Below are 55,617 nucleotides of genomic sequence, written 5' to 3'. Positions count from 1 at the left end.
CGAGATAGCCGTGTTCGGCGGTGGCATGGATAGTGCCGGGCAGGTCGAACTCTTCCTCCGCGCCCTCGCGTACCCAGCGGCGCAGGCGCTTTAGCGCCACCTTGATGTTGCGGGTGCCGAGCTCGACCGCATCGTCGAAATTCCTGAACTCGCGCTTGTCCCAGACTTTTACGGCGCGGCGGTTGCGGCTTTCATGCTGGCCGATGCGCACGCCTTCGGGATTGTAGCCATAGGCGCCGAAAGGCGAGGTGCCGCCGGTGCCGATCCATTTCGAGCCGCCCTGGTGGCGGCCTTTCTGCTCCTCAAGCCGTTGCTTCAAAGTCTCCATCAGCTTGTCGAAACCGCCGAGCGCCTCGACCAGTTTTTTCTCTTCCTCGGTCAGATGCTTTTCGGCGAGACGGCGCAGCCATTCCTCAGGGATGTTGGCGACATCGACGGCATCGGGGCCGGTGAGCGCTTCAATGCCCTTGAAGACATGCGCAAACACCTGATCGAAGCGGTCGATATAGCGTTCGTCCTTCACCAAAGCGGCGCGGGCGAGATAGTAAAAACCCTCGACATCATAGTCGACCAGCCCGGCCTCCAGCCCCTCCAGCAGCGACAGATACTCCCTGAGCGAAACGGGAACCCGCGCAGCCTTCAGTTCGAGAAAGAAAGGAAGGAACATGGGCTATCTACAGCAGATCGTATTCGATGAAGCCAGTCCGCCGGGCAACGCGGTCGTAAAGTTTGCGCGCGGTGGTGTTGGTTTCGCGGGTCATCCAGTAGACGTTCTTGACGCCGATCTTGCCGGCTTCCTGCTTCACCGCTTCGATCAGCGCCGCACCGATGCCTTTGCCGCGCACCTCGGGGTCGGCGAAAAGGTCCTGCAGATAGCAGTTGTTTTTTTCGGACCAGCCGGAGCGGTGATAGAGATAATGGGTCAGGCCGACCGCCTTGCCGTCGAGCGTGGCGATAAAACCCTTCGGCTCGAATTCACTTTCCGTGAACAGCCGCTTCCAGGTGATGTCGTAGACCTCGTCCGGCAGCTTGGTTTCGTAGAAGGTGAGGTAGGCGGTCCACAGCCGCCGCCAGTCGGCGTGGTCGGCCTGCGCCAGGGGACGGACGGTGATCTCGGTCATTTCGGTTCCTCCAAAGCCCGATCCCTTGCGATGGAATCAGATCGCACAGCTTGGCCTAGGCAGCCGCAGAATTGTACTCGCGAAATGCTGTCGCCAGCACATGCAGCGCCTCGCGCGCCCGCGGCGCCAGCGTGTGTGAATGCAGGACCACTTCGGATGGGTCAAGCGGCGGCAGGCCAAGCTTGCGGCCAACCTCGACCAGGCCGGGAGGAACGACCCGGTGGGCCAGCGCCGAAATAGCAAAGCCCGCCGATACCGCAATGTTGACAGCCGCGCCGCCACCGCCGACGAAGGCCTCCTCCCAGGCGATGCCTGCCTTGTCCAGCGTCTCGACCGCCCGCACACGGTCCGGGCAGCTGCATATCGTGCTCAGAAGCGCCAGGCGCAGCGGCGTTCCGCGTTGCCATTCGAAGGAAGGGGTCGCGAACCAGCCATAGTGGTTGCGCGACAAGGTCCGGCCCGGACGGCTGTCGCCTTCGCGGTGCACGATGATCGCATCGAGTTCGCCGCGATCGAACGCTTCCTTCAGAATGGTGCTGGTGTCGATCCTCAAACTGAGCGTGAGCGAGGGATCGTGCGCATGGAGCTGGGCAATCAGGACGGAAAGCTCGGGGCCGGCGACATGATCGACAAAGCCGAGCGCGAGCCGGCAAGGTGCTTCGGCAAACTCAGCCATGGCCCGCTCATGGGCGGCCAGGAAGTCGCGCGCGGAGGGCAGGAAAACAGCCCCCTTCGCCGACAGGCTGACGCGGCGCGGCGTGCGTTCGATCAGCCGCGCCCCGAGCTTTTCCTCGAGACGGCGCAGCTTGACGCTGATCGTGGCCTGGGTGCTGCCGAGCGCTGCGGCGGCGCGAGTGAAGCTCTGCAGGTCGGCCACCATAACGAAGGTGCGGACGGCATCGACATCAAGGCTGGTCATTTACAGACTCCGCTGGTCAGCATGCCAAATTGTCATTTCTGATATAGCCAACCATAGCCTTTTTTCATGGTCAAGTCTCCTCTATTTCAGGCCGATCGCGGTTTGAAGAGCATCGCCGCCCCATGTTCCGATGGAGAGAGATCGATATGCCAATTCAACGAAACACCATTGCGCTGACCGGCGTGTGCTTGGCGTCGCTGCTGTTCGGGCTCGAAATCTCCAGCGTGCCGGTGATCCTGCCAAAACTGGAAAGCGTGCTCGCCGCCGATTTCAAAGACCTGCAATGGATCATGAATGCCTACACCATTGCCTGCACGACGGTGCTGATGGCAACGGGGACATTGGCCGACCGTTTCGGCCGAAAGAGCGTGATGGTGATCACCACCGCCGCCTTCGGCCTCGCCTCGCTGCTGTGCGGCCTGGCAACGAGCGCGCCTTTGCTGATCGCCGCCCGCTTCCTGCAAGGCCTTGCCGGCGGCGCGATGCTGACCTGCAGCGTCGCGGTGCTGTCGCATCAGTTTCAGGATGGAAAAGCGCGCGGCAAGGCTTTTGTCGCCTGGAGCGTCGTCGCGGGCATCGGGCTCGGTTTCGGGCCTGCCATTGGCGGTCTGATCGTGGCGCTGTCGAACTGGCAGTGGGTGTTCCTCATTCACGTGCCGCTGGCGATCCTGGCGCTCGCCTTCATCGGCGCCGGTGTCACGCAATCGCGCGATCACAACGCACAGAAGCTCGACTGGGCCGGCATGCTGACGCTTTCGGCGGCCGTGTTCGGCTTCTCCTATCTGATCACGCAAGGTGCGGACCTCGGAGCCAGCGCCCGCATCGGCGTGATATCAGCCTCGGTGGCGGCCTTCATCGCTTTCCTGGTCGCCGAGAGGGTCAATGCATATCCGATGTTTGATTTTTCCGTGTTCCGCATCCGCCAGTTTTCCGGCGCGATCATGGGCGCGATCGGCATGAATTTCAGCTACTGGCCGTTCATCATCTATCTGCCGATCTATTATTCGGGCGTGCTCGGCTATGACAGCACGACGACCGGCTTGCTGCTGCTTGTCTACACGCTGCCCTTTATGGTGATGCCGCCAATCGCCGAACGCATTCGCGCGCGCCACCAAGCGCGGATTGCCATCCCGCTTGGTCTTTTGACATTGGGGATCGGGTTCATCGCCATGTGGATCGGCTCCGGGCTTGAGGGGGCCTCCTGGCTGACCATGCTGCCCGGCACGCTGATCGCCGGCATCGGCATCGGCCTCACCAATTCGCCGACCACCAACACCACGACCGGCGCGGTGTCGCCGGATCGCGCCGGCATGGCCTCCGGCATCGATATCAGCGCCCGCCTGATCACACTCGCCATCAACATCGCGGTGCTCGGCCTGCTGCTGACGCTGGGTATCGTTTCCCACCTGCGCACCACACTCGGCGCGGCTTTGGAGCCGAACGAGGTGCGAGCGCTGGCGGAAAGGATCGCCACCGGAAATCTCAATGACTTGACGCAAGTCTCGCCCGATCTCGCAACGCTCGATCCGTCCGGCGCCATTGTGCACGCCGCATTGGTCAACGGTTTCAGCTGGGTCATGCTCTATTGCGGGATCGGCGTTCTAGCCCTGTCGGTCATCGGCTTCGTCATCTTCGGACGGAAGCGCGTCACGCCGCAGGAGACAGAGTTTGCTCCCGCCGAGTGAGCGGCCGAAGCCAGCTCATGGTTGTCAGCCAGCCCGGCGCCCTTACCCCTGCCGTCTGGCCATGAAGGCCAGGCGCTCGAACAGGTGCACGTCCTGCTCGTTCTTCAGCAATGCGCCATGCAGTTTGGGCAGCGCGTTCTTGGGATCGGCGCGCAGATCCTCGGGTGCGATATCGTCAGCGACCAGCAGGCGGATCCAGTCGAGGGCCTCGGAGGTCGACGGCTTCTTTTTAAGGCCGGGGACGTCGCGGATTTCGTAGAACTGGGTCAGTGCCGCGCGCACCAGATTCTGCTTGATGCCGGGATAGTGGACGTCGACGATCTTGTGCAGCGTGTCGACATCGGGGAAGCGGATGTAGTGGAAGAAGCAGCGGCGCAGGAAGGCGTCGGGCAGTTCCTTCTCATTGTTGGAGGTTATGATGACAATGGGACGCACAGCGGCGCGGATCGTCTCGCCGGTCTCATAGACGAAGAACTCCATCCGATCGAGTTCCTGCAGCAGATCGTTGGGAAACTCGATGTCGGCCTTGTCGATCTCATCGATCAACAGCACGACCTTCTTGTCGGCGGCGAACGCCTCCCAGAGCTTGCCGCGCTTGATGTAGTTCCGGATGTCGTTGAAGCGCCCGTCGCCAAGCTGGCTGTCGCGCAGCCGCGAGACCGCGTCATACTCATAGAGCCCCTGCTGCGCCCGCGTCGTCGACTTGACGTGCCATTCGATCAGGTCGAGGCCAAGCGCCGATGCCACCTGGCGTGCGAGCTCGGTCTTGCCGGTGCCGGGCTCGCCCTTGACCAGCAAGGGTCGCTCCAGCGCGATCGCCGCATTGACGGCCACCATCAGGTCTTTGTCGGCGACATAGGCCGCCGTGCCTTCAAAACGCATGCTTGCTCCTCGGTTTGTCATCGCGACCGTAAGGACGCCGCCCGGTCTGTGCAAGAGCGAGCCGGTTGTGACGAGAAGGGCGTTCATACGAAATGGGAACATCGGCTCATGTCACTGGCGCTTGACCGACCAGCGGCCTATATTGGGGACGACGGTCTGCGCTTCCCGGCAGGAGAACATTTTCCCCGGGGCCTTAACGATCCTTAGGGAGCTGTCCCTGGGAAGACCCGTGGGTTTTCTCATACGGCGCCCACCTACTTTGTAGGTTCCCGGGATCGCTCTCTCCACCGGTTGTGTGGATCGTCACTCAAGGCCAAGCATCCACTGACATTTCGGTGGACCGTGTGGTAGAAAACGTCGCTCCTGACACTCCGCTCAAATCCGACCTTTTCTACCTTGGCTCCATGACCTCTCCGAAAGAACTCAAAAAACATCTCCGCAAGGAAGCTCTCGGCCGCCGCGATGCGCTCGATCCGATGTGGCGGGTGGAGATCGAGCTTGAGATGGCCGAGACGGCGCGCGATCACCTCGCTATCGAGCCTGGCCAGATCGTTTCAGCCTTCTGGCCGATGCGGTCGGAAGTCGACGTCAGGCCGCTGATGTTTGCCTTGCGCGAGAAGGGAGCCAGGCTTTGCCTGCCGGCCATTCTCGACAAGACCACAATTGTCTTTCGCGAACTGGTGCGCGGCGCGCCGATGGTCGAGATGGGGTTTGGCACGGTCGGTCCGCATGAGGAAGCCGAGGTGCTCGACCCCGCGGTGATGCTGGTGCCGCTCGCCGCTTTCGATGCGCGCGGCCACCGCATCGGCTACGGCGCCGGCCATTACGACCGCGCCATCGCTAGGCTGATCGACAAGGGCCAGCCGCCCCGGCTGATCGGCATCGCCTTCGATTGCCAGGAGGTGGCGCTGGTGCCGGACGAGAACCATGACGTGATCATCCCGGAAATACTCACGGAGAGCGGGTTGCGCCGCTTCGCTTAAAAGTTCGCGATCCGCTTAACGCGTTTCCAAGACATGCCGGATACTATTTCCGCAATACAATCCGAGCCGATGGCGGCCATGATGTTTGTCTTAGCACGCTACCTGCTGATGCCGTTCGTCCTCATCGCGGCGACGCTGTTCGCGATGGGCTTGCACATTGTCGGAACCGCCCTGCATCACCAGTTCGCCTGGCATCAGGCGGTTGCCACCGTAACGGATGTCAGTCCCTATACCGAAACGCAGAAAAACGGGCTGATCACGAAAGGCATCAATGTCGCCATCGCCTATGTCGCCAACGATGCACCGATGAGCTGGTCCGGCAAGGGGAAGGATATCGGTCTCTACACCGCGTCCAAAGGCGACCAGGTGGGATTGTACTACGACCCCGCCGATCCATCGTCCCTCGATACCGCTGCAATGAAAGGCTGGCGCGGCGGGTTGCTGCTCTTTGCCGTTACGGGCGGCTTCACCGTGTTCTACGTCTGGTTCTTCTGGCTGCGCGGACGCAACGCGCCGCCGACGTCGCCGATAGCGTCGCCTGTTCGCGTTGCGGGCGCGAATGCAAAGCCGCTCCACCAGCAGGGTGATACTTTCGGCCGGCGTTAGCGCCAATCGCCGGGGTAGCGCTTGCCTAGCGTCCTCGCCTCTGGATAGAAGTGGACATGAGACTTCTCTTCCTCGGCGACATGGTGGGCAAATCGGGACGTACGGCGGTGTGGGAACAGCTTCCCAGCCTGATCTCCGATTTCAAACTCGATTTCGTCATCGTCAATGGTGAGAACGCCGCCGGCGGTTTCGGCATCACCGAAGAGATATTTCGCGACACGATCGCCGCCGGCGCCGATGTCGTCACCACCGGCAACCATGTCTGGGACCAGCGCGACGCGCTGATCTTCGCGCCGCGCGAAGAACGCTTCCTGCGCCCGTCGAATTTCCCCAAGGGCACGCCGGGGCGCGGCTCCGGCGTCTACATCGCCAGGAACGGCGCGCGCGTGCTGGTCGCCAACATTATGGGCCGGGTGTTCATGCATCCCGAGCTCGACGATCCGTTCCAGGCCGGCGAGCGCGAACTCGCCGCCTGTCCGCTGGGCGAGCAGGCCGATGCCGTGGTTATCGACTTCCACGCCGAGGCGACCTCGGAGAAAATGTGCTTCGCGCATTTCGTCGACGGCCGCGCCAGCCTCGTCATCGGCACCCACACGCACCAGCCGACGGCCGACCACCAGATCCTCAATGGCGGCACCGGCTACATGTCCGACGCCGGCATGTGCGGCGACTATGATTCCTCGCTCGGCATGGACAAGGAAGAGCCGCTTAACCGGTTCCTGTCGAAAGTGCCGAAAGGCCGGTTCGAGGCGGCGACCGGACCGGCGACATTGTGCGGCGTCGGCGTCGAGATCTCTGACCGCACCGGGCTGGCCGAGAAGATCGCGCCGTTTCGTCGCGGGCCTCGGCTGGAGGAAACAGCGCCGTCCTTCTGGTCGTGACATTGATATAGACGCACCCAGTACCTAACTGGCGGCGACACCTGCTTCAGATCGTAGAGGGGACGACCTCCATGCAGCTCATCGAATTCCTGGCGCCGCATTTTCAATTTGTCTCTGACCCCACCGCCTGGGTCGCGTTGCTGACGCTGATTGTGCTCGAGGTCGTGCTCGGCATCGACAATCTGATCTTCATCTCGATCCTGACCAACAAATTGCCGGAAGCGCAGCGCGCACGCGCCCGCCGTCTCGGCATCTCGGCGGCGCTGGTCATGCGGCTGGTGCTGCTCGCCACCATCTCGATCATCGTTCAGCTGACGACGCCGGTGTTCACCGCCTTCGGTCACGGCTTTTCCTGGCGCGACCTGATCCTGATCGCTGGCGGCCTGTTCCTGGTCTGGAAGGCGACCAAGGAAATCCATCACACGGTCGACCCGGAAGACCACAAGGATACGATGCTGGGCGAGACGCTGCAGATATCGCTTGCCGGCGCCATCTTCCAGATCCTGTTGCTCGACCTCGTCTTTTCCATCGATTCCATCATCACCGCCGTCGGCATGACCGACGAGATCGCCATCATGTATATCGCCGTGATCGTGGCGGTGAGCGTGATGATGCTGGCGGCCGGGCCGCTCGCCAACTTCATCGCCAAGAACCCGAGCATCGTCATGCTGGCTTTGGGCTTCCTGCTGATGATCGGCATGACGCTGATCGCCGACGGCATGGGCTATCATGTGCCCAAGGGCTACATCTACGCCGCCATGGGTTTCTCGGCACTGGTCGAAGGCCTCAACATGCTGGCGCGGCGGCGCAGGAAATCCGGCGGCGGGCATTGAAGCTGCTCGCCGGGGCGCTGTGAACGCCGTGTCTGGACGAATTGAGCCGATTTATCTATAAGCCGGCCATTCCGACAGAGAACGCCATATGCCTTCGCAGGCATGCGAGAGACGTTCTGAAATTTAAATTCGAGCATTTGCGGGAAGGCCGGGTATCGTCGCCTCGCTTCGTGATGCTCTAGCCGAAGACGACAGGGGTGCCATGGCTGGCCATTCACAGTTCAAGAACATCATGCACCGCAAGGGCCGCCAGGACGCGGTGCGGTCGAAAATGTTTTCCAAGCTGGCGCGCGAAATCACCGTCGCCGCCAAGAGCGGGACGCCGGATCCGTCGATGAACCCGCGCCTGCGCCTGGCCATCCAAAACGCCAAGGCGGTGTCCATGCCGAAGGACAATATCCAGCGCGCCATCAACAAGGCGTCGATGGGCGATGCCGAGAATTACGAAGCGGTGCGCTATGAGGGCTACGGCCCGGGCGGCGTGGCGCTGATCGTCGAGGCGCTGACCGACAACCGCAACCGTTCGGCGTCGAACGTACGCGCCGCCTTCACCAAGGCCGGCGGAGCGCTCGGCGAAACCGGCTCGGTGTCGTTCATGTGGAATCGCGCCGGCGAGATCTACTATCCGGCCTCCGCCGGCAGCGCCGACAAGGTCATGGACGCGGCGATCGAGGCCGGCGCCGATGATGTCGAGTCCGACGAGGAAGGCCACACCATCTATTGCGCCTTCGAGAGTATGGGCGAAGTGTCGAAGGCGCTGGAAGCCTCGCTCGGGGAGGCCGAATCGGTGAAGCCGATCTGGCAGCCGCAGAACAATGTCCCGGTCGACGAGGAGCGCGCACAGTCGCTGATGAAGCTGGTGGCAACGCTCGAGGACGACGACGACGTCCAGAGCGTCTACGCCAATTTCGAAGTCGACGACGAGACCATGGCCAAGCTCAGCGCGGCATGAGCGAAAAGCCCGCCGTCCGCATCACCTATTGCACGCAGTGCCAGTGGCTGTTGCGCGCCGGCTGGATGGCGCAGGAGCTGCTCTCCACCTTCGGCACGGATCTCGGCGAAGTGACGCTGGTGCCCGGCACCGGTGGCATCTTCACCATTTCCTGCAACGACGTGCTGGTCTGGGATCGCAAGCGCGACGGGGGTTTCCCGGAAGCAGCAAAACTCAAGCAACTGGTTCGCGACGTGATCGATCCGGATCGCGATCTCGGCCACTCCGACCGCAAGGGTCACACGCAAAAAGGCCCCGCCTGAGCGAGGTCTTTTGCATTTGCGAAGTGCCATCTTCATAGCAACGCGAAGATGAAGCAGGCCATCGACACGATGGCGGTGATGGTGCGGACGTGGTTCCACATCACCCATTGGTTCAGATGGTTCGCCCACACGGCGGCGCCATTGACGCTGGCCGGATCGACGGCGGCGAGCGCATCGTTGAGCGGCACATTGAAGACCATGGTCACGATCGGGTTGCCGATCAGGTAGATCACCGCTCCGGCAAGCAACCAGTACGAGCCGGACTGGCTCCAGCCCATGATTGCGGCGGCGATAAGCACCAGGCAGAGCAAGCCGGTGCCGAACAGCGCCGTCATGAAGGTCGGCGTGATCACCGTGATGTTGATCGAATTCATCGCCGCAATGCCTTGAGGGACGGGCAGCCGGGCAAGCGCGGCCATGACGAAGTTGGAAAAGGCGAAGAACACGCCGCCGACGACGCCCGAACCGATTGCGGCAATGATGGTGAGGGTGGGAAGAAGCTTGATCATCTCAGTTGCTCCAGATGCCGGTTGCGGCGGTTTCATGTGCGTAGGCGGAAAAGTCTTTCGGCGCGCGGCCGAGCACACGCTGGACGCCATCGGTCAGCGTCTCGTTGCGGCCGTCGAGCACTTCGGTGAACAGCTCGTTGAGCAGCCAGGCGATCTCGGACGGCAGTTCATGTGCTGCCGTCGCGGCGGTGAATTCGTCATGGGAGACCTTGATATAGCGGATGTCGCGCCCGGCCGCCTTGGCGATCTCGGCGACCGCGTCGGCGAAGCTCAGCAGACGCGGCCCGGTCAGCTCATAGAGCTGGCCGACATGGCCTGGCTCGGTCAGCGCGACGAAGGCCGCGTCGGCAATGTCGTCGGCATCGACAAAGGGCTCGCCGACAGTGCCGACCGGCAAGGCAACTTCGCCTTCGAGCAAGGACTCGATGAGAAAGCCTTCGCTGAAGTTCTGCGAAAACCAGGCACAGCGCAGGATCGTCCAGTCGGCGCCCGAGGATTTGACCATCTCTTCGGCGCGCTGGGCCTCCGTCTCGCCGCGCCCGGAGAGCAGCACCAGCCGGGTGACGCCATTGGCCACTGCAAGCCTGGCGAAGGCCTCGACGGTCTCGGCCGCGCCCGGCACGGCGATGTCGGGATAGTAGCTGATGTAGACGGCACGCACGCCTTGCAGGGCCGGGCCCCAGGTCGCCGGAACCTCCCAGTCGAAGCGTGGGCTGCCGGAGCGCGAGCCGATGCGCACGGGAACGCCCTTTGCGGTCAGGCGCTCTGCGAGGCGACGGCCGGTCTTGCCGGTGCCGCCGAGGATCAGGATTGGTTTGGTGTCAGTCATTGTGTGGTTTCCTCTGTTTGAAAATATGAGTAATCCTCACATTTGCAAAACGTGATAAACCCTCGTATTTTATGAGTCAAGCCGTTTGTTGGGAATTTTGTCGAGACCGGAGACAGTCATGGAAGACACAGCAGCGCCCGCATCTGCCCCGGAGCAGGTCGCATCGCCGCGGCGGGCGCCGACGCAGCAACGCAGCCGCGAGCGGGTCGAACGGATGCTGGCCGCAGCCTCTGCGTTGATTGCCCAACAAGGCAGCGACGCCATGCGAATGGGCGAGGTGGCTGAACGGGCCGGGGTGTCGATCGGTTCGCTCTACCAGTTCTTTCCCGACAAGCGGGCGATCGTCTGGGCGCTGGCCGAGCGCTACACCGCCGAAAGCCAGGCCTGCATTTCCTCGGCGCTCAAGGATGTCAGCGACGCTGAAGGCCTGCGGCAGGCGTTTTCGGAGCTGGTCGATATCTACTACCGGCTGTTCCTGGCCGAGCCGGTGATGCGCGACATCTGGTCTGGCACGCAGGCCGACAAGGCGCTGCGACAGCTCGAACTCGCCGACAGCCGCGCCAATGCCGAATTCCTGACCGCGGTCCTCAAGCGGCTGCAACCCGGCGCCGATCCGGTGGCGCTGGAGACGACGGCGTTTCTGGTCTGGCAGATGGGCGAGGCCGCGGTGCGGCTGGCGATCTCGGTCGACCGGCAGGAGGGCGACAGGCTGGTGGCCGCCTACAAGCGCATGGCGCTGCGGGAGTTATTGGAAGGGTAGGAGACAGCGCTCCTCCCCCCGTCTCTATACGGGCAGAGGATGCCGGCAGGCAGGTGAGGGGCAGAGCAAGCTTAGAAAATTTAACTTCGCTTTGCCGGGGCAAGCCGCCGAATACCCCAAGCTGGCTATTTTGCTGATGACCAAACTTACCGACGCTGGCGCTGCCCCTCATCCGCCTGCCGGCACCTTCTCCCCGTATAGTGACGGGGAGAAGGTGGCTGTCACGGCAACAAAAAAACCCGCCACGAGGGCGGGTTCTTGATTCTGCGATGCAGATAAAACTTAGAGGCCGAAACCTTCGAAGCGCTTCTTGAACTTCGACAGGCGGCCGCCGCGGTCGAGCAGGGTTTGCTGGCCACCGGTCCAGGCCGGGTGCGTGGTCGGGTCGATATCGAGGTTCATCGTATCGCCTTCCTTGCCCCAGGTCGAACGGGTCATATATTCGGTGCCATCGGTCATGACGACCTTGATGGTGTGGTAGTCGGGATGGATGTCGGCCTTCATTGTCGTGCTTCCTGGCTTGTGGCGCTGCCGACGGGCCCGTGGCCTGCGTCGATGCGCCCCTTTTTAAAACTCGAAGCCGCAGCTATTGAAAAGCCACGGCTTCTAAAACGGTCGGCGAGCCTATACATCAGCCGGAATTGAATCACAAGGCCGTGGCAGGCGCATATTGAAGGCGCTTGACCGGAACGGCCAGAGGAAACGGTCATGGCGGACATCGGCGGCGAGCAAGACGGGCGCAGACGCTCGCTCGGACCGCTCAGGCGCCTCTCTCCCTACATCGCCCGCTACCGCAAACTGGTCATCGGCGCCGTCATCTCGCTGGCCGTCGCGGCGGCGACGACGCTGGCGCTGCCGCTCGCCGTGCGGCGCATGATCGACCTCGGTTTCAGCGCGTCCAGCACCACCTTCATCGCCGAGTATTTCGCTGCTTTGGTGGCGATGGCAGCCGTTTTGGCGGCGGCATCGGCCGGCCGCTACTATTTCGTCATTACGCTCGGCGAGCGGGTCGTCGCCGACATCCGCAGCGATGTGTTTTCGCATGTCACGACGCTGTCGCCGTCCTTTTTCGACACTGCCCAGTCGGGCGAGATCGTCTCGCGGCTCGCCGCCGATACGACGCAGGTGAAATCCGCCGTCGGCGCCACCGCCTCGGTGGCGCTGCGCAACGTCATTCTCGGCCTCGGCGCTGTGGCGATGATGGTCGTCACCAGCCCGAAACTCTCCGGCCTGGTCATCGCGGCCATTCCGGTGATCGTGCTGCCGTTGGTCGCCTTCGGTCGCTCGGTCCGGCGCCGGTCACGGCAGGCCCAGGACACGTTGGCGCAAGCGACCGCCTATGCCAGCGAGCAGATCGGCGCCGTGCGCACGCTGCAGGCCTTCACCAACGAGGCGCTGGTCACCGGGCGGTTCTCGGCCGCGGTGGAAGCCGCGTTCCAGGCAGCGCGCTCGTCGATTTTCGCCCGCTCTTTCCTCACCTTCTTTGCCATCTTCACGATCTTTTCCTCGGTCGTGGCGGTGCTGTGGTTCGGTTCGCGCGACGTGCTTGCCGGCACCATGTCGCCCGGCACGCTCGGCCAGTTCCTGCTCTATTCGGTGTTTGCCGCCGGCGCGCTCGGCGCGCTGTCGGAAGTGTGGGGCGAGCTCTCCCAGGCGGCGGGTGCGGCCGAACGGCTGACCGAGATCCTCGACGAGACGCCGGCGATCCTGGCGCCTGCGAGGCCGCTGCAGCTGCCGGCCAAGGCGAAGGGCGCGATCAGCTTCGACGATGTCTCCTTCTCCTATCCGGCGCGGTCGGGCCCTCGGGCGCGGGGAAAAGCACGGTCTTTTCGCTGATCCTGCGCTTCTACGATCCCGAGACTGGCCGCATCGCCATCGACGGCGTCGACGTGCGCGAGGCCGATCCGGCCGATGTCCGGGAGCGCATCGCCATCGTGCCGCAGGATGTCACCATTTTTGCGGCGAGTGCGCGCGACAATATCGGCTTTGGCCGGCCGGGCGCCACGAATGCCGAGATCGAGACGGCCGCCAGGGACGCGCTGGCCGACGAATTCATCCTCAAACTCGACAAGGGCTATGATGCCCAAGTCGGCGAGCGCGGCGTGACCTTGTCCGGCGGCCAGCGCCAGCGCGTGGCGATCGCCCGCGCCATCCTGCGCGATGCGCCGATCCTGTTGCTCGACGAGGCGACCTCGGCGCTCGATGCCGAAAGCGAAACACTGGTGCAGACGGCGCTGGAACGGTTGATGCAGGGCCGCACCACCATCGTCATCGCCCACCGTCTGGCAACGGTGCTGAAGGCCGACCGTATCCTGGTCATGGATGGTGGCCGCATCGTCGAGGAAGGCACGCATCAGAGCCTGGTTGCAAAAGGCGGTATCTACGCGCGGCTGGCCAAGCTGCAGTTCGAAACCGGAGCCAGCGCATTCAGGGGCGCCGCGGAGTAGGTGCTGCTGCGCAGATAGAGTTCAGCCGCGGGCAGGCTGGCGCCGGCCACGCCGGATAGCGATGAATACCGGGACGCCGACGAACAAGGTCAACAGGAACATGCTGGCGATGACCTGTCGCTGTTGCGTGTCCGGATCGCTGACCTTCACTTCGGCGGGCGGCGGATCGATGTAGGTAAAGTCATACTGCCACTGAACGTCCTTTGAGATGTCCTCGACGGATTTCAGATAATCCGCAATCGCCGTGGCAGGAACTTCCCTTGCCAGCGTTTGCAGATTCCATTCCACCCGGAATTCGGTTGCCGTGTTGCTCCAGGACGTCTTCAGCGACACATAGGGTGTCACGATGTTCTTTATTTCCTCGCCGGAAAACCTCGCTTTGAGGTTGCGCGCCGTCACGCTGTGGCGACGGTAATACGGAGTGCCGAGCGATATCGGGCCGCGACGGCCGACGATGGTCGGGGCCGGGAGATAGTTGCCGAGATCCGCCGCCTGGATAGGAAAATTCTTGGCAAGGTCGTTGGCCGCCAGCGCCTGCGCCGGCAATGAATAGCTTTCTTTAACGCTGACGACGTTGCCGTCGCGTCGATCTAGGATTTCCAGCTTTGCGGTGCTTTGAATGCCCGGATACTGCTTGCTGTAATATTTCAGGTAGTTGTCCGACAGCTCGGTCAGCGACTGGCCAGCCAGCCTGTTGCGCATCGAGTCGGCGTCGGCGCCTTCGTACATGGAAAAGACCGTCAGCGACAACGGATCGCCCGGCTTCTCGGGAAAGTCGAATTCTTCGGCGACCTGGATCGACGGGTTGGTCAGCTCCGGGGTTGGCATCTTCTCCAATCCGCCGGTGCTGGAAAGCGGCAGCGCGAACCCAAAATCGGCCTGCGCAAGATTGTATGCCTTGCCGCCCTGAAGGTCATTGGTGGCATCCAGCCAGTATGTCTGGGTTCCGATCTTCGCCTTGACGATGGCATGGTCGAAATCGCGCAGCGCCGGCAGGTGCTGGTCGAGAGCCCGCCCATGATCGAGATCGGCCAGGGCGACTTCGGCAGAAATGCCAAGTCGCACAAGCGACGAGGCAAGCAGCAGTGCCTTGTCCTTGCAATCGCCAAACCCGCTTTGCAGGACAGTTGCCGGATCGCGTGGAATGTAGGATCCTGCACCGATCGACAGGCTGACATAACGGATCTGGTCCTGCACCAGCCGCGTCGCCTGGATCATCCGGTCTTCGGCCACAGGATGCTTGACGGCGATGTCGTCGAGCTTGGCTGCGAAGTCGGCGGGAAAATCGGTCACCGGCCTGTAGTGGGGCGCAATGGCGTCGACGACACTTTGCCAGTCTGCGGTCGAGGCCACGTCGACGGACCCCCAGGCCGGATATTGCACCGGCAGGTTGTCCTCGACCTTGACCGGCTTCGGATTGCGGATCTCCCACAAATAGACCGCGTCCGATCCCGACGACGAGATTGTCGGCTTGAATTCCGTTCCTCTTGCCTTGATCTGAAGCGGCTGACTGGCGGGCCAGGTGATGTTTGCGCGGATGAGCGCCACCGGCTCTTCCCACTCGGTCGCAAAGCTGAAAAAGAAAAGATCCTTGCCGACAAGCGGCGTGATTTCGTAGGTCGTCGCATAGTCGACAATGTCACCGACACGCACATCTTCGACGTTGACGTGGGCCGTCAGCCAGCCGTCGTACAGGCCTTTCTCAGCGTCCTTTTCCTGCCTGAAAATATCGAATTTCGTGCTTGCCAGCCGGTCGATCACGGCGCCATCGCGGATGATGCGCAGATGGTTCAAGGTGACTTTGTGCCGCGACGGATCGAACTGCAGGTCGATTCCGGCGCCTTGCTCGAGCCCGGGCCGGTCGACGATCTTGTAGACCGTGCGGGAGTACTCGTCGTAGCCGCCGGTGCGGCGAGCGATCTGGTCGTCCGAGAGCAGCCACGAGATGCCGTTCCTGATCTGGTCGGATCGGGTGGCGTCAGCCGAGGGAACATCGATCAGCCTCGTCCAGGCCGGCGCTGGTCCGACAAGGACGACCTCGTCGGACAGGGCCGGAGAACTCAAGCTGATCAGAAACAGGGCGAAAGCAATGAGCCGCCAGCAAGACTTGACCACACGAAAATCAATACAGACCGACATTCCAGTTTCGCCAGCGCTCCAAAGAGCCCTTTTGTCAAAGGCTTTCCGGCAGAAGTAAAGACCATGCCCTATGTTTTTGGATGCCGTGCCAGCCGAAATGGCTCAAGCCCCGTATCGCTGCTGCAGGTGACGGGTGAAATGCGCGGCATTCAGTTTTTCGCCGGTGGCGCGTTCGAGCAGGTCGGGCGTCGACCAGTGTGAGCCCTGCGACCAGATCCTGTCGCGACGCCAGCCGTTGATTGCCTCGAAATTTCCTTTTGCCAGGTCGTCGTCGGCGGAAGGATGCTCGCTGGTCAGCGCCGCCCATTGCTGCGCCGCCATCATGGCGCCCAGCGTATAGGACGGGAAATAGCCGAAGGCCGCACCTGGCCAATGCACGTCCTGCATCGGCCCGTCGGCCGGATTGTCTATGGTCGACAGGCCAAGATACTCCCGCATCTTGGCGTCCCACGCCTCGGGCAGGTCGGCGGCCTGCAGCCGCCCCGAGACAAGCTCCTGCTCCAGCTCGTAGCGAAGGATGACATGCAGCGGATAGGTGACCTCGTCGGCGTCAACGCGGATCAGGCCGCGCTCGACCCGGTGTACATGGGGCAGGATGTCGTCGAGCGACCAGGCTTCGCCGAGATGCTTTTCGACCACCGGCAGCGCCCAGCGCCAGAATTCGGGGTTGCGGCCGATCTGCTTCTCGACGAACAGGCTCTGGCTTTCATGCACCGCCATGCCGCGCGCCTTCCCCAGCGGCCAGTGCGCCCAGGCCTTCGGCAGGTTCTGTTCGTAGAGCGCGTGGCCGGTCTCGTGCAGCACGCCCATCAGTGCCGACAGGAAATCCGAGGTCTTGTAGCGGGTGGTGATGCGCACGTCGCTCGGCACGCCGCCGCAGAAAGGATGATGCGACACCGACAGCGAGCCATGGGTGAGGTCGAAGCCAACCGCCGCCATCATGGCGAGGCCAAGCTCGCGCTGCCGGTCGATCGCATAGCTGCCCGAAAGCGGCTTCAACGGGCGTTTGGCCAGCCGTTCTTCCTGCACGGCCAGCGCTTGCGGCACGAAGCCCTTCAGGAATGTCTTGAGTTCCGTGAACACCGGCGTGATGTCGGCGGTGCGGTTGCCGGGATCGTATTGCTCCATCAGCGCGTCGTAGGGATCGAGGCCGAGCGCTTCGGCGCGCAGCGCAGCCTCCTCGCGCACCAGCGCGATGACACCTTCGAGCGCCGGCAGGAAGCCTGCCCAGTCGTTCTTGGCGCGAAGGTCACGCCAGAGCTGCTCGGAGCGCATGCGCGCCACCGTCTGGCGCTCGACGAACTCGACCGGCAGGCAGGTCAGGTTGGTGTATTGCCGGCGCAATTCCCGGACCGCCGCCTGCTGCTCCTCGTTCAGCACCTCTTGTTCGGCGGCGGCGAGCCAGTCGGCGATTTCCGGCGCCGTTGCCCGGGCATGCAGCATGCCGGCAAGCGAAGACATGGCTTCGGCGCGCTTCTCACCGCCGCCGACAGCCATGTGGGTCGCCTCATCGGCGCCGAGGATGGCGAGCGCATGTTCCAGCGCTTCGAGCTTGTGGCCGAGATCATCGAGTTTCTGAAAGGACATGGCAGGTTCCGCGGTTTTGGACGGCGGGAAAAGATACCAATGTGGCGGCATTGGCAACCCTGCACAAATGTCGGTTAATGGGCGCAAGACGGCGCGAGCTTGCGCGCCGTGGCGGGCGTGCTCAATATGGCCCGACGGCGTGATGCCACCTGGGGGAGAAGACATGATCGCCAACATACTGGTCGGGCTGGTGGCGCTGATCCACTGCTACATCGTCTATCTGGAGATGGTGGCATGGGACACGCCGCGTGGCCACAAGGCGTTCAACCTCAAGCCGGACTTCGCCAGCGCATCGAAAGTGCTGGCCGCCAATCAGGGGCTTTACAACGGCTTCCTTGCGGCCGGGCTGATCTGGGGCCTCTATCTCGGCGCGGCCGGATTCCAGGTCAAGGTGTTCTTCCTGCTTTGCGTCGCCATCGCCGGGCTATATGGCGCGGCGACCGCCAGCAGGAAGATCCTGTATATCCAGACCGTGCCAGCGGTGGTTGCGCTCGTCGCGCTCTTGCTCGGCTGGTAAAAAGACGCCCTCGGATCCCGCGCGAGGAGCCTAAAAACCCGAAGTGTAATTAAAAAAGATAATGTTTTCAGACCTTGCTTGCGCCCTAGAGTTGAGGCGGGGAACAAATTCGCGTGACCAACAATCACCGTTCGGTGAGCTTCAGTTCAATGCGGCGGTTCTTGTTGCGGGCGTCTTCGGTGTCGGCGGGGTCGAGCGGCTGGAATTCGCCGAAGCCGGCGGCGACCAGCCGGTTGGCTGGCACGCCATTCTCGATCAGGAACTTGACCACCGAGGTCGAGCGCGCCGTCGACAACTCCCAATTGTCGCGATAGCGACCGGTGCCCGACAGCGGCTTGTTGTCGGTGTGGCCGTCGACGCGCAGCACCCAGTTGATCTCCGGCGGAATTTCCTTTTGCAGTTCGATGATGGCGTCGGCGAGCTTCTTCATCTCGACCTTGCCGGCATCGTTGATCACTTCCGAGCCGGTCGGAAACAGCACTTCCGACTGGAAGACGAAGCGGTCGCCGACGATGCGGATGTTCTCGCGGTCGGCGAGGATTTCGCGCAACCGGCCGAAAAAGTCGGAGCGGTAGCGGTTCAGCTCCTGCACGCGCTGCGCCAGCGCGACGTTCAGCCGACGGCCGAGATCGGCGATCTTGGTGTTGGAATCGCGGTCGCGCGTTTCAGACACATTGAGGGCGTCCTCGAGCGCGCCGATCTGCTTGCGCAACGCCGCGATCTGCTGGTTGAGGATCTCGACCTGGCTCAGCGCCTGCTGGCTGATCTGGCGCTGATTGTCGAGTTCGCCGCCCAGTTGAGCCGCACGCTGGTTGGCGGCGTCGCCGGCGCCGGCGCCTTGCGCGAGCAATTGCTCCAGCCGGCTCTTCTCGGCTTCCGCCGCCGACAGCGAGGCCTGCAGATTGGCCAGCGAATCATCCTTGTCCTGCGTCGTCGAGCGCTCCAGCGCCAGCAACTGCGTCAGTTCGTTGATCTGCGAGTTGAGGCGCGAAAGCACGGTGTCCTTGCCGGAGATTTCGCGGCCGAGCAGGAACTGCGCCAGCACGAAGACGGTGAGCAGGAACATGATGGCGAGCAACAGCGTCGACAGCGCGTCGACGAAGCCCGGCCAATAGTCGATGCGGCGGTCGGTGCGCCGGCCTCTGGCGAGCGCCATGCTAGTGCACCCCGGGCTTCTTCAGGGCGTCGGCGATCTTTTCCAGCGTGTTGCGCATCGCCTTCTGCTCGTCCGACTGGGCCTCGACCCAGTCGCGCATTATCTGCTGCTCGGAGCGCATGTTCTTGACCAGGCCGGAAATGCCGTCGGCCAGATTGGCCATGGCGGTGGCGACGCGTGGATTGGAGCCGCCGCCGTTTTCCTGCATGCTGCGCAGCCGTTCCGACAAAAGGCGGATCTCGTCGGAAGGCTCGTTCTTGACCGGATCGGCAACGACGATGTCGGAGGAGAGATCGGTGACGGAAGACAGCCAGTTTTCAAGTTCGGTGTAGAACCGGGTCTGGGCGCGGCCGGCCTGCAGGTCGAGGAAGCCGAGCACCAGCGAACCGGAGAGACCGAACAGCGAGGACGAGAAGGCCGTGCCCATGCCGGCCAATGGCGCCGAAAGGCCCTGTTTCAGCGAATCGAGCACGGCGGCGGCGTCGCCGGTGCCGGGATCGAGCGATTCGATGGTTTCCCGGATCGAGCTGATGGTGTTGAGCAGGCCCCAGAAGGTGCCGAGCAGGCCGAGGAACACCAGCAGCCCGACGAGATAGCGCGACGTGTCTCGGCTTTCGTCGAGGCGGGTGGCGATCGAATCCAGCATGGTCCGCATCGAGGAGGTCGAGAAGGCGACCGTCGAGGAACGGCCGATCATCGCCTTCATCGGCGCCAGCAGCACCGGTTCGGTGGTTTCGGAGCCGGCGCGGAAGGAATTGACCCAGCGCACTTCGCGAAACAGCCGTCCGACCTGGGCGAAGGCCAGCAGGATGCCGACCGCCAGCACACCGATGATAAGGCCGTTGAGGCCCGGATTGGTGGTGAAGGCGCTGGAGATCTGGCGGGTGAGGATGGCGGCGATGAAGGCTACGATGACCAGGAAGATGACCATGGTCAGAAGGAAGACCTGTGGGCTCGACAGCTTGTGCGGATCGTACATCAGGACATCAGAGCGCCTGCCCACGCCGAAAGATCTGAGAAAAGCCATCCGTGCCCCGTTTCCGATGCTCTTTATTTGCCTTGACGCAATTCCGAACGGGAAACCGCTCACACTTTCCCGGAATTGCTCCAGTGCCGCCGATCACGTAATTCGCGACTCTAAACGGAATTGTGACCAAATTGAATGGCGCTTGGCAATATTGCCCGATGGGGTCGGGCCCCGCTCCGCCTTTCAGAGGCGGTTGATGACCAGGCAGTCGACCATGGCGGCAAGATGCAGCCCGGCGCCGGTGATGACAAAGCCGTGCCAGACGGCGTTGTGGAAACGCAGCCCCTTCCACGCGAAGAAGATAACGCCGCAGGAGTAGACGATGCCGCCGGCGACGATCAGCGCGATCGACGTTGTCGGCAATGTCGCGACCAGCGGCTTGACCAGAACGATGCCGCTCCAGCCGATGGCGAGATAGAAGACTATGGCCAGGCGGTCGAAGCGGCCGGGCAGAAACACCTTTATGGCGATACCGGTCACAGCTGCGGTCCAGACAAGGACAATCATCGGCAGCGCCAGCGGCGAGCCGTCGAGCTGGGCCAGAAAGGGCGTGTAGGTAGCGGCGATCAGGAGGTAGATCGCTGCATGGTCGAAGCGCCGCAAGATCCATTTTGCCGGCGATGTCACCGGCCACAGATTGTAGGTGAGCGAAACCGACAGCACGGTCAGCAGCGACACCACAAAGAAGACAGCGGCGACGTATTCGCCCGGACCGGCATGGAACGCGGCCAGCGCCAGCAAGGCAGAGCCGGCGGCTATCGCCAGCACGATACCGACCGCATGGACGATGCCGTCGGCGATCATCTCCGCACGCGAATACTGCCAGCGCCCGACAAAGGGAATATCGATTGCCGTTTCTGGCGGGGATAGTGGCGGCATGCGCGAAGGTCCTTCGTCCTCCCTTTATCTGGGCGGTCGCCGGGCAGTATTTCAAGCTTTGGTTGCGGTTTTGCGACTGCGGCGCTTCAGCGCGCCGAGATCGGCTTCTTCACGGCCTTGAGCAGCGCACGCTGAATGACCTCGTTGCCGGCAACGACCGAGCCGTTATCCAGCATGTCCTGGCCGCCATCCATATCGGAGACGAAGCCGCCGGCTTCGCGGATCAGGAGCAGGCCGGCGGCGATGTCCCAGGCCGACAGGCCGGTTTCCCAGAAGCCGTCCATGCGGCCGGCGGCGACATAAGCGAGATCGAGCGCCGCCGAACCAAGACGGCGCACGCCCGAGACCTCGGCCATCACATTGCGCAGCTCGACCAGGAAATTGCCGTGTTGGCCGCGGCCGAGATGCGGGATGCCGCAGCCGATCACGGTGTCGGTGAGCTTGATACGGCCGGCAACGCGCAGCCGGCGATCGTTCATGAAAGCGCCGCCGCCGCGCTCGGCGGTGTAGAGCTCGTCCATCGCCGGATTGTAGATGACGGCGGCGACGAGCTGGCCTTGGCGCTCCAGCGCGATCGAGATGGAGAAGATCGGGATGCCATGCAGGAAATTGGTGGTGCCGTCGAGCGGGTCAACGATCCAGCGGTGCTGGTCGTCGTCGCCTTCGACCGCGCCGCGCTCTTCCATCAGGAAGGCATAGCCCGGCCGCGCCTTCGACAGTTCGGCAAACAGTATGTCCTCAGCCTTGCGGTCGGCCTGGCTGACATAGTCGCCCGGCCCCTTCATCGACACCTGCAGGTTCTGCACCTCGCCGAAGTCGCGCGACAGCGAGCGGCCGGCCTTCATGGCAGCCTGGACCATGACATTGAGAAGTGCTGAGCGTGCCATCGTATTTTCTTCCTGCTGCTGCGCCTTAGGATCAGTCTGCGCGGCGCATGTAGGTGAGCTCGTTGGTGTCGACGACGATGCGTTCGCCGGCGCCGATGAAGGGCGGCACCAGCACGCGAATGCCGTTTTCCAGCACCGCCGGCTTGTAGGAAGACGCCGCCGTCTGGCCCTTCACCACCGGGTCGGCTTCGGTGATGGTCAGCGTCACCTGGTCGGGCAGCGAAATGCCGATCGGCCTGTCCTCGTAAAGCTGGACCGTCACCATCATGCCGTCCTGCAGGAAAGCGGCGCGATCGCCGACGAAATCCTTCGCCAGTTCGAGTTGCTCGTAGCTCTGGGTGTCCATGAACACCAGCGCGTCGTCCTGCGCGTAGAGGAAGGAAAAATCCTTCAGGTCGAGCCGGATCTGCTCGACGGTCTCAGCCGAACGGAAGCGTTCGTTGAGCTTGGTGCCGTTGATCAGGTTCTTCAGTTCGACCTGGTTGTAGGCGCCGCCCTTGCCGGGCTTGACGGTGTTGGTCTTGACCGCCACCCAGAGGCCGCCATCGTGCTCGATGACATAGCCGGGACGGATTTCGTTGCCATTGATCTTGGCCATGATGATGTTGATCCGGGAATGAGATGGTCGCTGGACAAGCGATTTCGGGCTCCCAAGACCACAAATCACCAGAAGAGGCAAGGGAGCGGGGGGTGCAAGGGACGCTCAGGGCAGGCGGTTGGCCTTCTGCAAGGCCTGCTTGGTCTGATCGTCGGTCAGCCCTTGCAGGAAATCGTCCATCTCCGGATCGATAAGGCCGGCGCGGCGGGCGACCACGTACCAGGCCCCGGCCAGGATCAGGTCGGGATCGGTGCCGATGCCGCCCATATAGAGCTTTGCCAGCCGATTCTGGGCGGCGACGTTGCCGCCTTCGGCAGCCTGCTTCATCCAGTTGAAGCCGGATTTTAGGTCGCGAACACCGCCGCGGCCCTCGATCATCCAGGCGGCAAGATCGATCTGCGCGGTGTCGTAGTTCTGTCTTGCGGCCTGCGCCAGCAGGCGGCGCGCCTGGGCATCGTCGTGCGGCTTGCCGCCGACGCCATTGGCATAGACCTGCGCCATCGCATACTGGGCGTCGGCAAGGCCGGTCGCCGCGGCCCGCTCATAATAGGGCACCGCCCTGGCGATGCCGGCATCGCCCGGATCCTGCTGCACAAGCAGCTGCGCGAAGTTGAACTGCGCCAGGCGGTTGCCGGCTTCGGCGGCGGCCTGCATCAGGGCGTAGGCTCCCTTCTCGTCCTTCTTGACGTAGCGGCCGTCGAGCAGCATCAGCGCATACTGGAACTGCGATTCCGGAATCCCCTGTTCGGCGGCCTGCGCATACCATTTGGCGGCTTCCGCCGGGTTGAGCGGCACGCCCAACCCGCGCGACAGGATCTCGGCCACCAGCGTTTGCGCCGCCGGGTCGCCATTCTGGGCCCGCACCAGCGCCAGATTATAGGCCGTCTTGTAGAGGCCGCGCTGAAACGCGCCGTAGGCGGGGTCCGCCGGCTTGGCGCCGAAACGCTCGGGGTTGATGGCGTCGGCCGAGGGCAACGGCGCGGTCGTCGCGGGTTGCGGCAGCGGGGTGTCGATCGGCTTGTCGACATGAACGCCGGAATTCATGGCATCGGCCTTGGGGGCACCGGCCTTTGCGGCGCCCGCATCGGGGGCCGGCGCGCTGATGTCGGGTGCGGCGGCATCGGGCCTGGGCTGCGGCAGCGGAATGGGCTCCGCCGCCATCGCTGCCCCGCTCATCAAGGCCGCAACGAAAACCGCGATAGCAACTCCGGGTCGGCGCACGTCAGTCCTCGAAGCGCGGCGCGGTTTCGTCGAGCAGCGCATTGGCGGCAGCAATCGCCGCCTTCGGATCGGCGCCGTCGGCGAAGACAGCGCTGGACAGCGCCACGAATTCGGCGCCGGTATCCGCCACCGACTCGACCGAGGCGAGTTCCGAACCGGCCATGACGATGCAAGGGATCTGGATCATGTCGGCCCACCAGCGGCCGAGCGACAGATTGCGCGGATGCGGTTCCGGCTTGTTGTCGTAGCCGAAGCGGCCGAAGAAGATGTAATCGGGCCTGGTTTCGCCGAGCTCCAGCGCGTCGTCGCGGGTCTTGGCGCCGCCGGCGCCGACCATCATCTTGCCCTGGAAGTGTTCGATGGTCTCGGCGAGTGCGTCCTTGGAGACCTCGACATGAATGCCGTCGGCCTGGACGCGGCCGGCAATGCGGGTGTCGCCGGCGATGATGACGGCGATACCGGCCGCCTGCGCCACAGGCACGATCTGTTCGGCAAACGCCTGGAAGGCAGCCTCGTCCATACCGTTTTCGGGCAGGATCAGCGAAGCGACGTCGCCGCCCTCGAAGGCCGCGGCAATGCGCTCGGCCGGCGCGTCCTTGGGCGCGATCAGCACGATGCGGCAGCGGTTGGGGGGTGTTGCGTCGTTCATTGGCTTTCGATCCGGGAGTTCGCCTATGCCGGGCGAAGATGGTTGCAATGCGGCATAGAGCAAAGCGCCCGCCTTGAACAGGCAGGCGAGGATCGATGCGATGGCTTGGTTTACGATCGCCGGCGAGCGGCCGGTCTGCGGCTCATTTGACGGCTTGCGGGCTTTCGACCGGCGGTTTGGCTTTCCACAATGTCCAGCCGAGGTTCATGCCGGCTGCCGCGATCAGGATGGCGGCGGCGCCGACGAGCTGGGCCGGATGCAGCCGGTGGCCGAACGCAATGACATCGACCAGGATCGCCACGACAGGATAGATGAAGGACAGCGATGCCTGGAGGTGTGTCGGCAGCTTCTGGATGGCGCCATACATCAATATGTACACCAGGCCGGTGTGGACGACGCCAAGCGTGACCAGCATGGCCCAGCTCCACGTGTCGGCGGGCAAATGGGAGAGGTTGGCAAAGGGCGCCAGCATGACGACGCCGACGCAGACCTGGATCAGCGCGATCAGATGCGGTGGGGTGCCCTTCAGCTTTTTGGCGACGATGGCCGCGACGGCCCAGAAGAAGGCCGCGCCAAGCGCCATGACGATGCCGGTGACATAATCGGTGCCGAGTTTCCCGGACTCTGGGCCGGAACCTGCATCAGGCCCTGTCTGCACGATCAATAGCATGCCGGCGAAGGCGATGCCGAGCCAGGTCAGCTTGGTCAGGGTCAGCCGCTCGCCGAAGAACAGCGCGCCGAAACCGACCAGCATGAATGGCTGGGTGTTGTAGACTGCCGTGGCGATCGAGATCGAGGCGCGGGAGAAGGCGCTGAACAGCAACAGCCAGTTGATGACGATCGCCGCGCCGCCGAGCGCGGCGATGGCAAGAATGCGCAATGTCAGCCTGCCGCGCAGTAGCCCAAGTGCTGCACAGGTGATGAGCAGCGCCACCGCACCGAAGGCGCAGCGCCAGAACACCACGTCCATGACGGGCTGACCCGACATGACGACGAACCAGCCAATCGTGCCGATGATCGTCATCGCCGCCGTCATTTCGATCGTGCCGCGCACCGTGCTGTCCATGACAATACCTCTAATATCCGTTGAGCTACGATAATCTCATGCAATCCTGAGGGTTTATATGCATTGTGAAAGGTGATATGCGGATATGGCCTAATTTAATAAGGCATGCTCTGCCTTTTACGAGGAAATGAAGATGCTAGACGAGATGGACAGAAAGCTTCTCGACATACTGGTCAAGGATTCCCGGACGTCGTTGAAGGAACTGGCGCAGCAGGTCGGGCTATCGTCGCCGAGCGTCTCCGAGCGGCTGCGGCGGCTCGAGGAGCGCGGCGTCATCCGCGCCTTCACCGTCGAGATCGACCCGGAGGCGCTGGGTTTTCCGCTGCAGGCGATCGTGCGCGTGCGGCCGCTGCCGGGCAAGCTGCATATCGTGCAGCAACTGATCGAGGAGATCCCCGAGTTCGGCGAGTGCGACAAGGTCACCGGCGACGATTGTTTCGTGGCGCGGCTTTATGTGCGTTCGATGGGCGAGCTCGACAAGCTTCTCGACCGCATCGCCGACAAGGCCGAAACCAGCACCGCCATCATCAAGGCGCAGCCGATCCGGCGCCGCCCGCCTCCACTCGGGTAAGCTTCGTTTTAGCTAAAGTTCCAGCTTATAGCCGATGTGGCTGGCCTTGAAGCCGAGTCGGTCATAGAAGCGGTGGGCGTCGTGGCGGCTCTTGTTGGTGGTGAGCTGGACAATTTTGCAGCCGCGTTCGCGGCATTGTTCGACCGCCCATTCCAGCAGGCGCTGCCCCAGCCTTTCGCCGCGCCGGTCGGCGGCGACGCGGACAGCCTCGATCTGGCCGCGCAAGGCGCCCTGCAGCGACAGGCCGGCGAGGAAGGTGATCTGCAACGTGCCGATCACCTTGCCGTCATCCGCCATGACGGCCAGAAACTGGTTGGGATCGGCGTTCACCGCCGCAAAGGCATCGAAATAGGCTTTGGCCAGCGGTTCGCTTACGTCTTCGCGGCTGCGACCGAGCGGGTCGTCGGCAAGCATGGCGATGATGGCGGGGAGGTCGGTTTCCTCGGCGCGGCGGATCTGGACTTCGCTCATTCTGGAAAACCTCATGTGGGGGACGGTCCGCTTATGCCTCGGCGGCAGTCGTGCCGCAAATCCGGAACCGCCGTCTGACGCACAGCTGATCGCCGCGGGCTGCATTTCTCGATCGCAGCGCAAAGGTTTCTGGGCTATGGCAGGCTAGAGTTCCCTCCAGCCTCGTTCATCCCATGTCAGGTCTGCTCGCCGATCCGTGGTTTTATGCCGCCGCCATTCCGGCGGTGATCCTTGTCGGTCTGTCGAAAGGCGGTTTCGGCGGCGCTGTCGGCTTTGTCGGCGTGCCTTTGATGGCGCTGGCCATGCCGCCGGTGCAGGCGGCCGCCATCCTGCTGCCGATCCTGTGCCTGATGGACATCGTTTCGGTGTGGACATGGTGGGGCGTGTATGACCGCAAGATGCTGGTCGACATGATGCCGGGTGCAGTGATCGGCATAGGGCTGGGCTGGCTGACGGCAGCGCTCGTCACCGAAGAGATGGTGCGGCTGATCGTCGGTGCTGTCGCGCTCATCTTCGTGCTGCGCTGGCTCTATCTGCAGTTTCGCCACGGTTCCGACCATGCGGCGGCGCCAAACCGCATCGCCGCCGCCTTCTGGGGCAGCGTCGCCGGCTTCACCAGCTTCGTCGCCCATGTCGGCGGTCCGCCCTTCCAGGTCTATGCGCTGCCGATCCGGCTCGACCCGAAGGTGCTGTCGGGGACATCGGCGATCTTCTTTGCCGCCACCAACGCGCTGAAGCTGATCCCCTATTTCGCGCTCGGCCAGTTCGACACCGCCAATCTGACCGCGTCCGCCGTGCTGATGCCGCTGGCACCACTGGCCACCATTGCCGGCGCCTGGCTGGTACGGCGCATGCGGCCGGAGATCTTTTATCCCTTCACATACGCGACCGTGGCCGTGGTCGCGCTCAAGCTGCTGTGGGACGGGATCGCCGGCCTGCTGTAAGGCAGCGCGAGGCGACCGTACGGTCGCCTGCATATTCTCGGTGTTAGACAGCGCTCGGCACGAGGCGGCGACTGCCGCCGAAGGCCAGTGCGGCGCCCGCGATGACAACCAAAACCATGCCGGCGAGAATGCCGATGTCGTGCTCGGTCGGCTTGAGCACCATGTCCGCGACCACGACCAGCATCACTGCATAGTCGAAGCGAGCGGTGCTCATCATGCGCTGACCCTCGGCAAGAGCGGCCGGCGTCGCGCCGTCCTTGGCGAGCATGGCGCCCATCCGTTCCCCGATCGGCTTGAAGATGAGCATGCCGATCGAGAAGGTCGTGGCGTAGCCGGCAAGGCCGATCAGGATCCAAAGGTCGGAAAAACCAACCCAGAAAATGCACATGACGAGCCCGAAGAGCAGCGTCAGCATGGACATCGGCGCGAAGAAACGGCCGCCCAGTTGCCCGCTGGCGCGAATCGCCTGCAGCTTGTCCTCGATGTTGCCGGCGCGCTCGGCAAGCACGCCAAGCAGGAACAGCACGAAGCCTCCCCCGACCCAGAGGATTGCCGAGGTGACGTGCAGAAACTTGACGATCGAGTACCAGTCCATGGTTTGCTCCCAGGTGTTCCGATGATCTGCGGCCGAGCGGTTTGCGCCGGCCGTTTCAGAGGAGCGGCGTTTAGCGTAGCGCGTGTTTCGGAACGATGTCGCGTGGGACGCCGGCTTGTTTCGAACTCGGCAATCATGTGGCGAAGCCGAGACCCGCGCGGCATTCTGGGCACCGCCGAAGCCTCGTTGTGACTGTTCTGTTACGGCACAGCGCAGGCGTGCTTGGTAAAAAAATCTCGGCGCCGTTAAGGGTTCATTAAGCTTTACAGGTGTTTACTATGTGCATCCAGTTATCTGGATTCTTACCGAGTGGTTGGAGCCACTTCGTTTGACGCCTCCCTGTTAAACTCCTGAGAGCCGCCTTATCCGCGGCTCTTTTTTTGTCCGCATTTTGGCTCGCTTTGCGCCCATCCGCCGGCGTTAACCGTTTGTTAAACATGTGCTTGCCTTCAACGGCAGCGAAGCGCATTTTCAAGCCTCAGTCATCTAGGGTGCCGGCGTGACGGCGAAGAAGCCGAATCAGCCGACGGGGTAGTGCAGGGGCGTATCGATGAACGAGCCTTCGAAGGGCAGTGCGAAAACCATCAAGCTGGCGGAACGCCGGGTTTTCTCCCAATCCTTCAAACCGCTTTACCAGGAAGGCATGGGCCTGGTTGAGCAAGCAGCCGAATATCTCGACGGCAAGGGCCGGGCCGAGGCCAAAAAGTTGTCCAGGCTGGCAGCGACGCTCTATGCGGCGGAATCGATGCGGCTGACGACAAGGCTGATGCAGGTCGCCTCCTGGCTGCTTTTGCAGCGGGCGGCAAACTCAGGCGAGATGACCCGCGACCAGGTTGCTTCGGAAAAATCCAAGGTTCGCCTCGACACCGCGTCGGCGCATGACGAGGCGGTCGGCTGGAACGAACTGCCGAAGGATTTCCTCGATCTCGTCACACGCTCGCTGCGCCTCCAGGCTCTGGTCCGCCGCATGGACGAGGAGATCTATGGCGGCGCGTTTACCGAGACGCCGTCCGCCGTCCGCCGCGTCAATCCGGTTTCCGACCAGATCACGCTGCTGAACACGGCTTTCGCCCGGGGCTAACAGACTGCTTGATAATTCTACTCCGACGGACATGTGAAGCGGTTTCCTGCGCTTCCGGTGCTCACGTACTTAAGTACGCTCCGCTCCTGTTCTCGAAAACCACCCCAGCTGTCTCGTCAGAGCGAATTCTCAAACAGCCTGCAGTTCCTGTTTCCGGTTTGTTCACATTTCGCTGGCATCGCTGTCCACCGGAGGTAAACTTGGCGGATGGGGGAAGCGATTCGCATCATCGGTATCGACCCGGGGCTGAGGCGCACCGGCTGGGGCGTCGTCGAAAGCCTCGGCAATTCGCTGCGCTTCGTCGGCTCCGGGACCGTGCGCTCCGACGACAAGGCGGCGCTTGCGACACGGCTTTGTCAGTTGCATGACGGGCTGGCCGAGATCCTGCACGATGCCATGCCGCAGGAGGCGGCCGTCGAGCAAACCTTCGTCAACAAGGATGCGGTGGCGACGCTGAAGCTCGGTCAGGCTCGCGGCATCGCCATGCTGGTGCCGGCGCGCGCCGGCCTTGTCGTCGCCGAATATGCCCCCAATGCCGTCAAAAAGGCTGTGATCGGCGTTGGCCATGGCGACAAGAAGCAAATCCACATGATGGTGAAAGTGCTGTTGCCGAAAGCCACTTTCGACACCGAACATGCCGCCGACGCACTGGCCATTGCCATCTGCCACGCGCATCACCGGCAAAGCGTCGCCTACAGGATGGCGGCGTTGGCATCATGAAAGGCTATTGAGCATGATAGGCAAGCTCAAGGGCACACTCGACGAGATCGACGAGGATTTCTGCCTCGTTGACGTGCATGGCGTCGGCTATGTCGCCTATTGCTCAGCGCGTACTCTGGCCTCGCTGCCTTCGCCGGGCGAAGCGGTGGTGCTGTTCATCGAGACCTATGTGCGCGAGGACATGATCCGGCTCTACGGCTTTCGGTCGGTGCTGGAGCGCGAATGGTTCCGGCTCTTGATGACCAATGTGCAGGGCGTCGGCGCCAAGGTGGCGCTGGCGATCCTGTCGACATTGGCGCCGGCCGACCTCGCCAACGCGATCGCACTGCGCGACATCGCCATGGTCAGCCGCGCGCCCGGGGTTGGCAAGAAGGTGGCCGAGCGCATCGTCACAGAATTGAAGAACAAGGCGCCGGCCTATGCAGGAACCGCCTCCGGCACGATCGGCCTGAAGCAGGAGCTCGGCGAGGGTGTGGCGCCGGCACCGATCACCGACGCCGTCTCGGCGCTGGTCAATCTCGGCTATTCGCGCGACACCGCAGCCAATGCGGTGGCGGCGGCGCTGAAGACGGCGGGCGAGGATGCGGATGCCTCGAAGCTCATTCGTTTCGGGCTGAAGGAACTGGCGCGGTGAGCGGTTGCTTGTTCCGCCCTTTGCCCTGTGCGAGGAAGGCGGCATGAGTCTTTCCCCCCGCCTCATTACCCCGGAAAAGCACGGTGAGGATGCCGAGCAGACCTTGCGGCCGCAGACGCTTGCCGATTTCGTCGGCCAGGCGGCGGTGCGGGCCAATCTCAAGGTCTTCATCGAGGCCGCCAAGGGCCGCAGCGAGGCGCTCGACCATGTGCTGTTCGTCGGTCCGCCGGGGCTTGGCAAGACGACGCTGGCGCAGATCATGGCGCGCGAGCTCGGCGTCAATTTCCGTTCGACCTCGGGCCCGGTCATCGCCAAGGCCGGCGATCTCGCCGCGCTCTTGACCAATCTCGAAGACCGCGACGTGCTGTTCATCGACGAGATCCACCGGCTCAATCCGGCGGTGGAGGAAATCCTCTATCCGGCGATGGAGGATTTCCAGCTCGACCTGATCATCGGCGAGGGCCCGGCGGCGCGCTCGGTCAAGATCGACCTTGCCCGCTTCACCCTGGTCGCCGCCACCACGCGGCTCGGTCTGTTGACCAACCCGCTGCGCGACCGTTTCGGCATCCCGGTGCGGCTCAATTTCTATTCGGTTGAGGAACTGGAGCAGATCGTGCGCCGCGGCGCCCGCATCCTGCAAATGCCGCTCGGCGACGACGGTGCGCTGGAGATCGCGCGCCGCGCCCGCGGCACGCCGCGCATCGCCGGCCGGCTGCTGCGCCGGGTGCGCGATTTCGCCTCCGTTGCCGGTGACGGCCATGTCGACAGGCAGATTGCCGATGAAGCCCTGACGCGGCTGGAGGTCGACGCGCTCGGCCTCGACGCGCTCGACCGCCGCTACCTCTCGATGATCGCCCGCAATTTCGGCGGCGGCCCGGTCGGCATCGAGACCATCGCCGCCGGCCTGTCGGAGCCGCGCGACGCCATCGAGGACATCATCGAGCCCTATTTGATCCAGCAGGGGTTCATCCAGCGCACACCGCGTGGCCGCGTGCTGACCGCCAATGCCTGGCGCCATCTCGGCCTCGACGCGCCGAAGGACCTGGCGCAGCAGCAGATCAACCTGTTCCAGGAAGAGTAACGGAGATTTGTTCTTCGGAATCTCCTAAGCTCCGCCAGCGTGAAGGCGCATTCCTGGATTTTATCGAGCGTCGTAATGTCGGCGCGGACCGCTCCGATCAAGCGCCGGAGCCATGAAAGTGATCACCAGACGCGGGTTCCTGATCGTCGGGGGTTCGTTCCTCTCGCTGGCTTCGCTCAGTGCCTATGCGGTTGGCATCGAGCCGATGCTGTTGACGCATGTGAAGCGCTATCAGCTGACGCCGCCCCATTGGCCTGCGGGTTTGCAACTGCGGGTCGCCGTGCTTTCCGACATCCATGCCTGCCGCCCCTGGATGACGCCGGAGCGGATCGCTTCGCTCGCCGCCGAGGCGAATGCCCTCAATCCGGATGTGATCCTCATGCTTGGCGACTATCCGGCCGGTACACGCCTGGTGACGGGCTGGGTGGATGCGTCGGAATGGGCGCCGGCACTTTCCGGCCTCAAGGCGCCGCTCGGCGTCTGGTCGATCCTCGGCAACCATGACTGGTGGGAAGACCGTACCGCCCAAAGGGTTGGTGCCGGACCGACGATTTCACACAAGGCTCTGGAGGCCGTCGGTATTGCGGTGCTGGAAAACGATGTTGTGCGCCTGGAAAAGGACGGGCACGGCTTCTGGCTCGCCGGTCTTGCCGATCAGTTGGCGTTGCACCCTGGCCGGGCTTGGGGCCGCAGTCACTTCAAGGGTCTGGACGATCTCGACGGTACGCTGGCCAAGGTCAGCGACCAGGCGCCAATCATCTTGCTTGCCCACGAGCCCGACATTTTCCCAAAAGTGCCGGGGCGGGTGTCGCTGACGCTGTCGGGCCACACACATGGCGGACAGGTCAGGCTGTTTGGCTATTCGCCAGTGGTGCCGTCCCGCTTCGGCAACCGTTTCGCCTATGGCCATGTCATCGAGAATGACCGCAACCTGATTGTCTCTGGCGGGCTGGGCTTCAGCATTGCTCCGGTGCGCTTTGGCATGCGGCCCGAGATCGTCCAGATCGATCTGGGTTCGGCCTAAGGCAGCGAGCGGATCGCATCCATCACGGCAGGCTCGGCCTTTTCGCCGTTGAAAGCGTCGACGATGCCGAAGGCGCCACCAAAACTCCACACCGACCATGAGAAGCCATGCGCCTCGGCGCGCGCGACCATGTCCTTGACATAGGCGGCGCGGTATTGCGGCGGCATCACATAGGGGTTGCCATACTCCTGGCGGATCATGCCGAACTCGCCCAGCGTGATGTTTTCCGGCTTGATGCTGTTGGCCTTGGCCCAGGCATCGACCTTTTCGAACGGCGCATCCATGACGCCGAGCAGCTTCTCATCCGTGTCCATGCTGGCCACCTGCTCGTCGAGATAGGCGAGCAGGCCGCTCCGCCTGGTCCACGGCGCCTCAGCCTTCATCTTGGCGCGGATCGCATCCAGTTTTGCATCGAGTTCGGCACGCGGCACCGCGGTGAGCGGGTAGGGCAGGCCGGTGACATAGGGAATGAAATCGCCGGCCCAGGTCGCGCCCTGATGGGTCAGCAGGAACGGATCGTAGGAGTGGAAGGTCCAGATGATGTTGTCGTCGGGGATCGACTTCGGGTCGATCTTCACCAGCGAGGCCGCGTTGGAATAGCAGGCGCCGGTCAGGATCAGCGTCAGCCTGGTGGCCGAGGCGCGTGCGGCCGCGAACAGCTTCTGCTGACGCTCCGGCCACAGGCTGGTGCCATCGCTGTCGCAGTCGATGATCGGCTCGTTCATCGGCTCGAAAGCGACCTGCGTCGGGTCCTCGGTGGCAAGCGTGCGCGCCATTTTGCGGATGACCTCGACATAGGCGTCGAAAATGGCGGGATCGTCCATCACCTGGCCCATGCCGATCTCGCGGCCGCCACCGGCGGGGATCAGGTGCATGTCGACGATCACTTTCAGGCCGGCCCGGTTGATCATGCGGGCCGAATCCCGCACGCTGGCATAAAGGTCGTCGCGCAACGCCAGCGTCTGATCCGACATGAACGGCGAGGGGTCGACCGGCATGCGCAGGAAGTCGAAGCCGGCGGCCTTCAGCGCCTTGAGGTCGTCCTCGTTGAGGAACTTGCGCCACTCCGGAAAGGGCAGGATGGCCTTGGGATCGTTCCATTTGTCTTCCCCGACCCAGGTTGTCCATTGGTCGAGGTTGAGGCCGCGCTTCATCGAAAAGCTCGCGGCGTGGCCTGCCAGCGCAGACGCCGCCAGCACCAGCAGCGCTGCCATCAAGGTCTTGATCATCGCCGTCAACAGTGCCATCCGGTTTGCCGCGCTGGTGATTTTGGCAAGACAGGTGCCCCGCCAGGGGCAAAAAGGAAAGCGCGATGGACGATCATGGTGAATCGGCGGCACTCACTGCCGGGCTTTCCGGCGCGCTGACGAAATTCGGCCATCGGCTGATGGCGCGGGTCTATTATGCAGACACCGACTTCTCCGGCGTCGTCTACCACGCGCGCTATCTCGAATTCTTCGAGCGCGGCCGCTCGGACTATCTCAGGTTGGCCGGCGTCCATCACACCGAACTTCACGAAGGCAAGCATGGCGAACGCATCGTCTGGGTGGTGCGGCGCATGGAGATCGATTTTCGTTCGCCCGCCCGCATGGACGATATCCTGACCATCGACACTCGCACCGAAGACATTTCCGGCGCCCGCATCGTCATGGCACAGCAATTGAAGCGCCGCGCCGAGGTGCTAGTCGAGGCGAAGGTCCAGGCGGCGATCATCGGTGAGAACGGCCGACCGAAACGCTTTCCCAAGGAATGGATCGCGGCCTTCATACCGAAAGCAAGCTGATATCCAGGCATTCTGGCCTGCAATGAGCGGGCTGATCGGCAGCGCATTCGACTGTGATGGGCGGGCTGCCGTCGTCCCGGGGGGCGCGGCAATGCGCCGCGTCATATTTCCTAACCCATCCTTAACCATAACGGTTCATGAAGAGACTGGTGAAGATTGGAAGAATCCGCGCGCCTTCCTTTCACCAATATTTGCCCTGAAAAGGCCGCTAACGGTGCATTTTGGGGTAATCCGCAAGCCTAGCGCGAACGGACCACAAGGGATGCCCATGGGCCAGCCGCCAGCGATGCCCGGAAAATCTTAAGGACTTGAACGATGGAAAATATCGCACTCGCCGACCCGGCAGCGCATTTGTCGATTTGGGCGCTGTTCATGCAGGCCGGCTGGGTGGTCAAGCTGGTCATGATCGGGCTGCTCTGCGCTTCGATCTGGACCTGGGCGATCATCGTCGACAAGTTGGTCAGCTATGCCCGCATGCGGCTGTCGCTCAACCGCTTCGAACAGGTGTTCTGGTCAGGGCAGTCGCTGGAGGAACTCTACCGCACGCTGGCGGACCGGAAGACCACAGGCATGGGTGCGATCTTCGTCGCCGCCATGCGCGAATGGAAGAAGAGCTTCGAGAAGGGCGCCAAATCGCCGCTCGGCCTGCAGACCCGTATCGACAAGGCCATGGATCTGGCGCTGACGCGCGAGATGGAGCGGCTGGAGGGACGGCTCGGCTTCCTCGCCACCACCGGCTCGGCGGCACCCTTCATCGGCCTGTTCGGCACCGTCATCGGCATCATGACCTCGTTCCAGGCCATTGCCGCGTCCAAGAACACCAGCCTTTCAGTGGTGGCCCCCGGCATCGCCGAGGCGCTGCTGGCAACGGCCATCGGCCTGCTCGCCGCCATCCCGGCCGTTATCGCCTACAACAAGCTGTCATCGGACGCGAACAAGATCGCGGTGCGCATGGAAGGGTTCTCGGACGAGTTCTCCGCCATACTCTCGCGCCAAATCGATGAAAAAGTCGCACCGAAGGCCTGAGGAGCAGCAAGATGGGTATGTCCGTAGGCATCTCGGGACGCGGCGGGCGCGGCCACAGGCGGCGCGGCCGCCATCACGCGCTGATATCGGAAATCAACGTCACGCCGATGGTCGACGTGATGCTGGTGCTGTTGATCATCTTCATGGTCGCGGCACCCTTGCTGACGGTCGGCGTGCCGATCGACCTGCCGGACACGCAGGCCAAGGCGATGAACGTCGATACCCAGCCCATCACCGTCTCGATCGACCCGGCCGGCAAGATCTTCCTGCAGGAGACCGAAATTTCGATCGACGAGCTGGTGGCCAAGCTGCAGGCGATCTCCAAGACCGGCTATGACGAACGCATTTTCATCCGCGGCGACAAGTCGACCGACTATGGCACCGCTATGAAGGTGATGGCCCGGATTTCGGCCGCTGGTTACAAGAACATCGGCCTGGTTTCACTGCAGGAACAGGAACAGTAGCACCAAGATGCGGACCGGCCTCACCACATCGGTGATCTTGCACACGGTAGCGTTGGCCTTCGGGCTGTTCACGCTGTCGTCGCCGCCTGCCATGCCCGCGTCCGATGCTGAATCGGTCTCGGTCGCTATCGTGCCGATCGAGGCCGTCGCGCAGACGTTGCAGGGCGACAAGAAAGCAGTGATGCGCGAAAAGCCGGCGCCCACCCCGACCAAGCGCCCCGACATCGTGCCCGAAGCACAGAAAATTGGTGAGAACAGCGTCGACACCGACAAACCGGTGACGGACGAGGCCAAGCCGAAGCCGGTCGAGCTGGCGTCGGCCCCGGCGCCGGCGCCGACACCCACCGAGAAGCCGAAGACCGAGGACTCACCGAAGCCGAAGGACGAGCCGAAGCCGACGCCGGCGACGGAAGTGGCGCCGGTGCCACAGCCGAAGGAAGAGGTCAAGCCCGAGCCGGTCAAGCAAGCCGAACCCAAGCCGATCCCGGCGAAGGAGCCGGCGCCAGCGCCACAGCCGGACACGACCGCCGCCATCGAGCCGAAGCCCGAGGTCAAGCCCGACGCCGTCGCCGATGCCATATCGGAACAACAGCCTCCGGAAGAGGCGCAGCTGCCGAATTCCGCACCCGCGCCCGAAGCGCGGCCGAAGCCGCAGTCGGCGCAGGCCGAAAGCGCCAAGGCACCGGACCGCAAGGACGCCGACAGGCCGGTGAAAGAGGCCTCGTCCAAGCCGAAGTCCGAGGACAAGCAGTTCAACGCTGACGAGATTTCAGCTCTCCTCGACAAGCAGAAGCCATCCGGCGGCGGCGCCAAGCGCTCGACACAGCAGGCGTCGCTCGGCGCCGACAAGACCCAGGGCCAGAAACTGTCGCAGAGCGAAATGGGCGCCTTGTCGGATCAGCTCGGCAATGCCTGGACCCTTCCGGCAGGGCTCGAGGGCTCGGAAAACTTCGTCGCCGTGATCGTGTTCAATCTCGATGCCTCCGGCAAGCTCGACGGCCGTCCGACCGTTGAAAAATCGAGCGGAAACCAACAGTTCGACGAGAGTGCGGTGCGTGCCGTCCAAAAAGCAAACATGGCTGGCCTGCAACTTCCCGCCGGCAAGCAGGATATCTGGGCCCAGGTTCGGGTTACTTTCGATCCCAGGGAGATGCTTGGGCTCTAGGCCTGGCATCCACAAAATCAGTTACGAGAAGCGAGTAGACATGAAATCCATCCTCAAGCCGCTCCTGACGATCGCAGCCATGGCGCTGGGCATGACTGCCGTTGCCACCTTGCCGGCGCGAGCTCTCGTCGAGATCAACGTCAACAAGGGCAATGTCGAGCCGCTGCCGATCGCAATCACCGATTTTCAAGGTGAGCTTGGCGCCCAGATCTCCGATATCGTCAGTGCAGATCTGAAACGCTCCGGCCTGTTCGCACCGATAGACAAGAGCGCCTTTATCGAGAAGATCGCCAATCCGGACGCGCAGCCGCGCTTCGACGACTGGAAGGTGATCAACGCTCAGGCGCTGGTCACCGGCAGCGTCGGCAAGGAGGCTGATGGCCGCATCCGCGCCCAGTACCGGCTATGGGACACTTTTGCCGGTCAGCAGATGTCGGGCGAGCAGTTCTTCGCCAATGACGCCAATCAGCGCCGCGTCGCGCACATCATCGCCGACGCCATCTATGAGCGGCTGACCGGCGAAAAAGGCTATTTCGACACCCGCGTCGTCTTCATCGACGAATCCGGCGCCAAGAATGCGCGCAAGAAGCGGCTCGCCATCATGGATCAGGACGGCGCCAATGTGCGCTATCTCTCGGATGGACGCTCGATCGTGCTGACACCGCGTTTCTCGCCGAACCGGCAGGAAATCACTTACATGTCGTACGAAAGCGGCCAGCCGCGGGTCTACCTGCTGCAGATCGAGACCGGGCAGCGCGAGCTTGTCGGCAATTTCCCCGGAATGACCTTTGCTCCGCGCTTCTCGCCCGACGGCCAGAAGGTGATCATGAGCCTGCTGCGCGATGACGGCAACTCCAACATCTTCGCCATGGATCTGCGAAGCCGCTCCACGACGCGGCTGACCAACTCGACCGCCATCGACACCTCGCCGTCTTATTCGCCCGACGGCAGCAAGGTGGTGTTCACTTCCGACCGCGGCGGCCGCGCGCAGATCTATGTGATGGGCGCCGACGGTTCGGGCCAGACCCGCATCTCGTTCGGTGACGGCGTCTATTCGACGCCTGTGTGGTCGCCGCGCGGCGACCTCGTCGCCTTCACCAAGCAGACCGGCGGCGAATTCCAGATCGGCGTCATGAAGACCGACGGCTCTGGCGAGCGCATCCTGTCGTCCGGCTTCCAGCAGGAGGGACCGACCTGGGCGCCCAACGGCCGCGTGCTGATGTTCTTCCGTGACTCCGCCGGTGGCCCAAAACTGGTTTCCGTCGATCTCACCGGACGCAACGAGCAGTCGATCCCGACGGCGAACTTCGCTTCCGATCCAGCTTGGTCGCCGCTGCTGGAGTGAGCGGAGTTGAGGAATTGAGGAATTGAAGAACTAAGAATGGAGAAAGAGGGAAGCTTCATCAAGCGTGCGAGGGACTTGGAAGTCTACAGGCGCGCTTACGCGGTTTCCCTCGACGTTCACAGGGCGACGCTGGTTTTTCCGAAAATCGAGCAATACGCACTGGCCGACCAAATGCGTCGATCCAGCAAGGCCATCTGCGCCAATTTGGCAGAGGGCTTTGCTAAGCAGACACATTCCAGGCCCGAATTCGCGCGGTTCATTTCGATGGCGATGGGATCATGTAGCGAGCTAGAAACGTGGATTTCTTATGCGTTCGATCTTGGCTACATCGCACAAGCGCAGCGCGACGAATGGCTGCAATCATATGTCCACATCTATGGAATGCTGGTGAATTTGAGGCAGAGGCTGAAGTGAGTCTTCTTCAATTATTCAATTCTTGAGTTCTTCGATTCCCATCGCGCAGCCAAGTCAAAACCTGGATGCATTCGATCTCGGATACATCACGCAGGCGCAGTTCGACGAGTGGCAGCTGTCTTACAGCCAGATATACGGAATGCTGGTGAATCTCGGAGGGTCGCTGAGGTGACCTTTTTCCTCCAGGTCCTCAATTCTTCAGTTCTCCAATTCCCATTTTTCACGCCGAAGTCGCCTTTTGGCCGCATTTCCGCCTACGGTCCGCGACCATTGTGGCATCAGGTCCTTTCGGCTGCGGACGGGCGGCTGAAACCAAATTTTAACCGTGTTTCTTGAATGCCGGTTAACCCAAACGTGGTTACTGGGTGATCAACGAAATCACTCGAATACGAAGGAGAGGCGGCATGGGCCGTATCGCAGCACTTACCAGAAATCCGGCGATGATTGCGCTGATCGCGATGCTCGCCATCACCGGTTGCGCCTCGAAGAAGACCCCGAACAGCGCCGCCGACCTCGGTCTCAATGGGGCGGGTGCCGCAACGCCCGGATCGGCTCAGGACTTTACCGTCAACATCGGCGACCGCATCTTCTTCGACACCGACTCGACCGCGATCCGTGCTGACGCGCAGACGACGCTGTCGCGCCAGGCGCAGTGGCTCAACCAGTACAAGCAGTACGCCATCGTCGTCGAAGGCCACGCCGACGAGCGCGGCACGCGTGAATACAATCTTGCGCTTGGCGCCCGCCGCGCTGCCGCCACCCGCGACTTCCTGGTCGCCAGAGGCGTTTCGGCAAGCCGCCTGAAGACGATTTCCTACGGCAAGGAACGTCCGGTTGCCGTCTGTGACGACATCTCCTGCTGGTCGCAGAATCGTCGCGCCGTCACCACGCTCTCCGGCGCCGGCTCCTGATAGGCAAGACTGCGGCGCTTTTAGTCGCAAAATTGCAACACCTCCATGCGAAAGGCGGCCATTGGCCGCCTTTTTCAGTTCCAGTCCCGGAAACAAAATTGGGAAACAAAATTTGGCCGAAGTCTCGCCTCCTGCTAAGAGCCGAGAACGCTTGGCTGGTCCCATTGTGATTGGAAGGCGCGAACAGGCTCACGAATTACACGGCGAGAGGCACATGCATTTCAGATCGGTCTTGAGCGGCACGCTTGCGCTGCTGCTCGTATCAGGCTTCGCCGCTGCGGCAAGCGGCACCGGACAACCCGCGGAAAGCGGCTTTTCCTTCCATCTGCCGACGCTCGGCATTTTCGGCAAGAAAGAGAAGCCGGAGCAGCAACAGATCGCGCAGCAGCAGGACGGCACCACCGCCGCCAGCCTAGAAGAACAGCTGCGGCAGATGAACGGCAAGATCGAGGAGCTCAATTTCCAGGTCCTGCAGATGCAGGAGCAGATGCGCAAGCAGCAGGAAGACAACGAATTCCGCTTCCAGCAGTTGGAAGGCGGCTCCAGCGGGCAGCCGCCGGCGCAGAAGAAATCGGAAGCGGCGCCGCAGGATGGCGATACCGGCAACAGCGTCGCCGAGGCCCCGGGAAGCCAAGCGCCGGCCGATTCGGGTGCACAATCGGATGGCGGCCAGAGCGTCGGCGAAGTCATCGTCGAATCGCAGACCGGCGATCCCGGTAAGGTGATCACCGGCACTCCGCCGAAGACGTTCGGCACCATCACTGTCGACAAGAACGGCAATGTGGTCGACGCCGGTGGCAACACGCAGGCGACCGCGCCGACGGAAGGTGCGGCTCCCGCCGCCGAGGCGCCGGCGACCGGTCCCAAGACCGGCAAGTCCGACGGAACGGTGGTGGCGGCGCTGCCTGCCACCAATGACCCGGAAGAGATCTACCGCAACTCCTACCAGTTCATCCTGTCGGGCGACTACAGCACCGCCGAGCAGGGTTTTCGCGACCACATCGCCCGTTTCCCCAAGGACGCCAAGGCGGCGGACGCGCATTACTGGCTGGGCGAGTCCCTGCTTGGCCAGCAGAAGTATCATGACGCGGCTGAGGTTTTCCTCTCCGCCAGCAAGGACTATCCGAAGGCCAAGAAGGCGCCCGACATGCTGTTGAAGCTCGGCGTGTCGCTGGTCGGCCTCAAGCAGAAGGATGTCGCCTGCGCCACCTTCGGCGAGATCGGCAAGCGTTATCCCGATATCTCGGCCGCGCTCAAGGAACGCGTCAAACAGGAAAGGGCGCTGGCGGCGTGCTAGTCTTCCCCTTGCATGTCGGCGTCCGGGGACCAGTTTTGGGCGACATGCATTGATGCTCGATACCGAGCCTGACCTTTCGGATTTTTCAACGATCGACTTTTCCAACGGCGCTGTTGCAGCCGTGTCCGGCGGCAGCGACTCGACCGCCCTCCTTCTTCTCCTCAAAGCTCACCTCGACCGCATTGCCCCGACAGCCAGGCTGCTGGCGGTGACGATCGACCACGGCCTGCGTCCGGAAGCAGCGGCGGAAGCACGCGCGGTGGCAAAACTCTGTGCCGAGCGCGGCATCGCGCACCGCACGCTCAACTGGTCCGGCGCCAAGCCGTCGACCGGCCTGCCCGCCGCTGCGCGCGAGGCGCGCTACCGGCTGCTGGCCGATGCCGCGCAGGCGCAGGGCATCGGTGTGATCGTGACCGGCCACACCGCCGACGACCAGGCCGAGACCGTGCTGATGCGAGCCGCGCGGATTGATGGCCACGAGCTTGGTGAAACGGCAGGCCGCGGGCTCGCCGGCATGGCGCCGGCCACCCTCTATGACTGGCGGATCTGGATCACGCGGCCGCTGCTCGGCGTACGGCGCGCGGCATTGCGGGCCTTCCTGCGGCGCGAAAATGTCGGCTGGACGGAGGATCCGACCAACACGGATGCGCATTTCGAACGGCCGCGCATTCGTGCCGTGCTCGACGAAGACCGGGGCGGGCAGCGTTTTGCCGAGGCGATCAGCCTGGCTGGACGGGCGGCCAGTGAGCGCGAGCAACTCGGACGCCGCGCCGCCGCGCTGATCCGGGAATTTGCCAGCCAGCCGGCACCGGGTCTCATCCGCCTCGAACCCGGTTTCGCCAACGCAGACGACACGCAAGCCGCGGTCTATGCGCTGCGTGTCCTGCTGGCCGCGGCGGGCGGTGTCGCCTTGTTGCCGGACCAGGCGCGTAGTGAAGCGCTGTTCCAGCAAATGCAGGCCGGGCCGCTTTGCGCCACATTGTCGCGGACGGTCGTCGATACCAGGCGCACCGGCATCTTCCTGTACCGTGAATCGCGCGATCTGCCGCCTGCCGCACCGTTGGCGGTCGGACTCTGGGACGGTCGCAGGCGGGTCACCGAAGCAGAGGCGATCACATTGGGCGACAGGTCTGGTGCATTGTTGATCGCGCCGCTCGGCGCGGCTGCCGCAGCCAAACGGAATGCCGGGAATGGCGCGCCAGCAAGCCTTGTCCGCGCCGCTTTGGCTGCGGAGCCAGCGCTGTGGCACCGTGGCGAATGCCTTGGCTTTGTAGGGGATGTAACGACGGCGCCGGCAATCACCCTCAGCCCGGCCGTCGCGCCTTTTGCACGCTTCCTTTCCAGCTTCGATCTGGCGCTGGCCGGGGCCGTCGCCGAATTGACCGGCGCGCCGCCGGTCCCGGCCTTGCCTTTCGGCCGCCACAGTGCCGGTTGATGGTGGCGCGAAAGCTTAACCCATACGTGCTGTTATGCTTGGCAAGGGGAGGCGCTCTCCCTATGTTAGGCCCAAGTTTCCTCTCATACGCGTGCCCCACAGGGTACCCACGGGACAATTGATGAATCCGAATTATCGCAACCTCGCGCTCTGGGCGATCATAGCGGTCCTGCTTATCGCTCTCTTCAATCTGTTCCAGACGCCGCAGACGCGCGGAGCCTCGCAAGACGTTCCCTACTCGCAATTCCTGCAAGAGGTTGCGGCCGGCCGGGTCAAGACGGTGACCATCGCCGGCGACCGCATCATGGGCACTTACACCGACAACGCGAATGGTTTTCAGACCTATTCGCCCGGCGATCCGCAGCTGGTCTCGCGGCTTCAGGACAAGAACGTCGTGATCAATGCGCGTCCTGAATCGGACGGTTCCACCTCGCTGTTCAGCTATCTCATCTCCTACCTGCCGATGATCCTGATCCTCGGCGTGTGGATATTCTTCATGCGCCAGATGCAGTCCGGTTCCGGGCGCGCCATGGGCTTCGGCAAGTCGAAGGCCAAGCTTCTGACCGAGGCGCATGGCCGCGTCACCTTCCAGGATGTCGCCGGCGTCGACGAGGCCAAGGAAGATCTGGAAGAGATCGTTGAATTCCTGCGCGATCCGCAGAAGTTCCAGCGCCTCGGCGGCAAGATCCCGCGCGGCGTGCTGCTCGTCGGCCCTCCCGGCACCGGCAAGACGCTGCTCGCCCGTTCGGTTGCCGGTGAAGCCAATGTGCCCTTCTTCACCATTTCCGGTTCCGACTTCGTCGAGATGTTCGTCGGCGTCGGCGCAAGCCGTGTCCGCGACATGTTCGACCAGGCCAAGAAGAACGCGCCCTGCATCATCTTCATCGACGAAATCGACGCCGTCGGCCGCCATCGCGGCGCCGGCCTCGGCGGCGGCAATGACGAGCGCGAGCAGACGCTGAACCAGTTGCTGGTCGAGATGGACGGCTTCGAATCCAACGAGAGCATCATCCTGATCGCCGCCACCAACAGGCCCGACGTGCTCGATCCGGCGCTGTTGCGTCCGGGCCGCTTCGACCGCCAGGTGGTGGTGCCGAACCCCGACATCGTCGGCCGCGAGAAGATCCTCAAGGTGCATGTGCGCAACGTGCCGCTGGCGCCCAATGTCGACCTCAAAGTGGTCGCGCGCGGCACGCCGGGCTTCTCCGGCGCCGACCTGATGAACCTGGTCAACGAATCCGCTCTGATGGCGGCGCGCCGCAACAAGCGCCTCGTCACCATGGCCGAATTCGAGGATGCCAAGGACAAGATCATGATGGGCGCCGAGCGCCGCTCGTCGGCCATGACCCAGGCCGAGAAGGAGCTCACCGCTTACCACGAGGCCGGCCACGCCATCCTGGCGCTCAACGTGCCGTCTGCCGATCCGCTGCACAAGGCGACCATCATCCCCCGCGGCCGTGCGCTCGGCATGGTCATGCAGCTGCCGGAAGGCGACCGCTATTCGATGAGCTACAAGTACATGGTCTCGCGGCTTGCCATCATGATGGGTGGCCGCGTCGCCGAGGAGTTCAAGTTCGGCAAGGAGAACATCACTTCGGGCGCTTCCTCCGACATCGAGCAGGCGACCAAGCTGGCTCGCGCCATGGTTACGCGCTGGGGCTTCTCGGACAAGCTCGGCCATGTCGCCTATGGCGACAACCAGGAAGAGGTCTTCCTCGGCCATTCGGTGGCGCGAACGCAGAATATCTCGGAAGAGACCGCGCAGATCATCGACGCCGAAGTGCGCCGGCTGATCGACGAGGCCTATGTCTCGGCCAAGTCCATCCTGACCAAGAAGAAGAAGGAATGGATCGCGCTGGCGCAGGGCCTGCTCGAATACGAGACGCTTTCGGGCGAGGAGATCAAGCAGCTGATCGCCGGGCAGAAGCCCGCGCGCGACCTCGGCGACGACACACCACCAAGCCGTGGCTCAGCCGTGCCGAAGTCCGGCCGCCGCAAGAAGGGCCCGGAGCCAGAAGGCGGCATGGAGCCTCAGCCGTCGAGTTGAGCTGGAATCACTCGATTCAAGAAAACGCCGCGAATTCAATCCGCGGCGTTTTGCTATTCAGGCTTGGTCAAAGAGCGTGCGGTGCGACTGCACTGGCTCTGCCGGGGCGCACACCGTCAGACCGGCCGGCATGCTGCTTGCCCCATCTGGCCAGCGGGATCAGGGCATTGTCCAGCTCGATGCCGAATTCGGTGATAGAGTATTCGACCCGGGGCGGCACTTCGGGGAAGACTTCGCGGTGAACGATGCCGTCAGCCTCCATTTCGCGCAGCTGCTGGATCAGCATCTTTTCGCTGATGTCAGGCACCAGCCGCTTCAGCTCACCGAATCGGGCCGGCGCCTTATGAATCTGCCAGAGCAGTAACGCCTTCCATTTTCCGCTGATGACCTCCAGCGCCGGCCCCAGTCCGCAACTATCTGGCTGTTTCTTTCCCATGTTTCATCCAATTCTGAGCAATCGGTGGGTAGCTTACATTTTTGTCGGTACTTGAGAAAAACAAAGCCGGTCCATAGCTTCAAACCAGCTCGCCGGCGTCGGCGAACACCACAACATCATATTGGTACCTCGCTTCGGCCTGCAAAGGCCGTCGGCGGCCTGATTTTATCAAAAAGGAATAGATCATGACACGATACGCAAACAAGAAGGCCGTGGTCATCGGCGGGACGCACGGCATGGGCCTCGCCGTTGCCGAAGCCCTGATCGAAGACGGCGCCGAAGTTCTGGTCACCGGCCGCGACCAACGCAACATCGAGGCCGCCCGCAGAAAGCTGTTTTCGCGAGCCCATATCGTGCGGTCCGATATCTCAGACATGGCCGATATCGTCACGCTCGGTGCCGAAGTGGGGCAGAAGCTCGGCCAGATCGACTTCCTGCACGTCAATGCCGGGGTGGCCAATCTCGAACCCGTGGAGCGGGTCACCGAGGACAGTTACGACCGCGCCTTCAATATCAATGCCAAAGGCGCTTTCTTCATCGTGCAGCGCCTGCTGCCCCTCATAAGGGATGGTGGCGCCATCGTCTTCACCTCGTCGATCGCCGACGAATCCGGCACCGGCGGCATGAGCGTCTATTCCGGATCGAAGGCGGCACTTCGCGCTTTCGCCAAGGTCCTGGCGGCCGAACTTCTGCCGCGCCGGATCCGCGTGAATGTGGTCAGCCCCGGCTTCATCGACACACCGACGATGGGTGTGGCCGATGCCTCGGCCGAGGAGCGCGCGGCCTTTATGGCGATCGGCGACGCGGTCACGCCGATGAAGCGACACGGCACGATGGAGGAAGTGGCGCGCGCAGTCCTGTTCCTAGCTTTCGATGCAACCTTCACCACAGGCGCCCGGCTGACTGTCGATGGCGGCCTTGGGCAGGCCCTGAGCCCCTTGCCGGTGTGAGCCGGAACCAAATCTGAGACGAACGAGATACAGGAGTTATAAATGAGTGATGTGGCAGTAATCGGCCTTGGCGCCATGGGCACGGCGCTTGCCGAAGCCTTTCTGAACAAGGGACATTCGGTGACGGTATGGAATCGCTCGCCAGCAAAGGCACAGGCCCTGGCGGCCAAGGGCGCCGTCGTGGCCGCGAGCCTCGAGGACGCCGTCAGGTCGAGCCAGCTGATCGTGGTGTGCCTTCTCGTCTACGATACGGTTCACGAGGTGTTGGCTCCGGCGCAGCTAGCGTTGTCGGGTCGCACGGTGGTCAACCTCACCAACGGCACGCCCGAGCAGGCACGCGAGATGTCCGACTGGGCGGTCGGGCACGGCGCCGACTATATCGATGGCGGCGTCATGGCGGTGCCGCCGATGATCGGCGGGCCGCACGCCTTGATCCTCTACAGCGGCTCGAGCCAGGCGTTCGACGCCTGTTCAGGGCAGCTCGGAGCGCTCGGCACCAGCAAATATCTCGGTGAGGATGCTGGCCTCGCGCCGCTCTACGATATCTCGCTTCTGACCGGCATGTACGGCATGTTCGCGGGCACTCTGCACGCATTGGCATTGACGGGCGCGGCCGGGATCCCTGCCGGCGAGTTTGTGCCACTGCTGGCCTCCTGGCTTCAGGCGATGCAAGGCCTGCTGCCGAAATGGGCGGAACAGATCGAAAGTGGCGATCACACCAGCGATGTCGTTTCCAACCTGGGCATGCAGGCGGATGCCTATGTCAATCTGATCGACGCCAGCAGGTCCGCTAATGTCAGCACCGAACTCGTCCTGCCGATGCAAAGCCTGATGAAGCGCGGGGTGGCTGCCGGCCAGGCCAATGCCGATCTTTCAAGCCTGGTCGCACTCCTGCGGCTCTCGAAACAAGGCGCTTGAGGCTGGCAAGACCTCAACAAAAAGCCCGCCAACCATGAGGTTGGCGGGCTTTTCGATCTTCAAACGCTGCTGGCCGATCAGCTCTTCAGCTTGGCGTTGCAGAGGCTGTAATAGCCGCCGCCCTTCTGGATCCAGCGAAGGCCGTTCAACGTACCTGCGTCCTTGTTGCCGTGGTAACCCTGCAGACAGGTCTTCATCCGCGCCTTCGCGGGCTTTTCGGTCTTGAACTCGGCGGCGAGGGTGGTCGGGAATGTCACGCCCGCCGGCGCTACAGCGGGGGCGACCGCCGCGCTGGTTTCCTTCTTCGCCTGCGGCTCGGTTTTGACCGTATCCGCGCTGGCACTCTCCGCAGCTGACGTCGCGCACTTCTCCGTGCGGAAAGCGGTCCAATCCATGCCGTTCAGAGTGCCGCCTTCCTTGGCTGTGCGATAGGCCTCGCCGCATTCCTTAATCGTCAGTGCGCTTGCAGGGGCGACGCTCCAAGCAACCCATGCCGTCACAGCCAATGCCGCCAATTTCAATCTGGACATACGACCCTCCTGGTTGACAAAAGTTCGATGTCCTTTTGTATACTGTTTGTTCCGTATATGTTCAATTGGAATCTTTGCGAACCACCGATAAAGTCTGGCGGTGGGCAGTGTGGGCGAATAGATGATGCCGACAGCTTCCGCGATATGCAGACGCGAACAAAGCCGGGCGTCTTCGAGCGCAACGAAAAGGCCCGCGCATGCTGCGATGCGCGGGCCTTTGTCTGGAGAATATGGCTACGCGATCAGCTCTTCAGCTTGGCATTGCAGAGGCTGTAGAAGCCGCCGCCCTTCTGGATCCAGCGCAGGCCATTCAGCGTGTTGGCATCCTTGTTGGCGTAGTAGAGCTCGAGGCAAGTGTGCATGCGGCCCTTGGCCGGCGTCTCGCTGGCGTATTTCTTCGAGATCGCGGTCGGGAACTTCACACCTTTGGGAGCGGTGACCGAGGGCTTCTCGGGCTCGCTGGTATAGGTCGCCTCGCTCGGAGCCGGGACGGTGTCGTCGTCATCTGCGCCTGCGCCGCATTCGGCCTTGCGGAAGTCGTTCCACTTCTTGCCGCCCAGCGTGTTGGCAGACTTGGCCGCCTGATACTTGGCGCTGCAATCGGCCATGCTCAGGCCCTTGCCGCCGCTGTCGGCAGCTGCCTTGGTCGTGGCCTTGGCCGGTTGTACCGCCGCGGATGCACCGGCGGCGCATTCGGTCTTGCGGAAGTCGTTCCACTTCACGCCGTTGAGCGTGCCGGCGGCCTTTGCCGCCTGGTACTTGGCGCTGCATTCCTTGGCCGTCAGGCCCTTGGCGCCATCGTCGGCTGCGGCCGCGGCCTTGGTCGTGGCCTTGGCCGGTTGTACCGCCGCGGATGCGCCGGCGGCGCATTCGGTCTTGCGGAAGTCGTTCCACTTCGCGCCGTTGAGCGTGCCGGCGGCCTTGGCAGCCTGGTATTTGGCGCTGCACTCCTTGGCCGTCAGGCCCTTGGCGCTGTCGTCGGCGGCAGCGGCGGCCTTGGTCGTTTCCGCCTTGGCGGCGGCGGCCTTCTTGGCCGGCTTGGCGGTCTCGGTGGTGGCGGCCGCGTCGGTGCCACATTCGGCTTTACGGAATTGATTCCAGGTCTGTCCGTTCAGCGTGCCGCCGTCCTTGGCGGCATTATACTTGGTACTGCACTCGGCCATGGTCAGCGCGTTGGCAGGCGCCGCCATGAACAAGGTTGCGACGGCAAGACCCGTCAAGGTTGCAAGTTTGTGGATGAGCATGGCGTTTCTCCCGTTGCTGCCGCCGATGGTGTCCCTTTGGTGAATCAATAGCTCTCAACGCTAGGCTGCGCCAGATGCTAACCCGCGCCGATACCCTCGCAAAGCGCGTCCTCCCGATAAGGTGATGAAATCATTGCGATCTGCGGCCTCGAAAAGAAGGGTTACCGGACCAACTTGCGCCGAGCGGCTTAGTGTGACTGCTATATTGCGGCAAGACCGTGTCATCCTGTTAGGCTGTGGAAACACTTGAACAGATCGCTACAATGATTTTCTAAGGATTGGTAACATACGATCATACATTGTGATGATTTGTGGTGCCCGATTTTGTGGCATTACGGGCAGCTGAAAAACTGACGGGGATTCTGGCTAGCATGGCAGGGCACTATTTCGGCACCGACGGCATTCGCGGGCGCGCCAACAAATTTCCGATGACGGCTGAGATCGCGATGCGGGTCGGCATGGCCGCAGGCCTGTCGTTCCAGCGCGGCAGCCACCGCCACCGCGTCGTGCTCGGCAAGGACACGCGGCTGTCCGGCTACATGATCGAGAATGCGATGGTGGCCGGTCTTTGTGCCGCCGGCATGGATGTGTTCCTGCTCGGCCCGATTCCGACGCCGGCGGTGGCCATGCTGGTGCGCTCGCTGCGCGCCGATATCGGCGTGATGATCTCGGCCTCGCACAATCCCTATTTCGATAATGGCATCAAGCTGTTTGGGCCTGATGGCTACAAGCTCTCCGACGAGATCGAGGAGCGGATCGAGAGCATGCTCGACAAGGACATCGAGCTGGCGCTCGCCGATTCCGACGGGCTCGGGCGCGCCAAGCGCGTCGACGGCGTGCATGACCGCTACATCGAATTCGCCAAGCGAACGCTGCCGCGCTCGATGTCGCTGTCAGGTCTCAGGATCGTCGTCGACTGCGCCAATGGCGCCGCCTACAAGGTGGCCCCAGCCGCCCTTTGGGAACTGGGCGCCGAGGTCATTGCCATCAATGTCGAGCCGAACGGCTTCAACATCAACAAGGAATGCGGCTCGACTCATCCGGCCGGCCTGCAGAAGAAGGTGCATGAAGTGCGCGCCGACATCGGCATCGCGCTCGACGGCGATGCCGACCGCGTGGTCATCGTCGACGAGAACGGCACGATCGTCGACGGCGACCAGATCATGGCGCTGATTGCCGAGTCCTGGCATCAGAGCGGGCGGCTCGCCGGCGGCGGCGTCGTCTCGACGGTTATGTCCAATCTCGGCCTCGAACGCTTCCTCGGCGACATGAAGCTGCAGCTGCACCGCACCAAGGTCGGCGACCGCTATGTCGTCGAGCATATGCGCGCGCATGGGTTGAATGTCGGCGGCGAGCAATCGGGCCACATCGTGCTGTCCGATTTCTCGACCACCGGCGACGGGCTTGTCTCGGCGCTGCAGGTTCTGGCCTGCATCAAGCGGCAGAACCGCCCGGTCAGCGAATTGTCGAAGAAGTTCGAGCCGGTGCCGCAGCTGTTGAAGAATGTCCGCATCGCCGGCGGCAAGCCGCTCGAGGAAGCCCCGGTCAAGGCGGCGATCGAAGATGCGCGCAACCGCCTCGGCAAGGCCGGGCGACTGGTCATCCGGCCCTCCGGCACCGAACCGCTGATCCGCGTCATGGCCGAGGGCGATGACCCGCAACTGGTCGAAACCGTAGTCAACAACATCGTCGACATCATCTCGGAAACGCGCAGCGCCGCCTGATCGCGCTGCCTCCAGTGGCGGGCGCGAACTGCCACTCAAAGACCTCAAGGCCCGCCTCCAGGCGGGCTTTTTTATTTCGGCCAGGTGGTCCAGCGTGATGCCGGCTGAGACCTGTTTGCTAAAATATCGAGAATTCGTGGTTAATCGACAGGGTTAAACGCCTTTTAACTTTTGCAATTCATTATCCACAACTGAGGTCAATCATATTCGGGCGGGTTGGATTTTCCCGACGGTTCTCAGGGGTGACAAGCATGTTCAATACAGCAAGAATGGCTCTCCTTGCCGCGCTGTTCGCAGGCGTGGCCGGGCCGGTTTTCGCCGCCGATCTGGTGGAACCGCCGGTGGTCGAAGAAGCGCCGCCGCCGGTTGCCTATGAGCAGCCGGCTGATTTCGGTGGCTGGTACATCCGCGGCGATATCGACTATCACTGGTCGAGGTTCGGCGGTGCCGACTACACCACCTACAGCGCCACCCCGCCCCAGATTCGCGGCAGCTTCGGCAGCAGCAGCCTGAAGAGCGCCTTTTCGGCCGGCGCCGGTATCGGCTACCAGATCAACCAGCATTTCCGCACCGATCTGACGGGCGACTGGATGTTTGGTTCGAAGTTCCGCGGCTCGACCAGCGGCTTCTGTAACACGCCGGTTCCCAACACGCCCTGCGTGTCGACCGACAGTTCGTCCTACTCAGCGCTGCTGCTCCTTGCCAACGCCTATGTCGACATTGGTACCTGGCATGGCGTGACGCCTTATGTCGGCGCCGGCATCGGCGGTGCCTGGGTCAAGTGGGATACGCTGCACAACAGCGACGCCGACGGCGACTTCTTCCACCGCGGCGGCAAGGGCTGGCGCTTCGCCTACGCCCTTATGGCCGGCGCCTCCTACTGCCTGACCGACCGGGTCAAGCTCGATGTCGGCTACCGCTACAGCCACATCAACGGCGGCAAGATGTTCGAATACGACACCATCAGCAATGTTGGCCCGGGCTACGATCATGGCATCAATGTCCATGAAGTGCGCGGTGGCCTGCGCTACCAGTTCGGCCGGTCGGACTGCGCCCCGCCGCCGGAGCCCTACGTTCCCGAACCGGAGCCGATCTACACCAAGTAGTCGCTTCGAAATCCTGGAATTCTCGAACCGCCCGGCCATGCCGGGCGGTTTTCGTTTGCCGATTGCGGGTACATTTCAATCGGCCGCGCGCACCGAAGAAAGCCTATCGGAATCAATTCGGTAACGCCGCGTTATCCTTAACCCGCACTTAACCACTATGGTTAACAATGCTTGCTGAAACGGCGCTTGCAATCGAATGACGTGCGCCAATTTCAGGAGCCGGGGACCCATGAATTTCAAATCGCTGAAAGTGCCGGCGCTCGCCGCACTCGTGCTTGCTCCGCTGACGCCGGCGCAGGCCGCCGACTACGATCCGCCGGTCTATGTCGATCAGGCGCCGGACTATCAACCGGTCGAGGTCGGTTCGGGCTGGTATCTGCGCGGCGACGTCTCCTATCTGGCGCAGAAGAGCTACCAGGATCAGGATTTCACCTTCGCGCCGGCGAGCTTCAGCGAAAAGCAGGATCCCGCCTTTGCCAGCATCGGCTTCGGTTATCATTTCACCGACTATCTGCGCGCCGATATCAATCTCGGCTATCTCCCGGGCAACAAGGTTGGCATCCACTACGACGACACCGCGACCGTGATTCCGCCGGCCACGGCAACGGTGGCGTCGGCGTCCCTGGAGAATTATTCCCTGTCGGGGATGGTCAATGGCTATGTCGATCTTGGCACTTATGTCGGGATCACGCCCTATTTGGGTGCCGGCATCGGGCTGGTCCGGAGCAAATACACGCTGTCGGCGAGTTATTTCACCGACAATCTCGACCCTACGGATGATTTCGTCCGGAGCGACAACAAGACCCAGTATGCCTTGGCCTATACGCTGGATGCGGGCCTGGCCTATCAGGTGACCAAGAATGTCTCGGTCGATCTCGGCTATCAGTATTTTTCGGCGCCGGACGCCGAATATGTCACGGCCGCGAGCCTGACCTCCTATCCGATCCGCAAGGGCATCAGCAATCATCAGGTCAAACTCGGGCTGCGCTACGACCTCTGGTAGGCTGGCTGTAGACACGAAGCCTGACGGCGGATCTTTTCGATCCGCCGTTTGCGTTTGGGCTCACGACATCCTGATCGCGGATCGCTTGTATCTTGTCCGCGACAAAAACTTTTCTCTTGACGCCTGATGGCTGAACGCATATCGCCGTCCGTGGGCCACCCCTCCCCAACGAGGGGCCACTATCTGGAAGGATAGACCACGATGACGACGCATACGAAGCCCGGGCTCCGTCCGGCAAACCCCAATTTCTCCTCAGGTCCCTGCGCAAAACGCCCCGGCTGGTCGGTCGAGGCGCTGAAGAATGCTGCGCTCGGCCGTTCCCACCGCGCCAAGATCGGCAAGACCAAGCTCGAACAGGCGATCGAGCTGACGCGGGAAATTCTCCAGGTCCCAGCGGACTACCGCATCGGCATCGTGCCGGCGTCGGACACCGGCGCCGTCGAGATGGCGCTGTGGTCGCTGCTTGGCGAGCGCGGCGTCGACATGGTCGCCTGGGAAAGCTTTGGCTCCGGCTGGGTGACCGATGTGGTCAAGCAACTGAAGCTCGCCGATATCAGGAAGATCGAAGCGGGTTACGGCGAACTGCCGGATCTCACCAAGATCGATTTCGACCGCGACGTGGTCTTCACCTGGAACGGCACGACCTCAGGCGTTCGGGTGCCGAATGGCGATTTCATTCCGGCCGACCGCAAAGGCTTGACGATCTGCGACGCGACCTCGGCCGCCTTCGCCCAGAGGCTCGATTTCCAGAAGCTGGATGTCGTCACCTTCTCCTGGCAGAAAGTGTTGGGCGGCGAGGGCGCGCACGGCATGCTGATCCTCAGCCCGCGCGCCGTCGAGCGGCTGGAAACCTACAAGCCGGCGTGGCCGCTGCCAAAGATCTTCCGCCTGACGTCGGGCGGCAAGCTGATCGAAGGCATCTTCAAGGGCGAGACCATCAACACGCCGTCGATGCTGTGCGTCGAGGATTATCTCGATGCGCTCAATTGGGCGAAGTCGATCGGCGGTCTCGACGCGTTGATTGCCAGAGCGGATGCCAACGCCGCGGTGCTCGACGGCTTTGTCGACAGATCCTCATGGCTCGGCCATCTCGCAGTCGATGCGGCGACAAGGTCCAACACTTCCGTGTGTCTGTCGTTCGCCGACGCTCAAGTTGCGGCGCTCGATGCCGACGGCCAGGCGGCTTTTGCGAAGGCGATCGTCTCTGTGCTCGACAGGGAAGGCGTCGCCTACGACATCGGCTCCTATCGTGACGCCCCGCCCGGCCTGCGCATCTGGTGCGGCGCGACTGTCGAGACCTCCGATCTCGAAGCGCTGCTGCCCTGGCTCGACTGGGCCTTCGCCACGCAGAAGGCGTCGCTGAAGGCAGCGGCCTGAGATTGCATGGCGGCCCGCGGACCGCCATTCCCCGACAATCCAATTGAAGGAGGCCGCCATGGCGCCCCGCGTTCTCGTCTCGGATAAACTCTCCACCACCGCCGTGCAGATCTTCAGGGATCGCGGCATCGAGGTCGACTATTTGCCCGATCTCGGCAAGGACAAGGAAAAGCTGCTCGAAGTCATCGACCAGTATGATGGCCTTGCCATCCGTTCGGCGACCAAGGTCACGGAAAAACTGATCAACGCCGCGACAAAACTCAAGGTCGTCGGCCGCGCCGGCATCGGTGTCGACAATGTCGACATACCGGCGGCGAGCCGCAGGGGCATCATCGTGATGAACACGCCCTTCGGCAATTCGATCACCACGGCCGAGCATGCTGTCGCCATGATCTTTGCACTCGCCCGGCAGATCCCGGAAGCCAATGCCTCGACGCATGCCGGCAAATGGGAAAAGAACCGCTTCATGGGCATCGAGATCACCGGCAAGACGCTGGGCGTGATCGGCTGCGGCAATATCGGCTCGATCGTCGCCACGCGTGGCGTTGGGCTGAAGATGCATGTGATCGCCTTCGATCCGTTCCTGTCGGACAGCCGCGCCGAGGAACTCGGCGTCGAAAAGGTCGAGCTCGACGAGCTTTTCGCCCGCGCCGATTTCATCACGCTGCACACGCCGTTGACCGACAAGACGCGCAACATCATCGACGCGGCGGCGATTGCCAAGATGAAGAACGGCGTGCGCATCATCAACTGTGCACGCGGCGGCCTGATCGTCGAGGCCGACCTGATTGCGGGGCTGAAGAGCGGCAAGGTGGCGGGCGCCGGCATCGACGTGTTCGAGGTCGAACCGGCGGAGCAGAACGAGTTGTTCGGCTTGGACAATGTGGTGGCGACGCCGCATCTCGGCGCGTCGACCATGGAGGCACAGGAAAACGTCGCCTTGCACGTGGCCGAGCAGATGTCCGATTACCTGATCAAGGGCGCCGTCTCCAACGCCATCAACATGCCGTCGATCACCGCCGAGGAAGCGCCGCGGCTGAAGCCCTTCGTCAAGCTCGCCGAAGTGCTCGGCGCCTTCGTCGGCCAGGTCACCGAGGATCCGATCAAGGAAGTCGAGATCCTGTTCGACGGCTCGACCGCGACGATGAATACGCGCGCACTGATCAGCGCAACGCTCGCCGGGCTGATCCGGCCGCAGGTCTCGGACGTGAACATGGTATCGGCGCCGATCATGGTGAAGGAGCGCGGCATCATCGTTGCCGAGGTCAAGCGCGACAAGTCGGGCGTGTTCGACGGCTACATCAAGCTGACGGTCAAGACCGAGCACATGACGCGCTCGATCGCCGGCACCTGCTTCTCCGACGGCAAGCCGCGGTTCATCCAGATCAAGGGCATCAATCTCGACGCCGAGGTCGGCCAGCACATGCTCTACACAACCAATGCCGATGCGCCCGGCATTATCGGCCTGCTGGGCACGGTGTGCGGCGAGAACGGCGTCAACATCGCCAATTTCCAGCTGGGACGTAACCGGCCAGGCGGCGACGCCATCGCGCTGCTCTATCTCGATGCGCCGTTCCCGGAAAATGTGCTGGAACAGGTCAAGGCGCACAAGTCGATCGACTCGGCCAAACGGCTGCATTTCGACGTCAACGCGATGTGATCCTGACGTAGCGACGAAAATCGAAGGGCGCGGACTTTGTTGGCCGCAATCCCAAGGGAAAGCGCTGCGCGCTTTTCCCGGGAAAACCGGTTCCCACTTTTCCCGGGATTGCTCTAAAGCCTGTCGCCTTTTAAAGGATTCAGGATTCTCCTTGGTTTGAGTTCGTGATTCATTGCGGTTGAAAGGAGACCGCAATGGGCAAGCCGCTACCGCTTGAGTTGCGTCA

The 55,617-nt window shown here is 62.8% G+C and carries 56 protein-coding genes, 1 other RNA gene and 1 pseudogene (1 of these 58 only partly in view); 35 read left to right on the top strand and 23 right to left on the bottom strand.

The window, feature by feature from the left end:
• The 3 genes in view from FJV77_RS28235 to FJV77_RS28225 are tightly spaced (at most 55 nt apart) and all read right to left on the bottom strand, a layout consistent with a single transcriptional unit that may run on beyond the window.
• Positions 1-667 carry the 5' portion of a VWA domain-containing protein gene (locus FJV77_RS28235; RefSeq protein ID WP_142869738.1) on the bottom strand. It extends 524 nt beyond the left edge of the window, so only the first 667 of its 1,191 coding nucleotides appear in the window; its start codon is at positions 665-667; the stop codon falls past the left edge of the window.
• A 7-nt stretch (positions 668-674) separates the two neighbouring features.
• Positions 675-1,121 (bottom strand): GNAT family N-acetyltransferase, encoded by a 447-nt coding sequence (locus tag FJV77_RS28230; protein WP_142869737.1) that lies wholly within the window; start codon positions 1,119-1,121, stop codon positions 675-677.
• A 55-nt stretch (positions 1,122-1,176) separates the two neighbouring features.
• A complete protein-coding gene (locus FJV77_RS28225) occupies positions 1,177-2,040 on the bottom strand; it encodes a LysR family transcriptional regulator (protein ID WP_142869736.1) in 864 nt (287 codons plus the stop codon).
• Between the two features lie 146 nt (positions 2,041-2,186).
• On the opposite strand from FJV77_RS28225, the gene FJV77_RS28220 reads away from it, so the two are divergent.
• Positions 2,187-3,725, top strand: a complete 1,539-nt coding sequence (locus FJV77_RS28220; protein WP_185970451.1) for an MFS transporter — start codon at positions 2,187-2,189, stop codon at positions 3,723-3,725.
• A gap of 42 nt (positions 3,726-3,767) precedes the next feature.
• Here the strand turns inward: FJV77_RS28220 and FJV77_RS28215 are convergent, their stop codons facing one another.
• Entirely contained in the window at positions 3,768-4,607 is an 840-nt protein-coding gene (locus tag FJV77_RS28215; protein ID WP_142869735.1) for a MoxR family ATPase, read from the bottom strand.
• 150 nt (positions 4,608-4,757) lie between these two features.
• Between FJV77_RS28215 and ssrS the strand changes: the two genes are divergently transcribed.
• The 7 genes from ssrS (at position 4,758) to FJV77_RS28180 (ending at position 9,164) form a co-directional block, all read left to right on the top strand.
• Positions 4,758-4,913: non-coding RNA, 6S RNA (ssrS, locus tag FJV77_RS28210), on the top strand.
• Positions 4,914-5,011: 98 nt separating this feature from the next.
• Positions 5,012-5,590: a 5-formyltetrahydrofolate cyclo-ligase gene (locus tag FJV77_RS28205; RefSeq protein ID WP_142869734.1), complete on the top strand. Its 579-nt coding sequence runs from the start codon at positions 5,012-5,014 to the stop codon at positions 5,588-5,590.
• 69 nt (positions 5,591-5,659) lie between these two features.
• Entirely contained in the window at positions 5,660-6,196 is a 537-nt protein-coding gene (locus tag FJV77_RS28200; protein ID WP_185970450.1) for a DUF3592 domain-containing protein, read from the top strand.
• 56 nt (positions 6,197-6,252) lie between these two features.
• Complete coding sequence (locus FJV77_RS28195) at positions 6,253-7,077, top strand: YmdB family metallophosphoesterase (protein WP_142869732.1); 825 nt, start codon at positions 6,253-6,255, stop codon at positions 7,075-7,077.
• A 71-nt stretch (positions 7,078-7,148) separates the two neighbouring features.
• Positions 7,149-7,910 (top strand): TerC family protein, encoded by a 762-nt coding sequence (locus FJV77_RS28190; RefSeq protein ID WP_142869731.1) that lies wholly within the window; start codon positions 7,149-7,151, stop codon positions 7,908-7,910.
• A 202-nt stretch (positions 7,911-8,112) separates the two neighbouring features.
• A complete protein-coding gene (locus FJV77_RS28185) occupies positions 8,113-8,862 on the top strand; it encodes a YebC/PmpR family DNA-binding transcriptional regulator (RefSeq protein ID WP_023668740.1) in 750 nt (249 codons plus the stop codon).
• Complete coding sequence (locus tag FJV77_RS28180) at positions 8,859-9,164, top strand: SelT/SelW/SelH family protein (protein ID WP_142869730.1); 306 nt, start codon at positions 8,859-8,861, stop codon at positions 9,162-9,164. Before FJV77_RS28185 ends, FJV77_RS28180 begins: the two co-directional genes overlap by 4 nt.
• A gap of 32 nt (positions 9,165-9,196) precedes the next feature.
• On the opposite strand, the gene FJV77_RS28175 is transcribed toward FJV77_RS28180, so the two are convergent.
• Positions 9,197-9,673 (bottom strand): DUF1772 domain-containing protein, encoded by a 477-nt coding sequence (locus tag FJV77_RS28175; RefSeq protein WP_142869729.1) that lies wholly within the window; start codon positions 9,671-9,673, stop codon positions 9,197-9,199.
• A 1-nt stretch (position 9,674) separates the two neighbouring features.
• Positions 9,675-10,502, bottom strand: coding sequence for an NAD(P)H-binding protein (locus FJV77_RS28170; protein WP_142869728.1), 828 nt, complete (start codon positions 10,500-10,502; stop codon positions 9,675-9,677).
• A 118-nt stretch (positions 10,503-10,620) separates the two neighbouring features.
• Between FJV77_RS28170 and FJV77_RS28165 the strand changes: the two genes are divergently transcribed.
• Positions 10,621-11,262: a TetR/AcrR family transcriptional regulator gene (locus FJV77_RS28165; RefSeq protein ID WP_142869727.1), complete on the top strand. Its 642-nt coding sequence runs from the start codon at positions 10,621-10,623 to the stop codon at positions 11,260-11,262.
• Positions 11,263-11,544: 282 nt separating this feature from the next.
• On the opposite strand, the gene rpmE is transcribed toward FJV77_RS28165, so the two are convergent.
• Positions 11,545-11,766 (bottom strand): 50S ribosomal protein L31, encoded by a 222-nt coding sequence (rpmE, locus tag FJV77_RS28160; RefSeq protein ID WP_112559687.1) that lies wholly within the window; start codon positions 11,764-11,766, stop codon positions 11,545-11,547.
• A 204-nt stretch (positions 11,767-11,970) separates the two neighbouring features.
• Between rpmE and FJV77_RS28155 the strand changes: the two are divergent.
• Positions 11,971-13,709, top strand: a pseudogene (locus FJV77_RS28155) (ABC transporter transmembrane domain-containing protein).
• 21 nt (positions 13,710-13,730) lie between these two features.
• On the opposite strand, the gene FJV77_RS28150 reads toward FJV77_RS28155, so the two are convergent.
• The gene (locus FJV77_RS28150; protein ID WP_142869726.1) at positions 13,731-15,848 is read right to left on the bottom strand and encodes a DUF3857 domain-containing transglutaminase family protein; all 2,118 of its coding nucleotides are present in this window, start codon (positions 15,846-15,848) and stop codon (positions 13,731-13,733) included.
• Between the two features lie 102 nt (positions 15,849-15,950).
• Positions 15,951-17,435 (bottom strand): carboxypeptidase M32, encoded by a 1,485-nt coding sequence (locus tag FJV77_RS28145; RefSeq protein WP_142869725.1) that lies wholly within the window; start codon positions 17,433-17,435, stop codon positions 15,951-15,953.
• A gap of 163 nt (positions 17,436-17,598) precedes the next feature.
• Here FJV77_RS28145 and FJV77_RS28140 point away from each other — a divergent pair, with 163 nt between their 5' ends.
• Positions 17,599-17,952, top strand: a complete 354-nt coding sequence (locus tag FJV77_RS28140) for a DUF1304 domain-containing protein (protein WP_142869724.1) — start codon at positions 17,599-17,601, stop codon at positions 17,950-17,952.
• A 124-nt stretch (positions 17,953-18,076) separates the two neighbouring features.
• Here the strand turns inward: FJV77_RS28140 and FJV77_RS28135 are convergent, their stop codons facing one another.
• The 8 genes from FJV77_RS28135 to FJV77_RS28100 form a co-directional block, all read right to left on the bottom strand.
• Positions 18,077-19,108 (bottom strand): peptidoglycan -binding protein, encoded by a 1,032-nt coding sequence (locus FJV77_RS28135; protein WP_142869723.1) that lies wholly within the window; start codon positions 19,106-19,108, stop codon positions 18,077-18,079.
• A gap of 1 nt (position 19,109) precedes the next feature.
• Positions 19,110-20,135, bottom strand: coding sequence for a MotA/TolQ/ExbB proton channel family protein (locus tag FJV77_RS28130; protein ID WP_142869722.1), 1,026 nt, complete (start codon positions 20,133-20,135; stop codon positions 19,110-19,112).
• Positions 20,136-20,318: 183 nt separating this feature from the next.
• Positions 20,319-21,014 (bottom strand): hemolysin III family protein, encoded by a 696-nt coding sequence (locus FJV77_RS28125; RefSeq protein ID WP_142869721.1) that lies wholly within the window; start codon positions 21,012-21,014, stop codon positions 20,319-20,321.
• 86 nt (positions 21,015-21,100) lie between these two features.
• Positions 21,101-21,901, bottom strand: coding sequence for an inositol monophosphatase family protein (locus FJV77_RS28120; protein ID WP_142869720.1), 801 nt, complete (start codon positions 21,899-21,901; stop codon positions 21,101-21,103).
• A 31-nt stretch (positions 21,902-21,932) separates the two neighbouring features.
• Complete coding sequence (efp, locus tag FJV77_RS28115) at positions 21,933-22,499, bottom strand: elongation factor P (protein ID WP_112559678.1); 567 nt, start codon at positions 22,497-22,499, stop codon at positions 21,933-21,935.
• Between the two features lie 105 nt (positions 22,500-22,604).
• Positions 22,605-23,675: a tetratricopeptide repeat protein gene (locus FJV77_RS28110; RefSeq protein ID WP_185970449.1), complete on the bottom strand. Its 1,071-nt coding sequence runs from the start codon at positions 23,673-23,675 to the stop codon at positions 22,605-22,607.
• A 46-nt stretch (positions 23,676-23,721) separates the two neighbouring features.
• On the bottom strand, positions 23,722-24,369 hold the full coding sequence (locus FJV77_RS28105) for a thiamine phosphate synthase (RefSeq protein ID WP_142869719.1): 648 nt from the start codon (positions 24,367-24,369) through the stop codon (positions 23,722-23,724).
• 142 nt (positions 24,370-24,511) lie between these two features.
• Positions 24,512-25,435 (bottom strand): DMT family transporter, encoded by a 924-nt coding sequence (locus FJV77_RS28100; protein WP_142869718.1) that lies wholly within the window; start codon positions 25,433-25,435, stop codon positions 24,512-24,514.
• Positions 25,436-25,568: 133 nt separating this feature from the next.
• Here FJV77_RS28100 and FJV77_RS28095 point away from each other — a divergent pair, with 133 nt between their 5' ends.
• A complete protein-coding gene (locus FJV77_RS28095) occupies positions 25,569-26,006 on the top strand; it encodes an Lrp/AsnC family transcriptional regulator (RefSeq protein WP_142869717.1) in 438 nt (145 codons plus the stop codon).
• Positions 26,007-26,018: 12 nt separating this feature from the next.
• Here FJV77_RS28095 and FJV77_RS28090 read toward each other — a convergent pair whose 3' ends face one another.
• Positions 26,019-26,477: a GNAT family N-acetyltransferase gene (locus tag FJV77_RS28090; RefSeq protein ID WP_142869716.1), complete on the bottom strand. Its 459-nt coding sequence runs from the start codon at positions 26,475-26,477 to the stop codon at positions 26,019-26,021.
• 173 nt (positions 26,478-26,650) lie between these two features.
• On the opposite strand from FJV77_RS28090, the gene FJV77_RS28085 reads away from it, so the two are divergent.
• The gene (locus tag FJV77_RS28085; protein ID WP_142869715.1) at positions 26,651-27,421 is read left to right on the top strand and encodes a sulfite exporter TauE/SafE family protein; all 771 of its coding nucleotides are present in this window, start codon (positions 26,651-26,653) and stop codon (positions 27,419-27,421) included.
• A 43-nt stretch (positions 27,422-27,464) separates the two neighbouring features.
• Here the strand turns inward: FJV77_RS28085 and FJV77_RS28080 are convergent, their stop codons facing one another.
• The gene (locus tag FJV77_RS28080; RefSeq protein ID WP_142869714.1) at positions 27,465-28,016 is read right to left on the bottom strand and encodes a DUF2269 family protein; all 552 of its coding nucleotides are present in this window, start codon (positions 28,014-28,016) and stop codon (positions 27,465-27,467) included.
• Positions 28,017-28,566: 550 nt separating this feature from the next.
• Here FJV77_RS28080 and FJV77_RS28075 point away from each other — a divergent pair.
• The 5 genes from FJV77_RS28075 (at position 28,567) to FJV77_RS28055 (ending at position 32,556) form a co-directional block, all read left to right on the top strand.
• Positions 28,567-29,097: a DUF1465 family protein gene (locus FJV77_RS28075; protein ID WP_142869713.1), complete on the top strand. Its 531-nt coding sequence runs from the start codon at positions 28,567-28,569 to the stop codon at positions 29,095-29,097.
• A 207-nt stretch (positions 29,098-29,304) separates the two neighbouring features.
• A complete protein-coding gene (ruvC, locus tag FJV77_RS28070) occupies positions 29,305-29,817 on the top strand; it encodes a crossover junction endodeoxyribonuclease RuvC (protein WP_142869712.1) in 513 nt (170 codons plus the stop codon).
• A gap of 13 nt (positions 29,818-29,830) precedes the next feature.
• Entirely contained in the window at positions 29,831-30,451 is a 621-nt protein-coding gene (gene ruvA / locus FJV77_RS28065) for a Holliday junction branch migration protein RuvA (RefSeq protein WP_142869711.1), read from the top strand.
• Between the two features lie 43 nt (positions 30,452-30,494).
• A complete protein-coding gene (gene ruvB, locus FJV77_RS28060; protein ID WP_142869710.1) occupies positions 30,495-31,532 on the top strand; it encodes a Holliday junction branch migration DNA helicase RuvB in 1,038 nt (345 codons plus the stop codon).
• 118 nt (positions 31,533-31,650) lie between these two features.
• Positions 31,651-32,556 (top strand): metallophosphoesterase, encoded by a 906-nt coding sequence (locus FJV77_RS28055; protein WP_142869709.1) that lies wholly within the window; start codon positions 31,651-31,653, stop codon positions 32,554-32,556.
• Here FJV77_RS28055 and FJV77_RS28050 read toward each other — a convergent pair.
• A complete protein-coding gene (locus FJV77_RS28050) occupies positions 32,553-33,803 on the bottom strand; it encodes a cellulase family glycosylhydrolase (protein WP_142869708.1) in 1,251 nt (416 codons plus the stop codon). The genes FJV77_RS28055 and FJV77_RS28050 overlap by 4 nt on opposite strands.
• Positions 33,804-33,868: 65 nt before the next feature.
• Between FJV77_RS28050 and ybgC the strand changes: the two genes are divergently transcribed.
• The 10 genes from ybgC to ftsH all read left to right on the top strand — a co-directional run bounded on the left by ybgC (position 33,869) and on the right by ftsH (position 44,443).
• Positions 33,869-34,339: a tol-pal system-associated acyl-CoA thioesterase gene (ybgC, locus tag FJV77_RS28045; RefSeq protein ID WP_142869707.1), complete on the top strand. Its 471-nt coding sequence runs from the start codon at positions 33,869-33,871 to the stop codon at positions 34,337-34,339.
• Between the two features lie 315 nt (positions 34,340-34,654).
• Positions 34,655-35,365 (top strand): protein TolQ, encoded by a 711-nt coding sequence (gene tolQ, locus FJV77_RS28040; RefSeq protein WP_142869706.1) that lies wholly within the window; start codon positions 34,655-34,657, stop codon positions 35,363-35,365.
• Between the two features lie 11 nt (positions 35,366-35,376).
• The gene (tolR, locus tag FJV77_RS28035; RefSeq protein ID WP_142869705.1) at positions 35,377-35,829 is read left to right on the top strand and encodes a protein TolR; all 453 of its coding nucleotides are present in this window, start codon (positions 35,377-35,379) and stop codon (positions 35,827-35,829) included.
• A gap of 7 nt (positions 35,830-35,836) precedes the next feature.
• Positions 35,837-36,994 (top strand): energy transducer TonB, encoded by a 1,158-nt coding sequence (locus tag FJV77_RS28030; RefSeq protein WP_142869704.1) that lies wholly within the window; start codon positions 35,837-35,839, stop codon positions 36,992-36,994.
• 40 nt (positions 36,995-37,034) lie between these two features.
• On the top strand, positions 37,035-38,339 hold the full coding sequence (gene tolB, locus FJV77_RS28025) for a Tol-Pal system beta propeller repeat protein TolB (RefSeq protein ID WP_142869703.1): 1,305 nt from the start codon (positions 37,035-37,037) through the stop codon (positions 38,337-38,339).
• A gap of 36 nt (positions 38,340-38,375) precedes the next feature.
• A complete protein-coding gene (locus FJV77_RS28020) occupies positions 38,376-38,753 on the top strand; it encodes a four helix bundle protein (RefSeq protein ID WP_142869702.1) in 378 nt (125 codons plus the stop codon).
• Positions 38,754-39,157: 404 nt separating this feature from the next.
• A complete protein-coding gene (gene pal / locus FJV77_RS28010) occupies positions 39,158-39,664 on the top strand; it encodes a peptidoglycan-associated lipoprotein Pal (RefSeq protein ID WP_142869701.1) in 507 nt (168 codons plus the stop codon).
• A 214-nt stretch (positions 39,665-39,878) separates the two neighbouring features.
• Positions 39,879-40,961, top strand: coding sequence for a tol-pal system protein YbgF (gene ybgF / locus FJV77_RS28005; RefSeq protein WP_142869700.1), 1,083 nt, complete (start codon positions 39,879-39,881; stop codon positions 40,959-40,961).
• 52 nt (positions 40,962-41,013) lie between these two features.
• Complete coding sequence (gene tilS / locus FJV77_RS28000) at positions 41,014-42,396, top strand: tRNA lysidine(34) synthetase TilS (protein ID WP_142869699.1); 1,383 nt, start codon at positions 41,014-41,016, stop codon at positions 42,394-42,396.
• 121 nt (positions 42,397-42,517) lie between these two features.
• Positions 42,518-44,443: an ATP-dependent zinc metalloprotease FtsH gene (ftsH, locus tag FJV77_RS27995; RefSeq protein WP_112559657.1), complete on the top strand. Its 1,926-nt coding sequence runs from the start codon at positions 42,518-42,520 to the stop codon at positions 44,441-44,443.
• A 67-nt stretch (positions 44,444-44,510) separates the two neighbouring features.
• Here ftsH and FJV77_RS27990 read toward each other — a convergent pair whose 3' ends face one another.
• Positions 44,511-44,879: a helix-turn-helix domain-containing protein gene (locus tag FJV77_RS27990; RefSeq protein ID WP_142869698.1), complete on the bottom strand. Its 369-nt coding sequence runs from the start codon at positions 44,877-44,879 to the stop codon at positions 44,511-44,513.
• 185 nt (positions 44,880-45,064) lie between these two features.
• Here FJV77_RS27990 and FJV77_RS27985 point away from each other — a divergent pair, with 185 nt between their 5' ends.
• Positions 45,065-45,829 carry an SDR family oxidoreductase gene (locus FJV77_RS27985; protein WP_142869697.1) on the top strand — a complete coding sequence of 255 codons (765 nt, stop codon included), beginning with the start codon at positions 45,065-45,067 and terminating at the stop codon, positions 45,827-45,829.
• 42 nt (positions 45,830-45,871) lie between these two features.
• The gene (locus FJV77_RS27980; protein WP_142869696.1) at positions 45,872-46,747 is read left to right on the top strand and encodes an NAD(P)-binding domain-containing protein; all 876 of its coding nucleotides are present in this window, start codon (positions 45,872-45,874) and stop codon (positions 46,745-46,747) included.
• A gap of 77 nt (positions 46,748-46,824) precedes the next feature.
• On the opposite strand, the gene FJV77_RS27975 is transcribed toward FJV77_RS27980, so the two are convergent.
• Together FJV77_RS27975 and FJV77_RS27970 are read right to left on the bottom strand one after the other, a co-directional pair.
• Positions 46,825-47,277 carry a hypothetical protein gene (locus FJV77_RS27975; protein ID WP_142869695.1) on the bottom strand — a complete coding sequence of 151 codons (453 nt, stop codon included), beginning with the start codon at positions 47,275-47,277 and terminating at the stop codon, positions 46,825-46,827.
• A 242-nt stretch (positions 47,278-47,519) separates the two neighbouring features.
• Positions 47,520-48,521, bottom strand: a complete 1,002-nt coding sequence (locus FJV77_RS27970) for a hypothetical protein (RefSeq protein ID WP_142869694.1) — start codon at positions 48,519-48,521, stop codon at positions 47,520-47,522.
• A 371-nt stretch (positions 48,522-48,892) separates the two neighbouring features.
• Here FJV77_RS27970 and glmM point away from each other — a divergent pair, with 371 nt between their 5' ends.
• The 5 genes from glmM to serA all read left to right on the top strand — a co-directional run bounded on the left by glmM (position 48,893) and on the right by serA (position 55,391).
• Positions 48,893-50,245 (top strand): phosphoglucosamine mutase, encoded by a 1,353-nt coding sequence (gene glmM, locus FJV77_RS27965; protein ID WP_142869693.1) that lies wholly within the window; start codon positions 48,893-48,895, stop codon positions 50,243-50,245.
• Positions 50,246-50,496: 251 nt separating this feature from the next.
• Positions 50,497-51,351 (top strand): outer membrane protein, encoded by an 855-nt coding sequence (locus tag FJV77_RS27960; protein ID WP_142869692.1) that lies wholly within the window; start codon positions 50,497-50,499, stop codon positions 51,349-51,351.
• Between the two features lie 229 nt (positions 51,352-51,580).
• Complete coding sequence (locus FJV77_RS27955) at positions 51,581-52,354, top strand: outer membrane protein (RefSeq protein WP_142869691.1); 774 nt, start codon at positions 51,581-51,583, stop codon at positions 52,352-52,354.
• A 201-nt stretch (positions 52,355-52,555) separates the two neighbouring features.
• Entirely contained in the window at positions 52,556-53,731 is a 1,176-nt protein-coding gene (locus FJV77_RS27950; RefSeq protein ID WP_142869690.1) for a phosphoserine transaminase, read from the top strand.
• Between the two features lie 58 nt (positions 53,732-53,789).
• A complete protein-coding gene (gene serA / locus FJV77_RS27945; RefSeq protein WP_142869689.1) occupies positions 53,790-55,391 on the top strand; it encodes a phosphoglycerate dehydrogenase in 1,602 nt (533 codons plus the stop codon).
• The last annotated feature ends 226 nt before the right edge of the window (positions 55,392-55,617 follow it).

The organism is Mesorhizobium sp. WSM4306 (genome assembly GCF_007003975.1).
In the GTDB taxonomy this organism is placed as follows: Bacteria; Pseudomonadota; Alphaproteobacteria; order Rhizobiales; family Rhizobiaceae; genus Mesorhizobium.
This window is presented reverse-complemented; position numbering and strand designations above follow the sequence as displayed.

Coding starts and splice junctions, on each gene's coding strand:
- FJV77_RS28230 (WP_142869737.1), bottom strand. CDS start 1,121: ATGACCGAGATCACCGTCCGTCCCCTGGCGCAGGCCGACCACGCCGAC.
- FJV77_RS28225 (WP_142869736.1), bottom strand. CDS start 2,040: ATGACCAGCCTTGATGTCGATGCCGTCCGCACCTTCGTTATGGTGGCC.
- FJV77_RS28220 (WP_185970451.1), top strand. CDS start 2,187: ATGCCAATTCAACGAAACACCATTGCGCTGACCGGCGTGTGCTTGGCG.
- FJV77_RS28215 (WP_142869735.1), bottom strand. CDS start 4,607: ATGCGTTTTGAAGGCACGGCGGCCTATGTCGCCGACAAAGACCTGATG.
- FJV77_RS28205 (WP_142869734.1), top strand. CDS start 5,012: ATGACCTCTCCGAAAGAACTCAAAAAACATCTCCGCAAGGAAGCTCTC.
- FJV77_RS28200 (WP_185970450.1), top strand. CDS start 5,660: ATGGCGGCCATGATGTTTGTCTTAGCACGCTACCTGCTGATGCCGTTC.
- FJV77_RS28195 (WP_142869732.1), top strand. CDS start 6,253: ATGAGACTTCTCTTCCTCGGCGACATGGTGGGCAAATCGGGACGTACG.
- FJV77_RS28190 (WP_142869731.1), top strand. CDS start 7,149: ATGCAGCTCATCGAATTCCTGGCGCCGCATTTTCAATTTGTCTCTGAC.
- FJV77_RS28185 (WP_023668740.1), top strand. CDS start 8,113: ATGGCTGGCCATTCACAGTTCAAGAACATCATGCACCGCAAGGGCCGC.
- FJV77_RS28180 (WP_142869730.1), top strand. CDS start 8,859: ATGAGCGAAAAGCCCGCCGTCCGCATCACCTATTGCACGCAGTGCCAG.
- FJV77_RS28175 (WP_142869729.1), bottom strand. CDS start 9,673: ATGATCAAGCTTCTTCCCACCCTCACCATCATTGCCGCAATCGGTTCG.
- FJV77_RS28170 (WP_142869728.1), bottom strand. CDS start 10,502: ATGACTGACACCAAACCAATCCTGATCCTCGGCGGCACCGGCAAGACC.
- FJV77_RS28165 (WP_142869727.1), top strand. CDS start 10,621: ATGGAAGACACAGCAGCGCCCGCATCTGCCCCGGAGCAGGTCGCATCG.
- rpmE (WP_112559687.1), bottom strand. CDS start 11,766: ATGAAGGCCGACATCCATCCCGACTACCACACCATCAAGGTCGTCATG.
- FJV77_RS28150 (WP_142869726.1), bottom strand. CDS start 15,848: ATGTCGGTCTGTATTGATTTTCGTGTGGTCAAGTCTTGCTGGCGGCTC.
- FJV77_RS28145 (WP_142869725.1), bottom strand. CDS start 17,435: ATGTCCTTTCAGAAACTCGATGATCTCGGCCACAAGCTCGAAGCGCTG.
- FJV77_RS28140 (WP_142869724.1), top strand. CDS start 17,599: ATGATCGCCAACATACTGGTCGGGCTGGTGGCGCTGATCCACTGCTAC.
- FJV77_RS28135 (WP_142869723.1), bottom strand. CDS start 19,108: ATGGCGCTCGCCAGAGGCCGGCGCACCGACCGCCGCATCGACTATTGG.
- FJV77_RS28130 (WP_142869722.1), bottom strand. CDS start 20,135: ATGGCTTTTCTCAGATCTTTCGGCGTGGGCAGGCGCTCTGATGTCCTG.
- FJV77_RS28125 (WP_142869721.1), bottom strand. CDS start 21,014: ATGCCGCCACTATCCCCGCCAGAAACGGCAATCGATATTCCCTTTGTC.
- FJV77_RS28120 (WP_142869720.1), bottom strand. CDS start 21,901: ATGGCACGCTCAGCACTTCTCAATGTCATGGTCCAGGCTGCCATGAAG.
- efp (WP_112559678.1), bottom strand. CDS start 22,499: ATGGCCAAGATCAATGGCAACGAAATCCGTCCCGGCTATGTCATCGAG.
- FJV77_RS28110 (WP_185970449.1), bottom strand. CDS start 23,675: ATGAGCGGGGCAGCGATGGCGGCGGAGCCCATTCCGCTGCCGCAGCCC.
- FJV77_RS28105 (WP_142869719.1), bottom strand. CDS start 24,369: ATGAACGACGCAACACCCCCCAACCGCTGCCGCATCGTGCTGATCGCG.
- FJV77_RS28100 (WP_142869718.1), bottom strand. CDS start 25,435: ATGGACAGCACGGTGCGCGGCACGATCGAAATGACGGCGGCGATGACG.
- FJV77_RS28095 (WP_142869717.1), top strand. CDS start 25,569: ATGCTAGACGAGATGGACAGAAAGCTTCTCGACATACTGGTCAAGGAT.
- FJV77_RS28090 (WP_142869716.1), bottom strand. CDS start 26,477: ATGAGCGAAGTCCAGATCCGCCGCGCCGAGGAAACCGACCTCCCCGCC.
- FJV77_RS28085 (WP_142869715.1), top strand. CDS start 26,651: ATGTCAGGTCTGCTCGCCGATCCGTGGTTTTATGCCGCCGCCATTCCG.
- FJV77_RS28080 (WP_142869714.1), bottom strand. CDS start 28,016: ATGGACTGGTACTCGATCGTCAAGTTTCTGCACGTCACCTCGGCAATC.
- FJV77_RS28075 (WP_142869713.1), top strand. CDS start 28,567: ATGAACGAGCCTTCGAAGGGCAGTGCGAAAACCATCAAGCTGGCGGAA.
- ruvC (WP_142869712.1), top strand. CDS start 29,305: ATGGGGGAAGCGATTCGCATCATCGGTATCGACCCGGGGCTGAGGCGC.
- ruvA (WP_142869711.1), top strand. CDS start 29,831: ATGATAGGCAAGCTCAAGGGCACACTCGACGAGATCGACGAGGATTTC.
- ruvB (WP_142869710.1), top strand. CDS start 30,495: ATGAGTCTTTCCCCCCGCCTCATTACCCCGGAAAAGCACGGTGAGGAT.
- FJV77_RS28050 (WP_142869708.1), bottom strand. CDS start 33,803: ATGGCACTGTTGACGGCGATGATCAAGACCTTGATGGCAGCGCTGCTG.
- ybgC (WP_142869707.1), top strand. CDS start 33,869: ATGGACGATCATGGTGAATCGGCGGCACTCACTGCCGGGCTTTCCGGC.
- tolQ (WP_142869706.1), top strand. CDS start 34,655: ATGGAAAATATCGCACTCGCCGACCCGGCAGCGCATTTGTCGATTTGG.
- tolR (WP_142869705.1), top strand. CDS start 35,377: ATGGGTATGTCCGTAGGCATCTCGGGACGCGGCGGGCGCGGCCACAGG.
- FJV77_RS28030 (WP_142869704.1), top strand. CDS start 35,837: ATGCGGACCGGCCTCACCACATCGGTGATCTTGCACACGGTAGCGTTG.
- tolB (WP_142869703.1), top strand. CDS start 37,035: ATGAAATCCATCCTCAAGCCGCTCCTGACGATCGCAGCCATGGCGCTG.
- FJV77_RS28020 (WP_142869702.1), top strand. CDS start 38,376: ATGGAGAAAGAGGGAAGCTTCATCAAGCGTGCGAGGGACTTGGAAGTC.
- pal (WP_142869701.1), top strand. CDS start 39,158: ATGGGCCGTATCGCAGCACTTACCAGAAATCCGGCGATGATTGCGCTG.
- ybgF (WP_142869700.1), top strand. CDS start 39,879: ATGCATTTCAGATCGGTCTTGAGCGGCACGCTTGCGCTGCTGCTCGTA.
- tilS (WP_142869699.1), top strand. CDS start 41,014: ATGCTCGATACCGAGCCTGACCTTTCGGATTTTTCAACGATCGACTTT.
- ftsH (WP_112559657.1), top strand. CDS start 42,518: ATGAATCCGAATTATCGCAACCTCGCGCTCTGGGCGATCATAGCGGTC.
- FJV77_RS27990 (WP_142869698.1), bottom strand. CDS start 44,879: ATGGGAAAGAAACAGCCAGATAGTTGCGGACTGGGGCCGGCGCTGGAG.
- FJV77_RS27985 (WP_142869697.1), top strand. CDS start 45,065: ATGACACGATACGCAAACAAGAAGGCCGTGGTCATCGGCGGGACGCAC.
- FJV77_RS27980 (WP_142869696.1), top strand. CDS start 45,872: ATGAGTGATGTGGCAGTAATCGGCCTTGGCGCCATGGGCACGGCGCTT.
- FJV77_RS27975 (WP_142869695.1), bottom strand. CDS start 47,277: ATGTCCAGATTGAAATTGGCGGCATTGGCTGTGACGGCATGGGTTGCT.
- FJV77_RS27970 (WP_142869694.1), bottom strand. CDS start 48,521: ATGCTCATCCACAAACTTGCAACCTTGACGGGTCTTGCCGTCGCAACC.
- glmM (WP_142869693.1), top strand. CDS start 48,893: ATGGCAGGGCACTATTTCGGCACCGACGGCATTCGCGGGCGCGCCAAC.
- FJV77_RS27960 (WP_142869692.1), top strand. CDS start 50,497: ATGTTCAATACAGCAAGAATGGCTCTCCTTGCCGCGCTGTTCGCAGGC.
- FJV77_RS27955 (WP_142869691.1), top strand. CDS start 51,581: ATGAATTTCAAATCGCTGAAAGTGCCGGCGCTCGCCGCACTCGTGCTT.
- FJV77_RS27950 (WP_142869690.1), top strand. CDS start 52,556: ATGACGACGCATACGAAGCCCGGGCTCCGTCCGGCAAACCCCAATTTC.
- serA (WP_142869689.1), top strand. CDS start 53,790: ATGGCGCCCCGCGTTCTCGTCTCGGATAAACTCTCCACCACCGCCGTG.